General features: G+C 40.7%; 51 protein-coding genes (1 of these 51 running past the window's edge). 17 read left to right on the top strand and 34 right to left on the bottom strand.

The window, feature by feature from the left end; all coding sequences use genetic code 11:
• Positions 1 to 1,726, top strand: the 3' portion of a protein-coding gene (locus tag ISP07_RS18540) for a prolyl oligopeptidase family serine peptidase (RefSeq protein WP_209328510.1). 428 nt of this gene lie to the left of the window's left edge; the window shows 1,726 of its 2,154 coding nt (coding positions 429-2,154); its start codon lies off the left edge, out of view; the stop codon is at positions 1,724 to 1,726.
• Positions 1,727 to 1,794: 68 nt separating this feature from the next.
• Here the strand turns inward: ISP07_RS18540 and ISP07_RS18535 are convergent, their stop codons facing one another.
• Together ISP07_RS18535 and ISP07_RS18530 are read right to left on the bottom strand one after the other, a co-directional pair.
• The gene (locus ISP07_RS18535; protein ID WP_199528927.1) at positions 1,795 to 2,886 is read right to left on the bottom strand and encodes a DUF481 domain-containing protein; all 1,092 of its coding nucleotides are present in this window, start codon (positions 2,884 to 2,886) and stop codon (positions 1,795 to 1,797) included.
• A gap of 101 nt (positions 2,887 to 2,987) precedes the next feature.
• Positions 2,988 to 4,283, bottom strand: a complete 1,296-nt coding sequence (locus ISP07_RS18530) for an anti-phage deoxyguanosine triphosphatase (RefSeq protein WP_138602443.1) — start codon at positions 4,281 to 4,283, stop codon at positions 2,988 to 2,990.
• 214 nt (positions 4,284 to 4,497) lie between these two features.
• Here ISP07_RS18530 and ISP07_RS18525 point away from each other — a divergent pair, with 214 nt between their 5' ends.
• The 6 genes from ISP07_RS18525 to ttcA all read left to right on the top strand — a co-directional run bounded on the left by ISP07_RS18525 (position 4,498) and on the right by ttcA (position 9,352).
• Complete coding sequence (locus ISP07_RS18525) at positions 4,498 to 5,316, top strand: glucosaminidase domain-containing protein (protein ID WP_209328509.1); 819 nt, start codon at positions 4,498 to 4,500, stop codon at positions 5,314 to 5,316.
• Entirely contained in the window at positions 5,309 to 5,977 is a 669-nt protein-coding gene (locus ISP07_RS18520; RefSeq protein WP_209328508.1) for a DUF2987 domain-containing protein, read from the top strand. Before ISP07_RS18525 ends, ISP07_RS18520 begins: the two co-directional genes overlap by 8 nt.
• A 498-nt stretch (positions 5,978 to 6,475) precedes the next feature.
• Positions 6,476 to 7,369: a polyphosphate kinase 2 gene (gene ppk2, locus ISP07_RS18515; RefSeq protein WP_209328507.1), complete on the top strand. Its 894-nt coding sequence runs from the start codon at positions 6,476 to 6,478 to the stop codon at positions 7,367 to 7,369.
• 11 nt (positions 7,370 to 7,380) lie between these two features.
• Complete coding sequence (locus ISP07_RS18510; RefSeq protein ID WP_054553044.1) at positions 7,381 to 7,695, top strand: hypothetical protein; 315 nt, start codon at positions 7,381 to 7,383, stop codon at positions 7,693 to 7,695.
• A gap of 117 nt (positions 7,696 to 7,812) precedes the next feature.
• Positions 7,813 to 8,232, top strand: coding sequence for a hypothetical protein (locus tag ISP07_RS18505; RefSeq protein ID WP_209328506.1), 420 nt, complete (start codon positions 7,813 to 7,815; stop codon positions 8,230 to 8,232).
• A 226-nt stretch (positions 8,233 to 8,458) separates the two neighbouring features.
• Positions 8,459 to 9,352 (top strand): tRNA 2-thiocytidine(32) synthetase TtcA, encoded by an 894-nt coding sequence (gene ttcA, locus ISP07_RS18500; protein WP_054561325.1) that lies wholly within the window; start codon positions 8,459 to 8,461, stop codon positions 9,350 to 9,352.
• A 48-nt stretch (positions 9,353 to 9,400) separates the two neighbouring features.
• Here the strand turns inward: ttcA and uspE are convergent, their stop codons facing one another.
• The 10 genes from uspE to ccoN all read right to left on the bottom strand — a co-directional run bounded on the left by uspE (position 9,401) and on the right by ccoN (position 18,325).
• Positions 9,401 to 10,324 (bottom strand): universal stress protein UspE, encoded by a 924-nt coding sequence (uspE, locus tag ISP07_RS18495; protein WP_209328505.1) that lies wholly within the window; start codon positions 10,322 to 10,324, stop codon positions 9,401 to 9,403.
• A 102-nt stretch (positions 10,325 to 10,426) separates the two neighbouring features.
• Complete coding sequence (locus tag ISP07_RS18490) at positions 10,427 to 11,161, bottom strand: FNR family transcription factor (protein WP_054553050.1); 735 nt, start codon at positions 11,159 to 11,161, stop codon at positions 10,427 to 10,429.
• A gap of 36 nt (positions 11,162 to 11,197) precedes the next feature.
• Positions 11,198 to 11,869: a sulfite exporter TauE/SafE family protein gene (locus tag ISP07_RS18485; protein ID WP_209328504.1), complete on the bottom strand. Its 672-nt coding sequence runs from the start codon at positions 11,867 to 11,869 to the stop codon at positions 11,198 to 11,200.
• A complete protein-coding gene (gene ccoS / locus ISP07_RS18480) occupies positions 11,862 to 12,029 on the bottom strand; it encodes a cbb3-type cytochrome oxidase assembly protein CcoS (RefSeq protein ID WP_054553052.1) in 168 nt (55 codons plus the stop codon). Before ccoS ends, ISP07_RS18485 begins: the two co-directional genes overlap by 8 nt.
• The gene (locus ISP07_RS18475) at positions 12,026 to 14,401 is read right to left on the bottom strand and encodes a heavy metal translocating P-type ATPase (RefSeq protein WP_209328503.1); all 2,376 of its coding nucleotides are present in this window, start codon (positions 14,399 to 14,401) and stop codon (positions 12,026 to 12,028) included. The genes ccoS and ISP07_RS18475 overlap by 4 nt, the downstream gene beginning before the upstream one ends.
• A gap of 9 nt (positions 14,402 to 14,410) precedes the next feature.
• Complete coding sequence (locus tag ISP07_RS18470; RefSeq protein WP_209328502.1) at positions 14,411 to 14,902, bottom strand: FixH family protein; 492 nt, start codon at positions 14,900 to 14,902, stop codon at positions 14,411 to 14,413.
• Between the two features lie 149 nt (positions 14,903 to 15,051).
• Positions 15,052 to 16,017 carry a cytochrome-c oxidase, cbb3-type subunit III gene (ccoP, locus tag ISP07_RS18465; RefSeq protein ID WP_054553055.1) on the bottom strand — a complete coding sequence of 322 codons (966 nt, stop codon included), beginning with the start codon at positions 16,015 to 16,017 and terminating at the stop codon, positions 15,052 to 15,054.
• On the bottom strand, positions 16,014 to 16,199 hold the full coding sequence (locus ISP07_RS18460; protein WP_010373992.1) for a cbb3-type cytochrome oxidase subunit 3: 186 nt from the start codon (positions 16,197 to 16,199) through the stop codon (positions 16,014 to 16,016). Before ISP07_RS18460 ends, ccoP begins: the two co-directional genes overlap by 4 nt.
• A 5-nt stretch (positions 16,200 to 16,204) precedes the next feature.
• Positions 16,205 to 16,879: a cytochrome-c oxidase, cbb3-type subunit II gene (gene ccoO / locus ISP07_RS18455; RefSeq protein ID WP_054553056.1), complete on the bottom strand. Its 675-nt coding sequence runs from the start codon at positions 16,877 to 16,879 to the stop codon at positions 16,205 to 16,207.
• A 12-nt stretch (positions 16,880 to 16,891) separates the two neighbouring features.
• Entirely contained in the window at positions 16,892 to 18,325 is a 1,434-nt protein-coding gene (ccoN, locus tag ISP07_RS18450) for a cytochrome-c oxidase, cbb3-type subunit I (RefSeq protein WP_036967883.1), read from the bottom strand.
• A gap of 366 nt (positions 18,326 to 18,691) precedes the next feature.
• On the opposite strand from ccoN, the gene ISP07_RS18445 reads away from it, so the two are divergent.
• The 3 genes from ISP07_RS18445 to ISP07_RS18435 all read left to right on the top strand — a co-directional run bounded on the left by ISP07_RS18445 (position 18,692) and on the right by ISP07_RS18435 (position 23,910).
• A complete protein-coding gene (locus ISP07_RS18445; protein ID WP_209328501.1) occupies positions 18,692 to 19,090 on the top strand; it encodes a hypothetical protein in 399 nt (132 codons plus the stop codon).
• Positions 19,091 to 19,680: 590 nt separating this feature from the next.
• Positions 19,681 to 22,425, top strand: coding sequence for a TonB-dependent receptor plug domain-containing protein (locus ISP07_RS18440; protein ID WP_209328500.1), 2,745 nt, complete (start codon positions 19,681 to 19,683; stop codon positions 22,423 to 22,425).
• A gap of 108 nt (positions 22,426 to 22,533) precedes the next feature.
• On the top strand, positions 22,534 to 23,910 hold the full coding sequence (locus ISP07_RS18435) for a hypothetical protein (RefSeq protein ID WP_209328499.1): 1,377 nt from the start codon (positions 22,534 to 22,536) through the stop codon (positions 23,908 to 23,910).
• Between the two features lie 35 nt (positions 23,911 to 23,945).
• Here ISP07_RS18435 and ISP07_RS18430 read toward each other — a convergent pair whose 3' ends face one another.
• The 10 genes from ISP07_RS18430 to ISP07_RS18385 all read right to left on the bottom strand — a co-directional run bounded on the left by ISP07_RS18430 (position 23,946) and on the right by ISP07_RS18385 (position 37,282).
• Entirely contained in the window at positions 23,946 to 24,209 is a 264-nt protein-coding gene (locus ISP07_RS18430; protein ID WP_054553091.1) for a hypothetical protein, read from the bottom strand.
• An 11-nt stretch (positions 24,210 to 24,220) separates the two neighbouring features.
• Entirely contained in the window at positions 24,221 to 25,054 is an 834-nt protein-coding gene (locus ISP07_RS18425) for a peptidoglycan binding protein CsiV (protein ID WP_209328498.1), read from the bottom strand.
• A complete protein-coding gene (mfd, locus tag ISP07_RS18420; protein WP_063529151.1) occupies positions 25,054 to 28,527 on the bottom strand; it encodes a transcription-repair coupling factor in 3,474 nt (1,157 codons plus the stop codon). The genes ISP07_RS18425 and mfd overlap by 1 nt, the downstream gene beginning before the upstream one ends.
• A gap of 29 nt (positions 28,528 to 28,556) precedes the next feature.
• Positions 28,557 to 29,450, bottom strand: coding sequence for a carbon-nitrogen hydrolase (locus tag ISP07_RS18415; RefSeq protein ID WP_054553061.1), 894 nt, complete (start codon positions 29,448 to 29,450; stop codon positions 28,557 to 28,559).
• Complete coding sequence (locus ISP07_RS18410) at positions 29,443 to 30,501, bottom strand: agmatine deiminase family protein (RefSeq protein ID WP_209328497.1); 1,059 nt, start codon at positions 30,499 to 30,501, stop codon at positions 29,443 to 29,445. Before ISP07_RS18410 ends, ISP07_RS18415 begins: the two co-directional genes overlap by 8 nt.
• 84 nt (positions 30,502 to 30,585) lie before the next feature.
• Complete coding sequence (locus tag ISP07_RS18405) at positions 30,586 to 31,179, bottom strand: PilZ domain-containing protein (RefSeq protein ID WP_058584935.1); 594 nt, start codon at positions 31,177 to 31,179, stop codon at positions 30,586 to 30,588.
• 105 nt (positions 31,180 to 31,284) lie between these two features.
• Complete coding sequence (locus tag ISP07_RS18400; RefSeq protein WP_209328496.1) at positions 31,285 to 34,458, bottom strand: efflux RND transporter permease subunit; 3,174 nt, start codon at positions 34,456 to 34,458, stop codon at positions 31,285 to 31,287.
• Positions 34,459 to 34,472: 14 nt separating this feature from the next.
• Positions 34,473 to 35,678: an efflux RND transporter periplasmic adaptor subunit gene (locus tag ISP07_RS18395; protein ID WP_054561341.1), complete on the bottom strand. Its 1,206-nt coding sequence runs from the start codon at positions 35,676 to 35,678 to the stop codon at positions 34,473 to 34,475.
• A gap of 202 nt (positions 35,679 to 35,880) precedes the next feature.
• Entirely contained in the window at positions 35,881 to 36,573 is a 693-nt protein-coding gene (locus ISP07_RS18390) for a haloacid dehalogenase type II (protein ID WP_209328495.1), read from the bottom strand.
• Positions 36,574 to 36,628: 55 nt separating this feature from the next.
• Complete coding sequence (locus ISP07_RS18385) at positions 36,629 to 37,282, bottom strand: peroxiredoxin-like family protein (RefSeq protein ID WP_209328494.1); 654 nt, start codon at positions 37,280 to 37,282, stop codon at positions 36,629 to 36,631.
• A 106-nt stretch (positions 37,283 to 37,388) separates the two neighbouring features.
• On the opposite strand from ISP07_RS18385, the gene ISP07_RS18380 reads away from it, so the two are divergent.
• The 5 genes from ISP07_RS18380 to phnW all read left to right on the top strand — a co-directional run bounded on the left by ISP07_RS18380 (position 37,389) and on the right by phnW (position 44,245).
• Positions 37,389 to 38,264 (top strand): LysR family transcriptional regulator, encoded by an 876-nt coding sequence (locus ISP07_RS18380; protein ID WP_194442436.1) that lies wholly within the window; start codon positions 37,389 to 37,391, stop codon positions 38,262 to 38,264.
• A gap of 85 nt (positions 38,265 to 38,349) precedes the next feature.
• Entirely contained in the window at positions 38,350 to 38,910 is a 561-nt protein-coding gene (locus tag ISP07_RS18375; RefSeq protein ID WP_138600045.1) for an RNA polymerase sigma factor, read from the top strand.
• The gene (locus ISP07_RS18370) at positions 38,907 to 39,977 is read left to right on the top strand and encodes a FecR family protein (protein WP_209328493.1); all 1,071 of its coding nucleotides are present in this window, start codon (positions 38,907 to 38,909) and stop codon (positions 39,975 to 39,977) included. Before ISP07_RS18375 ends, ISP07_RS18370 begins: the two co-directional genes overlap by 4 nt.
• Before the next feature lie 125 nt (positions 39,978 to 40,102).
• Positions 40,103 to 43,009 (top strand): TonB-dependent receptor plug domain-containing protein, encoded by a 2,907-nt coding sequence (locus ISP07_RS18365; protein ID WP_420706874.1) that lies wholly within the window; start codon positions 40,103 to 40,105, stop codon positions 43,007 to 43,009.
• A gap of 141 nt (positions 43,010 to 43,150) precedes the next feature.
• Positions 43,151 to 44,245, top strand: coding sequence for a 2-aminoethylphosphonate--pyruvate transaminase (gene phnW, locus ISP07_RS18360; protein WP_209328491.1), 1,095 nt, complete (start codon positions 43,151 to 43,153; stop codon positions 44,243 to 44,245).
• A 56-nt stretch (positions 44,246 to 44,301) separates the two neighbouring features.
• Here the strand turns inward: phnW and ISP07_RS18355 are convergent, their stop codons facing one another.
• From ISP07_RS18355 to ISP07_RS18325, 7 genes are all read right to left on the bottom strand, one after another.
• Positions 44,302 to 44,988, bottom strand: coding sequence for a UTRA domain-containing protein (locus ISP07_RS18355; RefSeq protein WP_209328490.1), 687 nt, complete (start codon positions 44,986 to 44,988; stop codon positions 44,302 to 44,304).
• 64 nt (positions 44,989 to 45,052) lie between these two features.
• On the bottom strand, positions 45,053 to 45,613 hold the full coding sequence (locus tag ISP07_RS18350) for an HD domain-containing protein (protein WP_209328489.1): 561 nt from the start codon (positions 45,611 to 45,613) through the stop codon (positions 45,053 to 45,055).
• Between the two features lie 12 nt (positions 45,614 to 45,625).
• Positions 45,626 to 47,020, bottom strand: a complete 1,395-nt coding sequence (locus tag ISP07_RS18345) for an FAD-dependent oxidoreductase (RefSeq protein ID WP_209328488.1) — start codon at positions 47,018 to 47,020, stop codon at positions 45,626 to 45,628.
• Complete coding sequence (gene phnX / locus ISP07_RS18340) at positions 47,020 to 47,829, bottom strand: phosphonoacetaldehyde hydrolase (protein WP_138625376.1); 810 nt, start codon at positions 47,827 to 47,829, stop codon at positions 47,020 to 47,022. Before phnX ends, ISP07_RS18345 begins: the two co-directional genes overlap by 1 nt.
• 20 nt (positions 47,830 to 47,849) lie before the next feature.
• On the bottom strand, positions 47,850 to 49,154 hold the full coding sequence (locus ISP07_RS18335) for a DUF5690 family protein (RefSeq protein ID WP_209328487.1): 1,305 nt from the start codon (positions 49,152 to 49,154) through the stop codon (positions 47,850 to 47,852).
• A 48-nt stretch (positions 49,155 to 49,202) separates the two neighbouring features.
• On the bottom strand, positions 49,203 to 52,016 hold the full coding sequence (locus tag ISP07_RS18330; RefSeq protein WP_209328486.1) for a TonB-dependent receptor: 2,814 nt from the start codon (positions 52,014 to 52,016) through the stop codon (positions 49,203 to 49,205).
• 139 nt (positions 52,017 to 52,155) lie between these two features.
• Positions 52,156 to 52,554, bottom strand: a complete 399-nt coding sequence (locus tag ISP07_RS18325; protein ID WP_055021032.1) for an ExbD/TolR family protein — start codon at positions 52,552 to 52,554, stop codon at positions 52,156 to 52,158.
• Between the two features lie 290 nt (positions 52,555 to 52,844).
• Between ISP07_RS18325 and ISP07_RS18320 the strand changes: the two genes are divergently transcribed.
• Together ISP07_RS18320 and ISP07_RS18315 are read left to right on the top strand one after the other, a co-directional pair.
• A complete protein-coding gene (locus ISP07_RS18320) occupies positions 52,845 to 53,822 on the top strand; it encodes a catalase family peroxidase (RefSeq protein ID WP_209328485.1) in 978 nt (325 codons plus the stop codon).
• Between the two features lie 188 nt (positions 53,823 to 54,010).
• Entirely contained in the window at positions 54,011 to 54,460 is a 450-nt protein-coding gene (locus ISP07_RS18315; RefSeq protein ID WP_209328484.1) for a GNAT family N-acetyltransferase, read from the top strand.
• Positions 54,461 to 54,715: 255 nt separating this feature from the next.
• On the opposite strand, the gene ISP07_RS18310 is transcribed toward ISP07_RS18315, so the two are convergent.
• From ISP07_RS18310 to ISP07_RS18290, 5 genes are all read right to left on the bottom strand, one after another.
• Positions 54,716 to 55,342, bottom strand: coding sequence for a hypothetical protein (locus tag ISP07_RS18310; RefSeq protein WP_209328483.1), 627 nt, complete (start codon positions 55,340 to 55,342; stop codon positions 54,716 to 54,718).
• Between the two features lie 53 nt (positions 55,343 to 55,395).
• On the bottom strand, positions 55,396 to 55,899 hold the full coding sequence (locus tag ISP07_RS18305) for a hypothetical protein (RefSeq protein WP_187490461.1): 504 nt from the start codon (positions 55,897 to 55,899) through the stop codon (positions 55,396 to 55,398).
• A gap of 105 nt (positions 55,900 to 56,004) precedes the next feature.
• Positions 56,005 to 56,367: a hypothetical protein gene (locus ISP07_RS18300; protein WP_187490462.1), complete on the bottom strand. Its 363-nt coding sequence runs from the start codon at positions 56,365 to 56,367 to the stop codon at positions 56,005 to 56,007.
• A 133-nt stretch (positions 56,368 to 56,500) separates the two neighbouring features.
• Positions 56,501 to 57,076, bottom strand: a complete 576-nt coding sequence (locus ISP07_RS18295; RefSeq protein ID WP_187490463.1) for a hypothetical protein — start codon at positions 57,074 to 57,076, stop codon at positions 56,501 to 56,503.
• 112 nt (positions 57,077 to 57,188) lie between these two features.
• Positions 57,189 to 57,578 carry a hypothetical protein gene (locus ISP07_RS18290; RefSeq protein ID WP_209328482.1) on the bottom strand — a complete coding sequence of 130 codons (390 nt, stop codon included), beginning with the start codon at positions 57,576 to 57,578 and terminating at the stop codon, positions 57,189 to 57,191.
• Positions 57,579 to 57,671 lie beyond the last annotated feature (93 nt).

Raw genomic sequence — 57,671 nt, 5'->3', positions numbered from 1 at the left:
AGTGTTCTTAGATCCTAATACCTTCAGTAGTGACGGCACAACCTCAATGTCGGGCTTAACATTCACAGAAGACGGCACGCTAGCGGCTTATCAAATCTCTGAAGGCGGCAGTGACTGGCGTAAAATTATCATTATTGATACAGCGACTAAACAGCCGATTGAAGAGGCTTTAGTCGATGTAAAATTCAGCGGTATCTCTTGGCTTGGCAACGAAGGTTTCTATTATTCGAGCTACGATAAGCCTAAGGGTAGTGAGCTGTCTGCAAAAACAGATCAACATAAAGTTTACTACCATAAGTTAGGCACAGCTCAGGCTGACGACCAATTAGTTTATGGTGGCACAGAGGCACAGAAACATCGTTATATTGGTGCTGATGTGACCCGTGATAATCGTTACTTAATTATTGCTGCAAGTACTTCAACTTCAGGTAATAAACTGTTTATCAAAGATTTAACTAAGCCTGACAGCAAGCTAGTGACGATTTTAGATAACACTGACTCAGATACTTCAATTATTGATAATGACGGCTCGAAACTGTATTTGGTGACTAACTTAAATGCACCCAATATGCGTGTAGTAACAGTGGATGCTGCTGATCCAAGACCTGAAAATTGGCAAGATTTAATCCCAGAAACTGACAATGTCCTTAGCATTTCGAAAGGCGGTGACTACTTCTTTGCTAAGTATATGGTTGATGCGATTTCGCAAGTAAAACAATACGATAAATCAGGTAAATTGGTGCGTGACATTAGCCTGCCAGGTGTAGGTACTGCATATGGCTTTAGTGGCAAGCACGATGCACAAACACTGTATTACTCATTTACGAATTACACTACACCAGGCAATACCTACTCGTTTGATGTTGAGTCAGGAAAGTCTGATGTGTATCGCAAGTCGGGCGCTAAATTTAATAGCGAAGAATATATCTCTGAACAAGTGTTCTATACATCAAAAGATGGCACTAAAGTTCCGATGATTATTTCGTATAAAAAAGGCACTGAGCTTAACGGTAAAAATCCGACTATTTTATATGGCTATGGTGGCTTTAACGTAAGTCTAACACCAAGCTATAGCCCTACAGTAGCAGCGTGGCTTGAGCACGGTGGCATCTATGCTGTTGCTAATATTCGTGGTGGTGGCGAATATGGTAAGGAATGGCATGTAAATGGTACACAGCTTAAAAAACAAAATGTTTTTGATGACTTTATTGCTGCGGCTGAGTACTTAAACGAAAAACAATACAGCTCACCTGATTACTTAGCGGTACGTGGTGGCTCAAATGGAGGCTTGTTAGTTGGTGCGGTTATGACACAGCGCCCTGAGCTATTTAAAGTAGCGCTTCCTGCTGTAGGTGTTTTAGATATGCTGCGTTACCACACTTTTACAGCGGGTGCTGGTTGGGCGTATGACTACGGTACGAGTGAACAAAGTAAAGAAATGTTCGAGTACTTAAAAGGTTACTCACCAGTTCATAATGTAAAAGAGGGTGTTAGCTACCCAGCAACCTTAGTAACAACAGGGGATCATGATGACCGTGTTGTGCCTGCGCATTCATTTAAGTTTGCAGCAGAGCTACAAGAAAAAGGTGCAAAACAAAATCCGTATCTTATTCGCATTGAAACAAATGCAGGTCATGGTGCAGGAACACCAACAAGTAAGATCATCGATCAATACGCTGATATTTATGGTTTTACCCTATACAACATGGGTGTTAAATCGCTATAGGATATTACTTAACTAAAATGAAAACGCCGAGCTAAGCTCGGCGTTTTTGTATCGAATAATCGAGATGTTTATAAATCGATACCCAGCGCGAAAATCATTTTGTAATCTTCTTTTTCTGGTACTACACCGTTTTCATCGGCAATCGGGTCGGCAAGGTAATCCCAAACTAATGACACATCAAAATCGATATCATCTGTGATTTCAAATTCAAACGCAGCCAAAGCATATTGTGAGTCACCGCCAGCATCACTGCTTGCAGTTAGGTAGCGATAATTTAATGAAAAATCGATTTTCTTAGTGATTTCTAACTCATAATTTGTAGAAATAAACCAAGACATTGACGAATTACTCTTATCTTCCCCTGCAGCTACTGTATCGAATTGAGTCTTTTGGTACGCGGGACCCGCTGTAAAATCCCATTCTGTTTTGTCGGTATCTATCACATAATAACCAACACCGGCGCCGACAGTGTATTTATTGGCGATATTTTGGAACGGGTCACGATAGTATTCGAAGAAAATAGGGCGATAATACATTTTTTGTGTGTAAAACCAGTCAAATGTACCGTTAGCACGAATATTGTTTTTAGTAATTTGATCATCACTGGTAGTGCGATAGCCTAAAATCTCAGATAAAAATCGACTTGAAGCAGTACGGCGCTTTATGTCAGCTTTAATAGAATATTCAGTTTGGTCAGTATTTCCACGGGCCAAATCTGCACCCATGGATAACTTTACAGTCCATGCACTGAGTTCGCTTTCAACTGAGGGAGCAATTGAGACTAAATCGCGATAACGGTATTTAGCTTCTTGTTCGCCAACTTTTACATAACCGCCCGATATATTAAGTGTACCACTGAGCTCATTGCCATCGTTAAAGCGAACCGTATGATGGCGATCTGAAATAATCATATAGATATCTTCGCGATCAATCATTAATGTATCAAGAATGTCGCTGTCAAACTCAACTTCTTTGTCGTACAAAGAGACAAGCTCGCCTTTGAGCCATTCGCCAGAATTAAGTCGCACCCAATCAAAGTGGGTTGCATCTTTAATTATTATGCCGCGCTCTTCGAGAAGCGGATCTGGAAGTGTTTCTGCGCTATAGCAAGCAAATGAACTTGCAACAGCTGCACTGATGAGCAGGTATTTTTTGAGCATTATTTCAATCCATGTTAAATAGAATGCATCTAAAGAAGTGCGATTATTTATTAATAACCTGCTTAATTTTAGAACACTATCAAATAGTGTTCAAAAATTACTTAAGCAGAGGGCAAAAACAACCGCTGATAGGTTTTATAAGCATATTCATCACTCATTCCTGACAAATAGTCACATATTATGCGCATTGCATTATCACCTTGCTGGTGCGCATTTAGCCACATTTCTTGGGTTGTTTCAGGTAATAAGCGCATTGGGTCGCTGGCAAAAGCACTAAATAATTCAATCAGCAGGTTTTGTCCTTTAAACTCCACTTGCTGCATCTTCGGCTCACGAATTAAGCGTTTAAAAACAAAATGTTTTAGCACGTTAAGAATTTCGGCAAATTCATCTGGAAGACTCACCGTGTACTGTAATATTTCAGATTCGAAATCTGCGTTTTGTACAACTAACTGAGCGTTAATAATAAAGGTGTTTACCAACTCACCAATGGCGTCTTTACGCTCATACTCGTGATGAGAAAAGAGTCTGGCGGTTATCGAGCTTAAATGAGTGGTTAGCCACGCAGAGTCAAGCTCTTGTAGTTGTACAAGGGCATGATTTTGCCAATCAGCCAACGTTAAAACCTCTGTTGCTATAGCGTCTTCTAAATCATGAACGGCATACGCAATATCGTCAGCTAATTCCATAATTGCTGAGTCTATCGATTTATAGTGGGTTTTGGCTCTAAATTCATCAACCTTATAATGACTGCTCAGCAGTGCTTTATCGTTATTAGACAGTGGCTCCATGATCCAGTCGAAAATATCTTTATCGTCGGTGTATAACCCCTTAGCTGGTCGCCAATGGTCAGCTTTAATAAAGCTACGCTGCTCGCTCAAAGGTGGAATGCTGTGCCACAAATCATCAATGAAGGCTGGATATTTAATAAAACCTAACAAGGTGCGCCTGGTTAAGTTCATGCCATAGCCATTTGAATAGGGCTCAAGCTTAGAGACAATTCTAAGTGTTTGCGCGTTACCTTCAAAGCCACCATGATCGCGCATCATGTAATTTAATGCTATTTCACCACCATGACCAAAAGGAGGGTGGCCAATATCATGAGCAAGGCATAAGGTTTCGAGTAAACTACCGCTAGGAAAATTCGTAAATTCAGGGTGCTGCTTTTTCAAATGGCGTAATAAACCACTGCCAATTTGGGCAACTTCTAAAGAATGAGTAAGACGAGTTCTATAAAAATCATTTAAGCCAATACCCATAATCTGAGTTTTGGCCTGCAAACGCCTAAATGCTGCGGCGTGTATGATTCGAGAGCGGTCAACCTGCCAAGCTGAGCGGTTATCGTTTGGACGATATTTTTGTTGATTAATAATGCGAGCTTGCCAAGATTGGCACATAAAAATAACCTTCCTATTCCTTGTTTGCTTACTTTTCAGTATACGCAAGTGCTTTAAAATTGCGAGCAAACTACACTGTTACGTCAATAGTTTGTCCCTTTTATGGGTGGTTTTATAGTGCTGAATTCGCTAAAAATCATCTGCTTTGGTATACTTCGCCTTTGTGTGTGCGTGAGTTAACCGCACATGAGTAGTAGTTTATTTGAGAGAATACATGCTTAAGTACGTTTTTCGAGCTTTATTAACCGCTTTTTTTGCATGGGCGTTATTTTCGCCATTTATCGAAAAAGAAGTGACAGTTGAAGAATCTGAACAAACTCAGAGCACGCCTACCGGAACCCAGCGCGTAATCAAAAAAGAAAAACCATTACATAATGTAAAACTGCCTGACTTTGCATCATTTACTGATGTAAAAGAAAAGAAACATGCTTTTTTTGATTTTATTCGCCCACATGTTGAGGCCGAAAATAAAAAAATTTTACAGCAGCGAGCTAAACTAGAAATTGCGCGCATGATGCTTGAGTACAATGAGCCGCTTACGAGCAAGCAAAAGTCAGATATTAAAAAAATTCTTATCAGCTACAAGTTGCCTAACACTATTGACACTTTATCGCTTACCCAAGCACTACGTCGAGTTGATATCATTCCTAAAGAGCTTGCGCTAATGCAAGCAGCAAATGAATCAGCATGGGGCACGTCACGCTTTGCACGGATTGGTTTAAACTTTTTCGGTCAATGGTGTTACAAAAAGGGTTGTGGCATGGTTCCTCGTCGCCGTGCTAACGAAGCGGCCCATGAAGTGACAGCATTTAAATCGGTACGTGCTGCTGTAAGCTCATATTTTAAAAATATTAATACCCATGCTGCGTATAAAGATTTACGATTAATTCGTGCCGATTTACGTCGCCAGCAAAAACCTATAGAAGCAACCAAGTTAACACAAGGTTTGTTATCATACTCTGAGCGCCGTGAAGCATATATTGATGAATTAAACACTATGATAAATCAAAATAGAGCTTACTTTGATGAATAAACTCCTTCCATGGTTAAAAGTCGCAACTATCGCGGTTGCGCTAAGCGCGGTTTCCTCTAAAGCCGCAGCAACTGAATTTGTTATTGCTTATGATGGCTTTTATGATCGTTTAAAAGTCGTGAATAAAGGTGAGTTTCAATACGCTCAAGTTAACTTTTATTTGTCTGATATTGCTAGTAACGAAGTATGCACTATTAAATCAGGTAAAATAATTACAGAAAAACAAGAGTTTGACTTAACTTATACAGATAAAGCTCAGTTACTTTTACCTTTTGATAAGCAATTAGATACAGATAAAGCTGTTATTGTTGTGCAACCAGAAAACCCAAAACATGAATGCCAATTAAAGTTACAGATTGAAGCGACTGATTTGGCAGATTTTGAACTTAGTAAAGCAAACTTATATACGTTAAATGAAGAGTTTGACGAGCTGTTATCTGATTTATCAGGCTTTTTTGTGAGCAAATTAATGTGGTTTTTGCTGCCTGAACAACAAGGTGTTGTACTTAAATTTAACGGCCAAGACGCTATCTCGGCAAATGGAGTTAGCTGTAAAGAGCAGCGTTGCTCAATAAAAGTAACAGATGACTGGCAAGACGATAACACAGTGTTAAACAGTCATGCTGAGCTTATCAGCGCCACACCTTGGATTGTTAAATAACGGACTATATATTGGCAAAAATACGTTTAAATATAGACAAAAGGGACCTTATATAGGTCCTTTTTTGTTGTTAAACAGATAGTTATTTTGTCTCTTTTTTCAAAAGTTTATCTCAGTATTTAGACGTATGAGCAAAATTGTAAATTCATCGTAGTTAGTACAATTACTATGACTGTTTCTTTGCTCTAAATTATTCCCTTGATTCATATTTTTCCTAACTATTTGTATTGCTGTGTATTTAAGGTTCAGTGTGTTTTGAAACATAGAAATAGTCGGAATGTATTAGTGTTCTCTGATTGTTTTTTATTATAGAAAAAAGACTTGATTGTATATTACTAGCCTGATCTTTACTTAATTATTAAGTGCTAACTTTCTATTTTTAAATGAATTTTTAAGGAATGAAAATATAGATTTAGATCAAGTTACTTAGCTATAACTGGCTTAAAGTAAAACTATAAAGTTCTCAATATAGGTAGTTATAGTTTAATAGGAGTCGTTATGCAGACAGTCAATGTCGAACCTGTATCAGTAAAACAGCAGAATTTATCCGAACACAATGCTAAACAGGATGTGGTTTTTGATCTAGATGTTAAAAACCCAAGCTTAAAGTGGAATGCTGACGGTAAATACCCGTATAAACGAAAAATGGACGTGATTGAATACGAGCGCCATAAACACGAATTGCAAATCGAGCTTTTAAAAATGCAAGGTTGGGCTAAAGAGACCGAACAACAAATTGTGATTTTATTTGAAGGTCGAGATGCGGCAGGTAAAGGTGGCACTATAAAGCGTTTTATGGAGCATTTAAATCCTCGCGGGGCACACGTGGTAGCCTTAGAAAAGCCAACTACTAGAGAGCGAGATCAGTGGTACTTCCAGCGTTACATTAACCACTTACCTACTAAGGGTGAAATCATACTTTTCGATCGTTCTTGGTATAACCGAGCCGGTGTTGAGAAGGTAATGGGGTTTTGCGATGATCACGAATATTTGGAGTTTATGCGTCAAACACCTCAACTTGAGCGTATGTTGGTGAATAGCGGTATTAAGCTATTTAAATATTGGTTTTCGGTCAGTAGAGAAGAGCAATTTAGACGTTTTAAATCGCGCCAAAACGACCCACTCAAACAATGGAAGCTAAGCCCAGTTGATATGGCATCACTGGCTAAATGGCATGATTATAGTGATGCCAAAGATGCCATGATGTTTCATACCCATACTAAGGATGCACCTTGGACACAAATTCGATCTGACGATAAAAAGCGCGGGAGAATCAACTGTATGCGCCACTTCTTAAGTTGTTTAGATTACCCGGAGAAAGATCACGATGTAGTAAATTGTGTCGACTCGCTTATTGTTACCGAACCTACCCGCATGTCTATACGCCAGTGAAGGAGAGTACTATGCAAAATTCACAGTCAGTATTTGAGAAACGTCTTGCTAAGCTCGAAAAAATTCTTGAAAAGAGTAAAAAAGAAGTGGCAAGAACCACTGAACTTGCAAAAGATGCAGCACTAAAAGCACAAGCAGCTGTAGAGTGTGCCAGCGAAGCTGAGAACCTAGCTGAAAATGCTAAAAAGCGCTTTAAAGCAGCAAAAAAGCAATTAAAAGAGGCTAAAGTGTTAAAAATTGCGCAGAAAAATGCGTCGAAAAAATCGGCTATAAAACGTGCCAAACGATTGGCAAAGAATAAAAAAGCTAAAACTAAAAGCGCTTAAAGTTAACAAAGGGCACATGGCTATTGTGCCCTTTGTTTTTATTAAGCGTATCGCTGGACATTTTTACGATTCTCGATATGCTAAATGTCAATTTTTCAGGGACTTAAAAGCATCTTAATGAAACCTTTAGCGTCTATTTTTGTTATTTTACTGCTATGTTCAGCGTGTAGTAGTCATTCACTTATCAACCAAGAAATGCAAACTAAGTTGCAAGGCTCATGGCAGTCTACAAATAGCCCAGTTTGTGAAGCTAATTTTCATACCGTAGCTTTCAAAAACAACACATTAGAAATCTCATATGACGAACAGGGCTATATTTCTGAGTCTGAAGCGAGAAAAACCTTCGTTTATAATATTCTCTCAGCAGAGAAAAATTTAGTCCGTGTGCAGCTTGAAAATGAGACTCGCTTAGATAATAAGGGCAAGCCAGTAGTTTGGCATCTAAAACCACTTAGAAATGATAAGTATTGCTGGGGTAGAGATGACTGGCTTGATCTTGCTTGTACAGCTTCCCGTTATAAATGCACAGTAAAGTAAATAAGAAGTTAGTTTGCAGAAGTCAGAAAATTAGAGCTTTCAGCCTATAAATTCATAGACCTTTGAGTCTATTCCCAAAGCGCTGTGCTTTACGTGGTATCTTCTTTAGTGAAGCGCTTTAATTATCCCACGCTAATCATTTCAACTCGCTCAAAAAGTCCGTATAATCCACGCCGAACTTTTTACTATGAAACATGGCTTACTAAAGCCTGTATGAGCAGAGCAAATGAATCAAACTGATACTAGAAAAGAAACTCTTGAATTTAATAAACTTCAAAAGCGTCTAAGAAGGCATGTTGGTAATGCGATTACTGATTACAACATGATTGAAGACGGTGATGTTGTTATGGCATGTATCAGTGGTGGTAAAGATTCTTTTGCAATGCTAGATATTTTGCTCAATTTACAAAAAGCAGCACCAATTAAATTTGAAGTAATTGCGGTAAACCTTGATCAGAAGCAGCCTGGTTTTCCTGAGCACATTTTGCCTGATTACTTTGAAACGCTAAATATTCCATATTACATCGTCGATAAAGATACTTACTCAGTAGTAAAAGAAAAAGTACCAGAGGGAAAAACTACCTGTGGTCTGTGTTCACGACTTCGCCGCGGCACACTTTATTCATTTGCAGAAAAAATTGGTGCAACCAAACTAGCACTTGGTCATCACATGGATGATATCGTTGAGACAATGTTCTTAAATATGTTCCATGGTTCACGACTAAAAGCCATGCCACCAAAATTGCGCTCTGATGATGAACGTAACGTGGTAATCCGTCCGTTGTCATATTGCCGTGAAAAAGATTTAATTAAATACGCTGAGCACAAAGACTTCCCAATTATTCCTTGTAATTTATGTGGCTCACAAGAAAACCTGCAGCGTCAATCAATCAAAGCCATGCTCACAGAGTGGGATAAGAAAACTCCAGGTCGTGTTGAGAGTATCTTTAAGTCTTTACAAAATGTTAGCCCAAGCCAGCTTGCAGACAGAAATTTATTTGATTTTGAAAATTTACCACTTGATAGAGAAGGCAATCGTGAAAGCTATGACTTTAGCGAGGCGGTGGTCTCATCAACAAACATTGATGAATCATTATTTATTGATGTAACAAATATATAAAAAGAAAAAAGCCCCAAACTGGGGCTTTTTTAATGCATATTTAAATGGTTACTTAGCAAGTGGGCTTACATAGCCATCTGGTTTTAGTGCTAATACATCGCAGTCAAGGCTATCAATAACATGCTCTGCTGTGTTACCGACAAGCGCTGCACTTAAGCCAGTACGCCCAACTGTACCAATCACTACTAATTCGCTGTTGAGGCGTGCAGCCACATCAGGAATAACATCTTCAGGTAAGCCTTCTTCAATGTGGCAATGAGCTTGGTCAATATCAAAGCCTTCAGCTAATGAAAGCGTTGATTCAAAGTGATGTTTTTTAACTGATTCGTTGTAAACACCAGGGTTAAACTCAGGAATTTCAATCGCGATATTAACCGGCGTTGCTGGGTAGGCATTTACTAAGTTAAGGGTGGCGTTGGCCAAGTCACAAATGAAGCGAGCGTCTTTGATAATACGCTTGTTAAGTTCAAGGTGTTGTTCATTCTCACTCACTGCGTTTACAGCAGCTAAAATATTGCCTTTTGCTGGCCACTCTTTCTCTTTAACAAGTAAAACTGGAGCAGGGCACTTACGAATGAGGTGCCAGTCAGTTGGGGTGAAAATAACCGATTTAAGTGTATCGTGCTGATGGGTGCTTTTTACAACTAGGTCAAAACCATCGTTGATCACGGTATTGATAATGGCTTCGTAAGGGCGGTTATGCCAAACCACACAGCTATCAATGGTAAGCTCTGGGTAAAGGGCAATTTGTTCATTTAACCATTCTTGGCGGTCTTTTATTACGGCTTCGCGCATTGCTTCACGCTCATCAGCAGAAAGCATTGTGGTCATTTCATAAGAGAAGTCGTAGATACTGAGGAAAGCGGTGATGGTCGCGCCAGATTTTTTGGCTAGATCAATTGAGCGGCTTAAACTATGTTGCTGCTCTTTGGTTGGGTCTATAACTGCTAAAATTCGTTTAATTGCGTCCATGTGCTGCTCCTTAACTGTTCCGCAAAAAGTAGTACTTTGAGTGTAACCTAAATTTAGAACAGTTAAAGGGGCAAACAATATAAAGTTGCGTTAAATCAAACTCTATTTACATTTAATCGCTGCTGTTGCTGCAAGCGCTTGCTGGTCCAAAATGGTGATAAATTTGCCTTCAACTTTAATAAAGCCCGCTTTTTGGAAGCGGCTTAAAAGGCGGCTAATTGTTTCAACAGTAAGGCCTAAATAATTACCGATTTCACCACGTGTCATGGTTAAACGGAATTCTTTACGTGAGAAACCACGTTCACCAAAACGCTCTGCAAGATTATAAATAAAACTTGCTAGACGCTCTTCAGCTGACTTTTTATTGAGTAACAATAACATTTCTTGGTCGTAGTTAATCTCATTACTCATTAAACGCATAATTTGTTGGCGTAGCTTAGGTAATTTACCTGCTAATTCGTCTAGAGTATCGAATGGAATTTCACATACCATTGAAGTTTCAAGGGCTTGCGAAAAGCTTTGATGAGCCATTTTGTTGATTGCATCGAAACCGACTAAATCACCAGCCAAGTGAAAGCCAGTAATTTGCTCATCACCTTGCTCAGACAAGGTATACGATTTAAATGAACCAGAGCGTACCGCATAAATGGCATTTAAGCTTTCGCCAGACTCAAATAAATAATCACCTTTATGCAGTGGTTTCTTACGTTCGATGATTTCATCGAGACGATCCATTTCTTGACCGTTTAATGAAAATGGCAAACATAGCTGGCTGATACTGCAATTATTACAGCTAATTGTGCATAAGCCTTTTGACTTGTTTTGTGAGAAGTCCATACATCAAATCCATTCAAATAGGTTAACAACTTTAGGTTAGTGAACTAACTTATCGGTTGCTATAATTAATAAGTATATACCGTACCATATTATTACGCTGCCTAGAATAACCCTTATCCAAACATGGTTAAAAAGAGTATTTATTTTTTGACTAACAAGACCAACACTGATCATTGCTGGAAAAGTTCCCAAAGCAAAAAATAACATTACGCCTGTACCGTGAAGAGCTGATGGGCTTGTGAGTGCCCAGGTTAACGCAGAATAAACTAGGCCACAGGGTAACCAACCCCACAAAGCGCCATAAAGCAAGGCTTTAGGGGTTGTATCGACCGGTAATAAAAAACGATTGAGTTTAGCTAAATGCTGCCATATGAGCGCCTTGCCTAGTTTTTCTAGCCACTGTAGGGTTGCCGCTAAGCGCATTATGTAAACCCCAACTAGTAGCATAAAAATACCACTCAAAAAAGACAAAGCTACCGATATACTGGTATTTTGCGCCGCGAAGCGACTACTAATTCCAGCTACGAGTGCACCAGCCAGCATATAACTGAGTGCTCGGCCTAGGTTGTATGCAACCGAAAAGCTTGCTGCTCGATTTTTGTTGGCAGCAAGTTGTAAACTACTGGCAATGCCGCCACACATAGCTAGGCAGTGACCACTGCCTAACAAGCCCATTATAAATGCACTAATAAACAGTGGATCAATCATTACTTTTGTTATGCTGCTCTTTATCGTCTTCGAACAGGATACTGTGACCCTGTTTATTTAAATCAGAAAACTGCTCGCTTTTTACAGCCCAAAAGAATACCCCAATTGCAATTAGCACAAATAAAATGGCAATGGGAATAAGCATGTAGATGATACTCATAGTTTTAATAACCTTAATGAGTTGGTAATAACCAAAATGGAGCTTGCAGACATACCAATGACGGCCATCCAAGGAGCAACGAGCCCAAGGGCTGCCAGAGGTAAGATCGAACCATTGTAAATAAGTGATAATGCCAAGTTTTGCTTAACAATACGGCGTGTCTTTTTCGAGACAGTAAGCAAATGTTCTATAGCCGTTAGATCACTATTGAGTAATACCACATCAGCACTATTTTTGGAAATATCAGCGCCGGTTTCCATTGCGATAGATAAATGGGCACTGGCAAATACAGGGCTGTCATTCACGCCATCACCAACCATAGCAACAATGGCACCTTTAGCTGCCAATGTTTCAACATGGGCTTGTTTATCGCGAGGGCTACATGCTGCATGCACGGTATCTAAATTTAGCTGTTTTGCAATTCGCTCACCACTGTTAGAGGCATCGCCCGTTAACATATGGCATTTGAGCTGTTGTGAATGAAGTGTAGTAACCAGTTTTTCTGCGTTATCACGTAAGCTGTCTGCTAAGTAAAAGCGCGCAATGACTTGTTTATCGATATACAAGGTTGCTTGAACATCAGCTTTTTCGGTATCAAACCAACCGCTTTTACCTATCGCAAGGTGTTGATCATTGAGTAAAGCGGTAATGCCTTTACCCGGTTCGATAGTCACATTCTCAATAGGGTTTATTGAGTCGTTGAAACCAGCAAATGCATTAGCTATAGGGTGCTCAGAGAAGCTTTCAAGTTGGGCAGATAAGCGTAATGCATCAGCTTCACTGTACTGGCTGTTTACTAGCTCAACGCGTTCAATGGTAAAGCGACCTTGCGTTAAGGTACCTGTTTTATCAAAGGCGATATCAGTTAATTGTGGTAGCGTTTCTAATACGTGGGCTTGCTTAATTAAAATCCCACGCTTTGTTAAGCTTGCAACTGCACAAGTTAGGGCAGTTGGAATCGCTAAACTAAGCGCACAAGGGCAGGTTGCCACAAGTACAGAAATAGTCACCCAAAAGGCATGTTCAGGATCTATTTGATACCAACCAATCGCTGTTATTGAGGCAAACACTAATAAGCAGGCAACAAACCACTGTGCTACTTTATCTGTGATCTCAACTAGGCGCGGGCGTTTGGTTAACGCGGTGTGTTGCAACTTAATAATTTGATTAAGCAGGGTATTTTGACCGATTTTGTTGATCTCAATACTGATCACGCCATCGTGATTAATAGTACCTGCGTAAACTTGATGACTGATAAACTTGTTAACTGGCTGGTGTTCACCCGTCATCATGGCTTCATCAACGGTTGTTTGACCTTTTGTAACAATACCATCAGCAGGAATAGTCTCGCCCGCTTTGATTAATACAACATCACCCAGTTTGAGCTTTTTAGCTGCAATAATCGATTCTTGATTATTATCATCAATAATACGAGCTGTGAGCGGCAGTAACTTTTGCAAGTTAGCGGTAAATTCGCTGGCCTTTAAACGGGCTCTAAATTCTAAATATTTACCTAATAATAATAAAAAGGTAAACATACAGATAGATTCGAAATAAACTTCGCCAACCGACATTAATGTGGCATAACAGCTTGCCCCATAAGCACCAAAAATCGCTAATGAGACAGGTAAATCCATATTCAGCTGTTTGGCTTTTAAACCATTAATAGCATTGGTTAAGAATGGCAGGGCACTGTAAAGAATTACAGGAGATGCAAGTACTAAGCTTATCCATCGAAAATACTGCTCGAAGTTCTCTTCCATGCCAGAGAACATGCCAAAATACATAGCGAAAGCAAACATCATTACTTGCATGGTCATCAGACCGGCAACCCCTAAACGGCGGATATAAGCTTTTGCGGCTTGTTGTTTTTGGTTCGCTTCAAGGTCTGCCTGAAACGGGTAGGCTTTATAGCCGATTTCATGTAATGAGGTGATAATTTGGCTAAGCGGTGTAACCGATTTATCCCATTGGATCATGGCACGGTTGGTCGAAGTATTTACATCAACACGTTTGATTGCTTTTAAATTAAGTAGTTGTTTTTCGATTAACCAAGCACAGGCAGCACAGGTGATGCCTTCAACCGTTAATAGTACTTCAGATAAATCATTAGTGGCTGAAATAAACTCGTCTTGAATATCTTCGTTATCGTAACTTTTAATCAACTCGAGTTGCTCTGGAACAAGCTGTTCAACTTTACCAGAGCGAACAGTTCTAAATTTATAATAATCGGTCATGCCTTGGGCGACGATATTCTCAGCAACCGTTTGGCAACCAATACAACACATAGGTTGTGCCTTACCGTCTATTTCGACAGTCGCATTAAAGCCTTTTGGCACACTTTCAAGACAATGAAAGCAATTATCGGACATTAGAGTTTACTACTTATATTCAGGGCTAATCGAAATCGTTTTATCAGTTGGTAGAATTACATCTTCTTTAAGTTTCCAACTGTTATCGATTGGTTCAATAAACACTGTGTATGCACCGTCAACATGGGTGTCGAGTAGGGCAGTAAAATCGCCATGGGCGTTTTTCATTAGGCTTACATTAAAATCATTGGCTTTAATGGTGCGATGATAAAAAGACATTTTTAAAGAGTGAACATTGCTTGCATCACCCTTGGTGAAAGTGAATGTTACTTTGTCGTCTGCAACATTTAAATCGCCATGTAAGTAAAGTGCTTTTGCTTTATTAAATTTGCTAAGCTCAAGGTTAATTGCTTTGCCTTTTTTATAGTAATCGTCAACGACCATATCTGGGCCGTTGCCAATTGCCATATAAATAAGACCAGCACAGCCGATGATGGCTGCAAGAGGAAAAGAGATTAAAAACCATGGCCAAAAGTTTTTATACCAAGGAGTGGGTTTCATAGTACTTATACCTTTAAAAACGTTGTACGCATTTTATCGGATTTAAAAGCAAAAGACTAAAAAAAAGCCTCCAGATGGAGGCTTTTTTGATCTTAATTAATCTATTGAATTAAAAGATTAATTGTTTATACATTTTATTAACCGCGTGGTTATTTATCTTGCGATAAGCTGTAAACGTACGCTGTTAATAAGTGAACTTTATCTTCACCTAAAATGTCTTTCCATGCTGGCATTACACCGGCGCGGCCATTGATTAGTGTTTCTTCAACAGCACGTTTAGAACCACCGTATAACCAGATGTTATCTGTTAGGTTAGGTGCACCAAATGGTAAGTTGTGTGCAACTGAACCTTTACCGTCAGCACCATGACACGCAGCACACATTGCAAACTTAGCAGCACCTGCAGCAGCGTCTTTTTGGTTAACAGTACGGCCAGAAAGGCTAAGTACGTGAGCAGTCATTTCTTTAATGCCTTGCTCGCCAAGCGCATCACCCCAAGGTGGCATCGCAGCAACACGACCGTAAAGAAGTGTTTCTTTGATCTTGTCTGGTGAACCGCCGTATAACCAATCGTTATCTGTTAGGTTAGGGAAGCCTTGACCACCACGTGCATCTGAACCATGACATTGAGCACAGTTTTGAGAGAATAAACGTTGACCAATCTCAAGCGCTTTTTCGTCTTTAACTAGTGTTTCAATATCTTGTTTTGCGAATGACTCAAAGATTGGGCCAAAACGCTCATCAGCAGCGATAAATTCTTGGTCTAATTGAACGTTCTCACCGTTAGCTAATGCTTGTTCAGTCGCTTCTTTAGACTCAGCTAAAGAGGTAATACCTTGGTTAGAACTTGTCCATTTACCTAAACCTTCCCAGTTACCTAAACCTGGGTAAGCAGCAAGGTAGTATACAGACCAAATAAATGTCGCGAAGAACATATAAGTCCACCATTTTGGTAGTGGGTTGTTAAGTTCTTCAATGCCGTCAAATTCGTGACCACAGCTTTCGCCTTCTTTCACACCTGCGTAGTTTTTTAAGTTCCACAGAAGTAGGCCGAAGATGATAGCAAGACACGCTAGGGTTAATACAATAACCCATATACTCCAAAAGCTAGTCATTTCTCAGACTCCTTTTCCTCATTAGAGATTGTGTTGTTGTGTTTTTTTTCATCTTCAAATATGGCATTAGCAGCATCGTCAAAACGGCGTTTGCTACGCTTGCTGTATGCCCATACAACAATCACAATAAACAGTACTAAAATTACCAGAGTCAAAATGCCTCTGTATGTTCCGTAATCCATAATAATTACTTCAAGTGTGTGCCAAGCTGTTGTAAGTAAGCGATTAGAGCTTGCATTTCAGTTGCACCTTGACCACCGTTCATGGCTTCGATTTTCGCAATGTCAGCTTGTAGCTCTTCGTCACTTCCGTAACCTTTACCGTCGTAACGGTCGCTCGCTTTATCAATTCCGAAGCTATCACGGAATATTTGAAGCTTTTTAAGTGTATGGGTCGTATCGACTCTGTTTTCGTCTAACCAAGGAAACGCTGGCATGTTTGACTCAGGAACCACAGCACGTGGATCCATTAAGTGAGCATGGTGCCAATCGTCTGAGTAACGCTCACCAACACGCGCTAAGTCAGGACCAGTACGCTTAGAACCCCATTGGAATGGGTGATCCCATACTGACTCACCAGCTACAGAGTAGTGACCGTAACGCTCAACCTCGTCACGGAAAGGACGAATCATTTGTGAGTGACAGTTATAACAACCTTCACGCACGTAGATATCACGGCCTTCCATTTCTAACGCTGTAAGAGGGCGTAAGCCATCAACAGGTTTAGTCGTATCGTCTTGGAACATTAGTGGAGTAATCTCAACTAATGCACCAAAGCTGATTGCAAAGACAGTCAAGATAGCCATTAGGCCAACGTTCTTTTCGACTATTTCGTGTTTGTTTTGTGAATTATTATTGCTCATCGTGCTACTCCATTATGCCAATTGTGCGTCAGCGTCTAGTTGAAGCGAATCTTTCTTCGCTGCAATAGTACGATAAACGTTGTAAGCCATAATTAGCATACCTGTTACGATGAATACACCGCCTAGGAAACGCATGATATAGAACGGATACGAAGCTTCTAATGACTGTACAAAGCTGTACATTAACGTACCGTCTGAGTTTACTGCACGCCACATTAGACCTTGCATTACACCAGAGATCCACATTGCTACGATGTATAGAACAACACCCACAGTGTGTAACCAGAAGTGCGTGTTAACTAGTTTAACACTGTACATACGGCCTTGTGAGAATAGTGCAGGGATTAGATGATAGATAGCACCGATAGAAATCATTGCAACCCAACCTAGTGCACCTGAGTGTACGTGACCTACAGTCCAGTCAGTGTAGTGAGAAAGCGCGTTAACTGACTTAATCGCCATCATTGGGCCTTCGAACGTAGACATACCGTAGAAAGATAGAGAAACAACTAAGAAACGAAGTACTGGGTCAGTACGTAGTTTATGCCATGCACCTGATAACGTCATGATACCGTTGATCATACCACCCCAAGATGGAACGAATAGGATAACTGACATAACCATACCTAAGCTTTGCGTCCAGTCTGGAAGCGCAGTGTAATGTAGGTGGTGAGGACCTGCCCAGATGTATAAAGAAACAAGAGCCCAGAAGTGAACAACCGATAAACGGTAAGAATAAACAGGGCGGCCTGCTTGTTTTGGTACGAAATAGTACATCATACCTAAGAAACCAGCAGTTAATAAGAAACCAACAGCGTTGTGACCGTACCACCACTGAACCATTGCATCTACAGCACCTGCGTAGATAGAGTATGATTTAGTAAGTGAAACTGGAATTGCCATGCTGTTTACAATGTGTAAAACGGCAACAGTAATGATGAAACCAGCGTAGAACCAGTTCGCAACATAGATGTGCGATACTTTACGCTTGATTAACGTACCAAAGAATACAACTGCGTAAGTTACCCAAACAACGGCGATAAGAATATCAATTGGCCATTCAAGTTCTGCGTATTCTTTTGAGCTTGTGATACCTAATGGTAAGGTAATCGCTGCTAGTACGATAACAAGTTGCCAACCCCAGAAGGTGAAGGCTGCTAATTTATCTGAGAAAAGGCGCGTTTGACATGTACGTTGTACGACGTAATAAGACGTCGCAAAAAGTGCACTTGTACCAAATGCGAAAATTACTGCGTTCGTGTGTAACGGACGTAGTCGAGAGTAAGTTAACCATGGTGTATCAAAGTTAAGTGCTGGCCAAGCTAATTGGGCAGCAATCAGAACCCCAACACTCATGCCAACGATGCCCCAAATCACTGTCATAATAGCGAATTGGCGTACAACTTTATAATTGTACTCAGTTTGTGATGCTACTGTTTGGCTCATTTTCTGGCTTCCGCTGCAATAAATGCGTTTTAGAAATGAATTACCCACTTTTATTCAAAGTGGGGCCTACTATTACTTCACAAGCGTGTTACCTAAAGCCAACTTAGCGGTGCTAGCTTCAGAAAACAAACTCGAGAAACCCTTATTTTTGCGATGGAAATGATAAAATTTTTGACCTTAAAAAGATAGGTCAATTGCATAAAATTATGACATCAATCAAATTTTAGCGCTTTGTTGGTTATTTTTTGTCATAGATTGTATTTTTATTGACTTATTATTAGGTGCCTGTTGTCTTTTTTGGGCATTCTAATTAGTATCTGACTTTATTTTATACAGGCAAATAGAGTGCGAATAAGCTTATTTCCCGTGTTCCTTTTTAGTCTTTTTTTAGCTGCATGTGATAGCCAAAGTATAGATAAGGGCAACACAAGTACAAGTTGTCAGAACAATAGTCATTGCAATTACCCTAATAATGTAGAAGTTTGGCTAAGTAACCCAGATATCAGTCCAGAAACACCGTTTACGATTAACCTAAAGTTACCAAAGGAGGCTAAAAACCTCTCAGCAAAACTTGAAGGTGTCACCATGTATATGGGTTTTATTCCACTGCAGTTTAAACAGGCAGGACAAGTTTGGGTTGCTGATACTATGGTTGGCGCATGCTCTGAACCTGTTATGACTTGGAAAATGATGCTCACTTATACTTCTGGCGATAATCAACCTCAAACCTTGCTTTATTATTTCGATTCACTGCAAACTCGATAACATCTTCCTTCATTATTGTTGATCGCAGTTTTTAATTATCTAAAAGCTGTGATTAGCGCAATTTCTGCTTCACCATTTTTTACTTTGATGTTCTTTATTAGTCGTATTTTTATACGGTATTACAAACTGACGGAACAAAAACAAAAAATCATCCTCTAATACACTGTTTAACAGACTAACTTTGTCTATTTAGTTAATTTAAGTGAATAACTATGGTTAGCAGTCTTACCAAGCTTTTACGGTTTTTATAACGTTGTGTGATCAACTTGTAAAAATTTCACTTGTAGCATTAATTGGGCTTTGATTACACTTGATTACAAAGTGCGTGCAATTGATTTCAATCGTGTTTTTTTTGCTACTTAATAATGCTACTTTGCTGATGTGTAAGTGTTTTTTTCTATTAACATTGATACATCGTGAAACCTTATTACCTAAAATTGGTACGCTATTTTTGGGTTGTTTTTTATTTAGTCTTTCATTCAGTTTTCGTTCAGTTAACTGCGCCTAAGTTGCCCTCCGCTGACTCGTGATTCTAATAATAACGAGCGCTACCTGACTAAAGGTAAATTTCCAACAAGTAGGGTTTTCACATGAAAAAATCAATTCTTGGTTTAGCTGTTGTTTCAGCAATCCCAATGTTCTCAAGCATGCAAGTTTTAGCTGCTGATGATGCAGCAGAGTCTATTGAAAAAATTCAAGTTACGGGTTCTCGCATTAAGCGTTCTGATATGGAAAACGCAAGCCCAGTAACATTAATTGGTGCAGATGACATCAAAGCAATGGGTGCAACAAGCATCGATAGCGTATTACAAAAAATGACCGCAACAGGCGGCGCGATGACTAACCCAGGCGTAAATAATGGTTCTGGTGGTAACGCACGTATTGATTTACGTGGTTTAGGTGCTAGCCGCACATTAGTTTTAGTAAATGGTCGTCGTATGATTGCATCTGGTACAGGTGCGGCATCTACTGTTGACTTAAATACAATTCCTGTTTCTATGATCAAATCTGTTGAGGTACTTAAAGACGGTGCTTCTGCTGTTTACGGTACTGATGCGGTAGCTGGTGTTGTTAACATCATCTTAAAAGACGATTTTGAAGGTCTTGACATGAATGTTAACTCTGCAATCACTGGTGAAGGTGATGCAACAGAGAATTCATTCGACTTCACAGTTGGTTCGTCTTTTGATAAAGGTAACATTGTTATCGGTATGCAATACACCGATCGTGGCAAAGCAAAACAATCTGACCGTGACTTTTCTGATTGCCCAATCTCTGAAGGCGCTAATGGTTTAAACTGTAACGGCGGTTCTGTTTATGCTGAAGGTGGTCACATTTGGCAAGACGGTACAATTGGTGATGTAAATAAAGCGGGTGAGTCTGTAGATGCAGATGGTAATCCAATTACTTCTGGCCTAGCCCACCAAGATAGTGGTTTGAGCGGTCTTGGTGGTTTACACCCATTTACTGATGCTGATCGTTACAACTTTGCACCTGATAGCTACCTTTACACGCCAATGGAGCGCTTAAACTTAACAGGTCTTGCTACTTATGAACTAAGCGACGAGACGCGTTTATTCACTGAGTTCACTTATACTAAGCGTTGGTCTGAGCAACAAATGGCTGCTCAACCAATTTGGTTTGGTTTTACTTATGATGAATCAATGGGTGACTCACTATTAGGTCAAACATATAACAGTAAAGTTGACCGTGATGGCGATGGTATTGCTGACCGTGATGAAGATGGTAACTACATCACTGAAACAGCTAATTACGCGTATGGCGATAAAATTTTCTACGGTCGTCGTATGTCAGACACTGGCGCACGTTATTTTGAGCAATCTGTAGATACTGTTCGTGCTGTAATTGGTGCTGATGGTTTCATCGGTGACTATTCATGGGATGTATCTGCTAACTTTGGTCGTAATGATTCAGTAGATAAATTGAGCAACCTTCACAATATTGGTTCATTAACTGATAGCATTATGTACACGAATGATGAAGGTCAAGTTGTGGGCACATTTAACCCACTAGATCAAAATGCTTGGACTTCTGAAGGTTTCCGTAGAAACGTTTACACTGAAGTAAATAATGGTGGTAGTCAACTATTTATCCTAGCGGCTTCTGTATCAGGTGAGTTATTTGAATTACCAGCAGGTTATGCAGCATTCGCAGCAGGTGTTGAACGTCGTCAAGAAAAAGCTTGGTACACGCCTGATTCTTTAACTGCTCAAGGCCTAGCTAATGATCCGATGGTTGAGCCAACATCAGGTGGTTTTGATGTAAACGAAGCATATGTTGAATTTGCATTACCACTTCTTGCAGATGCGCCACTTGCACAAAATGTAGAATTAAGCGCTGCTATCCGTGCATTTGATTACAGCACATTTGGTTCAGATGAGACTTGGAAACTTGGTTTAACTTGGAAAGTAAACGATGAGTTAATGCTACGTAGTGTTGTATCAACAGCATTCCGTGCACCAACTGTTTCAGAGCTTTATTCTGGTAACTCACCTTCATTCGAACAAGTTGAGTACCCTGGTGCGCAAGACCAAGCAGAAGTTACTGTAGGCGGTAACTCATCTTTAACACCTGAAGAAGCTGATACTTTAACTGCTGGTATCGTCTATGAGCCTGAGTGGTTTGAAGGCTTCAGCATGACGCTAGATTACTACGATATCGAAATTGAAAATGCGATTGCGACAGTAGATAACCAATACATTGTTGATCAGTGTTTGAAGACAGATGCAAATAATGGTTCTGCGTTATGTAACTCGGCAAATGTATCAATCGATTCAACGGGTCGTATCATTTTCAATAACCAGCTACAAAACATTGGTTCTGAAAAAACATCTGGTATCGATTTAAATCTTTCTTACTCATTTGAAGCTGCTGGCCTTAATTGGAAAGCGGGCTTAGATACAACTTACTTAGACGAGTATGTTGTTCAAATTACTGGTGAACCTGTTGACTACGCAGGTGTTATTACGTCAGGCTCTGGTGGTTATGCAGATCTTAAATCAAACCTAACAATTAATGTTGCTGGTGATAACTGGGATGCTCAGTACCAAGCTCGTTATATTGCTGGTATGGATAGTTTTGCATGTATCGGTGATGAAGATTCATGTTATGCGCCTACAACACCAACGGTTATTTACCATGATATCAGTGGTTCATACCTTATCAATGACTCAATTACACTTTCTGCAGGTGTAAATAACTTATTTGATAAACAACCACCATATTACACTGGTAACAATGACTCAAACACTGACCCGTACACATATGATGTATTAGGTCGTCGTTTCCACGCTGGTATTAACGTTAAGTTCTAATCTAGTTTGAAATGATTACTAAGGCCCCGTTTTTACTGGGCCTTTTTTATTGTCTGTAAGCCTATCAACGCGTAAACTAAGGGAGCATTATTAAAAAACGAGGTGATATTGCTTAAACAAGACGAAAACTTATCTTTTATTATTGAGCCTGAGCTTAAACCACGCACAGAGCAACGACTCGACCTGTATTTCTCCATTCCGAATGAAATGAGTGTAAATCCACAAACACTGAGCGAAGAATCATTCTTTAACAACAATTTTAAATCGCACCTTGCGTATAACGCTAACAACATTCACTTACCCTTAGTAAGAAGCCGTTTTGTTAGTAAAAACAAAGGTGAACAGCAAGATTATCGGCAAAACTTAAACTTATATTGTTATCAAGTGCGACTCGCGCTTAATGCCGATATTAAAGACACCCTAAAGCACCAAGAAGCTGAAGAGTTTTACCCTGCAGCCATTGAGTTGTGCGAGCAAACCAAAGGTTTGTTGAAAAAACTAAGACGCTACACCCCAGATGACGAAAAGCTCCTGCCATTTTATAAAAACGCCGATAACTACTTAAGCTGGCATGTAGAGCAGTCATTTCTGAAACTATTGGATGAAGGGCCGCGCAGTAGTGATTTTGCAAAAGAGCGCAGTGATTTATTAGAGTTCTGCAAAGCTGAAAACAGTTATCGTGATGAGCAAGAATATAATTCGCAATCAACACTCGAAGATGCCAACCGTATCACTAATAAAATGCGCCTGTTACAACGTTTAATTGAGCATGGGGTGGTACTTAATCGCACTACACGGCATTTAAACAGTTATTTAAAGCGCATGGTTAAGGGTACAGTGACCGCAGTGATCATGGCCTTTGTGATGTTGGTTGTGTTAAATGCTCGCTCAAACTTTACCGAAGTAACAGCAACCTTGATTTTGATCTTGGGTGTTATTTATGGACTTCGTGAAATATTTAAAGAAGACATCACACGCGTGATCTGGCGAGCTATCGTAAGAGGGCGACCAAAATGGCGGTTTCAGTTTAAAAACAGCATAACCAAAGACAAAATTGCCAGCCAATACATTTGGCTTGAATACACCAGTTTTAAACGCCTGCCTAAAGTGGTAAGAAGAATTTTTTCAAAGCGCCGACATCAAAATAAACAGGCTGCTCAGTGGCTGCATTTTGCAAGCGAAACACAAGTTAACGCGAAAGAGTTTTTACCAGGCTACGATACTTTGCAACAAACCATGCAATTTAGCTTGGCGCCGTTTGCTCGCTATTTAAAGCGGGGTGAAGGTAAGCTCTATCATCTAGATAGTAATAAAATCTCTAAGAAAGCCGTAGAGAGGCGTTATCAGTTAAATGTGGTATTAGTGTTTACACAAAGCGAAGATGAAACTTTGTATCAGCGTTACAAGATTACGTTAAATCGCAGCAAAATTGTTAATATTGAGCGTATTTACTCACAAACTGACATTTTGAAAGATGAAAGATGAAAGATGAAAGGGTGGCCTCGGCCACCCTTTTCGGTTTATTTAGCGTCTAAACCTGTTTTGCTATAAAGCGATACTTTGTCTGACACTAGGGTAATTTCGATATTTTTATCTTTGTTACCCCAAATACAGTTGGTGTGTAATGTCTTTTCTTCACACTTATCTGCTGAACCTAAGATAGCTTCAACCTCAGTTTTATCCATGCCAATTTTAATTTTTTCGTAGTTCTCTAAATTTACTTTTGAGCAACCCGCTAAAGTAAGTGTTGCAGCCGCTGCTGCAATTGCCATATATTTTTTCATAACTGTATCCATTAATGGTTGTAGCGTCTTATTTGCACGATCATACCCATACGTGGGTGATCAAAATAATGTATCTCGTTACTTATCACACGTTTAAATTGTGAAAAACGTGCTTTTTCGTAATCACCGTTTTCTAGGCGCTGACTAATATCAAAATCTGCGTTTATAAATAGGTAGTGACGAACATAAATTTTCATTAAACCATCAAATTCCCACTTTGGCACATTTTGCAGCTGGTCGGGAATATAGCGCTCAGTAGGGCCCACTAGGCTTATAAAGTCGTTATTTTCATTCTCTACTGGGGTTGAGTGTTTTGCTAAGTGTTCACCGGAAAATAAACGGATACTGGGTGCGTTTCTTTCACTCATTTCAGGAAAACGCCAGCCAGTGTGCAAAATAGGGGTTAAGCCTTTTCTATCAAGCTGATTTTTTTGCTCAACAAATTGTAATTGTTCTGGCGCCATTAAGTAAATGTCGTCAGTGTCTTCACGGGGCTCAACAACGGGTGTAACAGGCAGTTGATTATAGCTTGCTAAAAAATCAACACTGTCGTCACATACATTAGAGTGAGGGTTGCTATTCACTAAAGAATCGGTAAACGAATTTGAGCGAAAGCGGCTATCACCCTCAATACACGCTTGCTTCGCTTGTGCTGTGTATGCAGGAGATAATAAATCTTTGCTACGCTTAGCCTTGATCTCATCGTGTTTTAAACTGAAATCTTCCTGTAAATAAGGGGCTGGGCGCTGTTTATAAATAAGAACTTCTATTTCGAACCAACGTGTTGCAAATGACGAGCTTGTATATAAGCAACAAAGCAGTAGTAAACTATTTCTAAACAACATTAATGGCTAACCTTTTTTTCGAAATCTGCAATCATTGCAGTGACCATTTTTAAGCGTTCGCGAGCGTTGGCTTCGCTAATTGCAAAGCGCAGTTTGTTTGCGCCATCCATTTTATACACCTGTGGTGCACTTTGTATCAAACCTATAATGAAGCTAGGGTTAACCTTTGTATGCTGGCTAAACTCAAAATAACCGCCTTTCGGGTTTGCTTCAATCTTCTTAATGCCAATATTACTTGCTTGCAGTTTTAATTGCTGCAAGCTGAATAAGTTTTTCGTGGCGTCAGGTAGTAGACCAAAACGGTCAATCAGCTCTACCTGTAACTCGTCCATATCATTGAGGTTAGCACAGCTTGCAATGCGTTTATAGATTCCTAAACGTACGTTTACATCATGAATGTAATCATCAGGTAATAACGCTGGCAGCTTTAAGTCAACTTCAGTTTGTTGACCTAATAAGTTCTCAAGGGTTGGCTCTTTACCTTCTTTGAGGGAGTTAACCGCTTGCTCAAGCATTTCCATATACAAACTAAAGCCAATGGTTTGCATTTGACCTGATTGATCATCACCAAGCAGCTCGCCAGCACCACGAATTTCTAAGTCATGGGTTGCGAGCGCAAAGCCTGCACCCAGGTCTTCCAGTGATTCAATCGCTTCGAGGCGTTTAACCGCATCTTTACTCAGTGATTTAGGGTTACCAGTCAGTAGGTAGGCATACGCTTGGTGATGGCTTCTTCCAACACGACCACGCAACTGATGCAGCTGTGCCAGACCGAGTTTATCTGCTCTATCCATAATAATGGTGTTGGCAGTGGGTACATCGATACCGGTTTCGATGATGGTGGTACACACAATTACGTTATATTTTTGGTGATAAAAATCACTCATAATTTGTTCAAGCTCGCGCTCTCGCATTTGACCATGTGCCGTTGTTACGCTGGCTTCAGGTACCCATTCGCTAATTTCTTCAGCAACTCGGTCTATGGTTTCAACATTATTATGTAAGAAATACACCTGACCACCGCGTTTAATCTCACGCAGAATTGCTTCGCGAATTAGTTCAGCATCTCTTTGTCTAACAAAGGTTTTAACCGCTAAACGTTTTGCAGGCGGTGTGGCAATAATTGACAGGTCACGCATACCGCTCATTGCCATGTTTAATGTACGTGGGATAGGGGTTGCTGTGAGCGTTAAAATATCGACATCGGCACGTAATGCTTTGATTTTTTCTTTTTGACGCACCCCAAAACGGTGCTCTTCGTCAACAATCAATAAGCCCAAATCTTTAAATTGAATATCTTGTTGAATAAGCTTGTGAGTACCAATCACGATATCTAATTTACCCTCAGCCATTTTATCTAGGGTGTCTTTTTGCTCTTTGGTTGAGTTAAAACGCGATAAAACGCCAACCTCAATTGGTAAATCGGCAAAGCGGTCTTTAAAGTTTTCATAATGTTGCTGTGCAAGCAGTGTGGTGGGTACAAGTACCGCAACTTGCTTGTTATCATTCACGGCCACAAAGGCTGCGCGCATTGCCACTTCAGTTTTACCAAAGCCAACGTCACCACATACTAAACGGTCCATCGCTTGCTTACTTTGCATATCACCGAGCACAGACTCAATGGCGTTGCGTTGATCGTCAGTTTCTTCAAATGGGAAGCTGTCACTAAACTGACGATAAGCACTGCCATCAAGCTTAAATTTATTGCCAGGCTTTGCTTGGCGTTTAGCGTAAATATCTAAGAGTTCAGCAGCCACATCACGCACTTTTTCGGCGGCACGTTTCTTGGCTTTTTCCCACGCATCAGAGCCTAACTTATGGAGCGGGGCAGAGGCTTCTTCGCCACCTGAATAGCGGCTCAGCATATGTAACGCAGAAACAGGCACGTATAGTTTTGCCTCGTTAGCGTAGATGATCGTAACAAATTCAGTGATCACACCGGCTGCATCAATGGTTTCAAGGCCTTGATAGCGGCCTACACCGTGATCAAGGTGCACAATAGGTTGACCTTCACGTAGCTCAGCAAGGTTACGAATAAGCGCATCTTGGCTGGCTTCGTATTTGTGTTTACGGCGTCGACGTTGCGAGACCTTAATACCTAATAATTCTTGCTCTGTGATTATAGTTAAACGCGGTTTACCGTCTAACACCACACTTTGCTCAAGTGGCGAAACGATTAGGCCAACATCACTCGAACTATTGGTAAAATCGCTAAACGATTCAAATTCTTTAAGCTTTAAACCACTTGGCTTTAATAATGTGAGTAATGATTCGCGGCGGCCATCTGATTCAACCGAGAGCAGCACACGACCTTTTTGTTTCTTCTCACTGGCAACATAGTCAATTAAACCTTGGTACGGTTCATGTAACTTATGATCAATACGAACATTTGGCAGCTCTTTACTAGCCAGGTTTGTATGACCCGCTTTGGTGCCTAATTTTGCTTGTGATAAACGAATGCGCGCGTATTTACCAAATTCACCAAATAGCTCATTAACACTTTGATACAGCTTTACAGGTTCAAGCAAAGGTCTGAGCGGATCAACACGGCGGTTTTCATAGCGTACATTCACATCATGCCAAAACTGATCAGCAGCATGCTCAATATCGCCAAAATGCATAAAGGTTGTATTACTTGGTAAGTAATCGAAGATGGTTGCCAATTCATCAAAAAACAGTGGCATGTAATATTCGATACCCGCAGGCCAGGTTCCTTTAGTCACCTGCATATAAATTGAGTCTTGCTCAGAGCTTGCGCCAAATTGTTCACGATAATTGATACGAAAACGCTCAATGTCTGAGTCGTTAGTTGGAAACTCGTGAGCTGGCAGTAACTCAATTTTGTCGACCTTTTCATCTGAGCGCTGGCTTTCAACATCAAATAAACGAATGCTGTCGAGCTCATCATCAAAAAAGTCTAAACGAAATGGGTGCGGGCTACCCATAGGGTATAAGTCAACGATAGAGCCACGAATTGCGTATTCACCATGCTCCATCACTTGTTGTACATGTAAATAGCCCGCTTGTTCTAAGTTTTCACGCAGTGTGTGGGTATCTAGGGTATCGCCCACTTTAAAGTTAAGGGTTGAACCATAAATAAACGAAGCAGGGGCAGTACGCAGCATCAAGGTCGACACTGGCACGATTAATACACTTTGTTGTTCTTTTTTTAAGGTATTTAACGTGGCTAAGCGCGCAGAAATAATATCTTGATGGGGCGAAAAATGATCATAAGGGAGTGTTTCCCAGTCAGGGAAGACCATGACTGGGTTTTCGGGCAACAGAAATTCGAGTTCAGTTTCAAGGCGTAGGGCGCTTGGCGTATCAGGGGTGACAATCACAACCAGCTCGTTGTGTTGTTTTACACCTTCTGCGATGGCGATGCTAAGCCCGCTACCGGTAAGTTGTCCCCATTGAATTTTATCTTTTTCAGATTTTACCCAAGGCAATGCTGCCCATTGCGCAAACGCCATTTACTACTCCTTTAAACTGTTTTTACTGCTTAGTCTCGATAAATCTTGGTTAAGTCCTGATAGTGATCGATGCGACGATCACGAAGGTAAGGCCAAATTCGACGTATGTTTTCACTACGCGCTTGGTCTAATTCAACAACTAGTAATTGCTCATCGCTGTTGTTCGCTTCGGCTAAGATTTCACCTTGAGGGCCCGCGATAAACGAGTTCCCCCAGAACTGAATACCTTCACTTTGACCACTTGGATCACTTTCGTGACCAACACGGTTACAGCTGATCACAGGTACGCCGTTGGCAACTGCATGAGCGCGTTGCGAAATAACCCAGGCGTCTTTTTGACGTGTTTGCTCGTCTTTTTCATCACGCGGGTCCCAACCAATGGCTGTTGGGTAAATTAAAATTTCAGCACCGGCCATTGCCATTAAGCGTGCAGCCTCTGGGAACCATTGATCCCAACACACTAGTACACCAAGTTTACCGACAGAGGTTTGAATAGGCTCAAAACCTAAATCACCCGGTGTGAAGTAAAACTTCTCGTAAAAGCCTGGGTCATCAGGAATATGCATTTTACGGTATTTACCGGCAATGCTGCCGTCAGTTTCAAGTACCACAGCGGTATTGTGATAAAGTCCTGTAGCGCGCTTTTCGAATAATGATGACACGATCACCACATTAAGTTCTTTAGCAAGTGCACCTAAGGTGTCTGTGCTTGGGCCCGGGATTGTTTCTGCTAAATCAAAAACGTCTACATCTTCGGTTTGGCAAAAATATAAGCTACGGTGTAGCTCTTGAAGAACAATAAGCTTAGCGCCTTGGCTTGCTGCATCACGAATACCAGCAATTGATTTTGCCATATTGTCTTGAGCATTATCGGTGTTTGATTGCTGAACAAGAGCAACCTTTAAATGCGTTGGTTTAGTCATTGTTTGTTCCTGCTAAAAAGCCGCGCGGTAATTGCATTGTAATACAGTGTAAGCTGCCAAATTGGTGAATAATTGGCACACAATTAATACCCACTACAGTGTGATCTGGGTATGCTTTGGCAACCTGACCAAGCGCATGTTGGTCGTTTTCGTCACCATAAATTGGTACTAAAACGGTTTCATTGATAATTAAATAATTAGCGTATGTGGCAGGTAGTCTGTCACCATCTTCATCGAACACTGCTTTTGGCCAAGGTAAGGCAATCAGCGTGTAGTTTTCACCCTCTGCTGTTTTAAATGATTGCAGTTGTTTTTCCATTGCATCAAGGGCTGCAAAGTGCTCATCATTTTTATCGTCGCACTTAACATAAACAAGCGTGTTGTTTGGGGCAAAACGTACCAGCGTATCAATATGGCTGTCGGTATCATCACCTGCAAGGTAACCATGATCAACCCAAAGAAACGACGTAGCACCCAGTTGCTCAACCAGCGTTTGTTCTATATCTGCTTTTGTGAGTTCTGGGTTACGATTTGGGTTTAATAAGCACTCGCTGGTTGTGAGTAGCACGCCCTGTTCATTGATCTCGACGCCACCGCCTTCAAGAACCAGATCACTTTGCTGATAGCCATTTTTAGAATTAGCGACTTGTTTTACAAGTACTTGATTAATTTGGTTATCAAGATCACTTGCAAACTTATTGCCCCACCCATTAAAAATAAAATCCATTACTTTCAATTGAGTTGCGTCATCAATATTTGCACAGGTCAATGGGCCATGGTCACGTGCCCAAGTATCGTTACACGGTGTCACCACAAAGTGAATGCGATTAGCATCAACCTCTGCATTTGCAAGTAAAGCTGCGATATGTACTTTGAGAGCATTATCATGAGCTACAATGACAACATCTTGTTGTTGGCTTATTGCTTGGCAAAGTGCTACATACACAGGCTCAACAGCGGTTAAATTTGCTGCCCAATCTGTGTCTTGATGAGGCCAAGTGAGCATAACGGCATCTTGCTCAGCCCATTCAGGTAAAAGTCTAAATTTCATGAAGGTATTAAACAAACTAAGGTGGGGCTAGTTTAGCATTTTAGCCATAGATGTCAGCTTTTTGTGCGCGATAAAGCGTGATTTTTAACTGTCTTGCTGATTGTTTTCTTGCTGACGTTTTTTAAGTTGGCGTGTTTGTGCGTGCAGGGCTGCTCTTACGACTAAATCTTGGTCAGCATCGCGAATGGCAGTAAACAATAATGTGTATTGGTATTTATCATCATCGCATTTTTCAATGGCCACTAATTCGGTATAGCAATAAATGGCAGATGCTTCGTGCTGCAAGAACAACTTAGTACGAAATGTTTGCCCTAATTCATACACATCAGCTGAGGTAAGTTTTACACCGCCACCGCCATAACTATCGCAATAGTTTGCGTTATCGTCAGGCTGCTCTGAGGCTAAGATGTGACTCATGATTAAATCAATTTTACGAGACTGCGCCTGTAAAAAGGCCGCGAGTTCTTGTGCAACATCACCTAGGTTACGAAGTGGTCGTAAGCTTGTTTGTTCAAGTTCGTTTACTTCGTTGGCAAGTTTAAATAGGGCAGGGATATCCGCTTCGAGCTCAGCATTGGTTTTTGGCACAGCACTTGGTTCAACCGCATATAAATTGACACGGTTGCTCTCGTTGATTTGAAAATACTGTTCAAATTCGGCTAATTTTTGATTATTCATGCTGTACTCCACACATCTTTCCTTAATACTAGCGTTCGAAGCAGTAAATTGCTAGTAATCAAATAATCAAAAAAAAGGGCAAACTCATTGTTTGCCCTTCATTTTTTACAGGTTACCCTCTTGGGTTTTGACATGTTCTTGTTGATGATGTTCTGCTATTTCATCAGCAAGCTCTTGTCTTGAACGTTTTTCAGTTAACTTACGCGCCGTTAACCAATAGAAGAATAGCGGCACAAAGAATACAGCAAGGAATGTCGCTGCCATCATACCGCCCATTACACCGGTACCAACACTGTGACGGGCACCTGCACCTGCGCCAGAGCTAAGTACTAAAGGTACTACGCCTAAAATGAATGCAAGCGAAGTCATAATAATTGGTCTAAAACGTAAACGTGCTGCCTCAAGAGCAGCCGTACTTGCGCTCCAGCCTTGTTGATGTTTCATCAAGGCGTATTCAACAATAAGAATCGCGTTCTTACTGGCAAGACCAAGTAGTGTTACCAGACCAATTTGGAAATACACATCATTTGTCATGCCAACAACCCAAACTGCTATAAGCGCACCAAAGGTACCAAATGGCAGAGCAAGCATCACAGACAGTGGTAGTGACCAACGCTCATACAGGGCTGCTAGAATCAAAAATACCATGATCACAGCAAGGCCTAAGGCAATTCCTGTGGTGCCTGAACTGCGTTTCTCTTGGAATGCAGAGCCTGTCCACTCGTAGGTCATATTAGGTGGTAATACTGCTTGTGCAATACGTTCAACTTCAGCAATAGCTTGACCTGAGCTGTAACCCGGCGCTGCATTACCCATCAGTTTAACAGCAGGTAAGTTGTTATAACGATTTAGGTTTTCTGGGCCACGGCTATACTCGATAGTGGTAAAGGCTGAAAGCGGCACCATAGTACCTTGATTGTTTTTAACATAGATACGGCCAATGTCATCAGGCTTCATTCTAAATTCAGCCTCTGCAGACATTAGTACTTGCCATGCGCGACCAAATTTATTGAAGTCGTTAACGTAATAAGTACCTAAGTTACCTGCAAGGGCAGTGAACGCATCATCAATCTCTACACCCATTGCACGTGCTTGTTCACGGTCAACATCAACACGTAGCTGAGGTGCATCAGGGCGCCAAAGTGTTTGCAGGCCACTGATAATAGGGCTCTTTTGTGCTTCAGCTGTCATCAACTGCATTGCATGTTGAAGTTTGTCTGGGTCGCTATCACCTTTGTTTTGAATGTAAAATTCAAAGCCACCTGTGTTACCTAAACCAAAAATAGCCGGAGGATTAAAGGCAAGAACGAGCGCCTCTTTAATACCTGCTGTTTTCATGAAGAGCTCTTGCACCAGCGCCTTGGTATCAACTTCACGCTCATCCCAATGCTTTTGAGTCACGAATAAGGTTGCAGCGCTGTTTTTGTAACCACCGCCAATAAAGTCAAAACCGGTAAACGCCACAACGTTTTCGTTTGCTGGGTTTGATTGCACGGCCTCAACAACCTGTTGTGTTACTTGCTCTGTGCGCTCAAGTGATGAACCGTCAGGTAAGAAAATTGCTGAGATGTAATAACCTTGGTCTTCATCTGGCACAAGTGAACCTGGGGTGTTTTGCCAAAGGCCAATTGTTGCTGCAATCATACCTGTCATTAAGATAAGACCTAACAGACCGCGGCGCACCATAAAGCCAACAGCACCGACATAACGGCCGGTGATCTTGGTAAACATGTCGTTAAACCATAAGAAGAAGCGGGCAGTTTGCTTGTGTTCTTGCTTTAAAATAAGTACACAAAGCGCAGGTGTCATGGTTAATGCAACGACACCGGATAAACTTACAGCAATCGAAATAGTAATAGCGAACTGGCGGAATAGCTCACCGGTTAAGCCACCTAAAAACGCAATTGGCACAAACACTGAACAAAGTACTAAAACAATGGCGACTACAGGGCCGCTTACTTCGCCCATCGCTTTAACAGCGGCGTCTCTGGCACCTAGGCCTTCTTCGTGCATGATACGCTCAACGTTTTCAAGTACCACGATGGCATCATCAACAACAATACCAATCGACAGCACCATACCGAATAAGGTGAGTGAGTTAATTGAGTAACCCAGCATATACATGCCGGCAAATGTGCCCAGTAGTGATACTGGCACTGCAAGGGTTGGAATAAGCGTTGCGCGCCAGTTTTGTAAGAATAAATACACCACTAAGAATACCAATACCATGGCTTCAAGTAGTGTTTTTACAACTTCACGGATTGATACTTCAACAAAGCGGGTTGTGTCGTATGACGTTAAATGAGCAAGGCCGGTAGGGAACTGGCTTTTCATTTCTTCAATAACACTGTTTACTTCTTCAGCTACATCAAGAGCGTTTGCTCCTGGTTGCAAGAAGATACCTAACAGTACCGCTTCTTTACCGTTAATCGTTCCTTTGAAGTTATAGTCTTTTGAGCCGAGCTCAACGCGGGCTACGTCTTTTAAGCGTAAGCTACTGCCGTCTGTGTTTGAACGAATAATGATATTTTCAAATTGCTCAGGCTCAGACAAACGCCCTTGTGCAGTTACACTGTAAACCAGCTCTTGAGGAGATTGTGTCGTAGGCGTCGCACCAATTTTACCTGCCGCGTATTGCGAGTTTTGTACGCGAATTGCTCCTGCAATTTCTTCAACAGTGACACCTAATTGGCTCATCACATCAGGGCGCAACCAAATACGCATTGCGTAATCTTTGGCACCAAAAATTTGTACACTGGTAGTGCCAGGAATGCGTTTAACACGGTCAAGTACGTTCATAGTGACATAGTTTGATGTCCATAAACTCGAACGTGTTCCATCTGGTGAGTAAAAGGCATGAACTTGTAAAAAGCTAGAAGAACCTTTTTGAACCACCACACCTTGGCGGCGTGTTTCTTCAGGTAAACGGGCTTCAACCTGTTTAACACGGTTGTTTACGTTTACAGCTGCTTGGTCAACATCAGTGCCAATTTCAAAAGTAACTTCGATGGTGGTTGAACCTGCACTGGTTGACGTTGAAGACATATACATCATGCCTTCAACACCGGTAATGGCATTTTCAATCGGTGTCGCAACCGTTTGCTCAAGCACATCGGCAGATGCACCCGGGTAGGCTGCGGTTACTTGTACAACCGGTGGGGCTATTTCAGGATATTGCGCCACAGGTAAGCTGCGCATCGCAGCGAGGCCGGCAAGCACAATAACAATAGATATAACAAACGCAAAAATGGGTCTGTCTATAAAGTAACGAGAAAACATAAGACTCCCTGTGCTTATTCTGCGTGGCTTGGGTTAGCGGCAGGTTGGCCAACATTGACTGGCATACCCGGGAAGAAAATACGTGCCATGCCATCAACAATAACTTGGTCGCCTTCTTTTAAACCACTGCGAATTAACCAAAAGTTTTGGTATTGCTCGTTTTCTGGTTTTTTGATCCATTCACCTACAGTAACAGGGGCAGGTAAAGCGACATCCATACCTTGCTCGTTTTTACTTACTACATAAACAAACTTACCAGTGCCGTTATCAAGTACTGCACGTTGCGGAACGATGAAAGCGTTTTTGCGTACTGCACCACTTAACTCAACGCGCACGAATTGGCCCGGGCGAAGTTGAAAATCAGGGTTAGGAATAATTGCCTGAAACTCACTGGTACCTGTGTTTGGATTAATACGCACATCAGAGAAGTTAACTTCACCGGTTTGTCCGTATAAAGAGCCGTCTTGAAGTTTAATTTGTGTTTTCCAGTGGCCTTGCTCAGGTAATGTTAGTGAGCCATTTTTAACATCTTGACGCATTTGTAGTTGTTCGCGCTCAGATAAGCCAAAGCGAATACGAATAGGGTCGAACTGAGTCATTTGAGTCAGTAATAAATCTGGTCCAGAAACATAGGTTCCTTCAGAAACAAACTCACGTCCCATTACACCTGCTACAGGGGCTTTTACTTGCGCATATTCAAGGTTTAGTTGCGCTTCTTTTAAGGCAACTTTTGCAGCGGCTAAATCAGTTTTAGCAATATCATTGGCTGAGCTTGCGTTATCGTAATCACGTTGTGAAACAGACTTTTCGGCACGTAGTTTAGCTAATCGTTTAACGTCACGATCAGCTTGAACAAGCGCTGCTTTTGCACCATCAAGTGCTGCTTGCGCACGATCAACCGCAAGTTGATAAGGTTCAAGGTCAATTGTAAACAGTGATTGGCCTTGCTCTACACGCTGACCTTCTTCAAAGTTGCGTGATTCAAGAATACCGGTAACACGGGCACGAACTTCAACTTCTTTAGAACCAGACAACGTCGCTGGCAGCTCAATAGTGAAAGGTGCATCGTGAGTTTCCATTGTCATAGTCGCGACAGCGGCGGGGTGCATTTGACCCTGTTGTTGCTGTGGCGCTTCAGAACAACCTTGCAGTAGCAAAGGAGCAGAAACTAATAACAACGCAGATAATGATAATTTGGCAGGTGCGAAAGGCAGACGCATGTTTACTCCACAGTCCAATTGTTAAGTAGGTATACATAAAAAATAGTCTATCAGGATGAAAGACGTCACTATGCATTTTCAATTAGCGTTTAGTTTATACCCAAAAAAGAGAAAGGTACACCCTGTAGTTTACTTTTTTATTAGGCACAAAAAAACGCAAAGCATTTTCGCTTTGCGTTAATTTAAGGGTTTAAATCGTTTTTTACTTTTTCGTTAGTAAAGAGGCTAACTCTTCAAGGTTTTTAACAATGTAATCTGGTTGCTTTGCCAGAGGGTAAAGCGCTTTACCGGGCCTTGCGATAAACGCTGTTTGCATACCCGCTTCTTTAGCGCCTGCTACATCCCAGCCGTGAGCAGCAACCATTAAAGCTTCGTGAGGCGCTACATTTAATTGTTCAAGCAACCACTTGTAAGCGCGCAGATCGGGCTTATACACTTTAATATCTTCAACACTGTAACGGTGAGTAAAGTATTCTGTTAAGCCAGCATGTTGAAACTGTGCTTTTACACCGTTATTTGATGAATTTGTAAAGCTGACTAGTTTATAGTCTTGCTTTAATTTCGCTAATGCTGGTTTAACATCGCTATGCGCAGGTAAAGATAAAAGCGGTGGTACAATCGCTTGTTTTGCTTGCTCGTTGGTTAACGAAATTTGATTATTACTTGCCACCATCATCAGTGCTGCAACACCGATTTCACCAAAGTCATGATAATCATTCGATACCGTACTTACTAAAGAGTGGTGAAGCATTGTCGAAAACCAAAGTGGCAATAGCTGGGTATTGCCATCAAGCGCTTTAGCGACTGAGCTTTGCATTTGTTCAAGATCAAGCAAGGTTTCGTTGACATCAAACACAATTACTTTTGGTTTTGCTTGGTGTTGAGACTCTGCCATTGTGCCTCCCGAGTAAGTTAGGCTTACCAATAAAACTAGACTAAAAAATACTTTTTTAAACATGATTTAGTGCCTTAACTGCGTTAAGAACATCTAAAGGCTCTGCTCTTAGAGTGTAATCTTCATGGGCAAATGCAAATTGAATTACCCCTTGGCTATCAATAACGTAGGTTGCTGGTAATGGTAATTCGTAGCTTTCGTCACCATTGACTTTTGGAATATCTAAACCAAGTTGATCGTAAACAGGGATCAAGCGTTCATCCAAAGTGAATACCAAACCACACTTTTTAGCCAATGAGTTAGACACATCAGAAAGCACCGTATAAGCTAGCTCGTTTTGCTGTTGGGTAGACAGTGATTCATCAGGTAACTGCGGCGAAACAGCAACTAACTGTGCATTTTGATCAGCAAATGCTTGTTGCATAGTGTTAAGTGCACGTAGCTCTAAATTACAATACGGGCACCAGCCACCACGGTAAAAACTCAGCACAAGCGGGCCTTTAGTTAGCAATTCAGTCGAGCTGATTTGTTTGCCCTTGCTGTCGGGTAATTCAAATGCTGGAAACTTATCACCGACTTTTAAAGCATGTTCACTTAATTGTTCAGCAATTAGTTTTTCAGTCGTTACATCCATCAAATTTAAGATATCAGCTGGGACATTGGCTTTCTTTTGCACTTCAAAGGCGTCGATTTGGGTTTTTAAAGACATACATGCTCCAATCATTTTTTACAATTAGTAGCAAGTATAGAGTTTTAAATATTTATATATACAATACAAAACTGAAACCTAAATTCGAAAATATTGAATCAAAGCCATGTACAGTTTATGTGATTTAGAAACCTTTATTGCTATAGTTGAAAACCAAGGTGTAGTTGCCGCCGCTAAAGCTCAGGGCCTCTCACCAGCTACGGTAAGTCATCGCTTAAGTAAGTTAGAAAAAGCGTTAAGTACTGTATTGTTGTTTCGTGATAGTCGGCGAATACGCTTATCACCAGCAGGAGAGCTGTTTTATCAACGTGCTGGTGCCATTTTAGAAGCCTTGTATGATGCTGAACATCAAATTGGCGCGCGGGGCTCAGCAGTGACAGGGCTTTTAAGAGTTACTATGCCGCCTTGGGTCTTCTCAAAATTTGTGATGCCTGAGCTTGGCCACTTTGAACAGCAATATCCCGACTTAAAGCTCGATTTTATGATCACAGATCAATTCGTGAATATTGTGGATGATGCCCAAGATGTGGCTATTCGAGTTGGTCAGTTAGCAGATTCAAACCTGCTTTCTCGTAAGCTGGTTAGTAACTCTCGTATTTTGTGCGCAGCACCGAGCTATATTGAAAAATATGGGCAACCAAAATCGGTGGCTGATCTTAAAGACCATTACTGGGTGTGTTTGCCATGGCAGCGACAGCTTAAATTTAGCGAAGGCGGACAAGTCATTAATTATAATGCGAGAACGCGTTTTACTGTATCTAATTCAGATAACATGACACAGGCTGCGATTGCAGGCCATGGCATAGCGATTAAATCTTATATTGCAATTAAAGACGATTTAGCCGAAGGGCGGTTAATTGAAGTACTCCCTAATAGCCTTGTTGATGCTGACGCGCCAGTGTGGTTTTTAAAACCACAAAACAGCCTAGTGACGCGCAAAACAGAGGTTTTTTATGAGTTTATGAAATCTTTGTTTACTTAAGGTACAAAAACTTAACAAATGGCTTGTAATTAAACTGAAATCTCGTACCCTAAAGCAATAAAAATATAATAAAGGTGAGTTAAGGATGACAGAACAAACTGGGGTTATCACCGCTTTTACCGAGATATCGAGCAAGCTTAGGCGCTTTGTATCACGTATCGTCAGCCCTGATGATGTAGAAGATATTGTGCAAGAGACGTTTATAAAAAGTTATGAAGCTGATCTTAAGCAAAATATCGAATATACTCACAGTTACATGCTGAAAACGGCTAAGCATTTGGCGCTTAATCATATTGCTAAATGGGACAATAAATACAAAGAATCGTTAGATGAACAACAGCAGGTTGAGCATCACATGCGTTCAATGGCACTTGAAGATGAAGTGACTTCTAAAGAGCGTTTTTTGTTTTTTTGCCGAGTGACTAACGAATTAAGCCCTCAGGTTAAAAAATGTTTTATCTTAAAAAAAGTCTATGGCTTAAGCCAAAAGGAAATTGCAGCTAAAATGGATCTCAGCGAGAGTACTGTTGAAAAACATATAGCCAAAGGCTTATTACATGTTCACCGAGCAATGAAATCACACGACGTACAACCACAGGCATTTACCCCAACCACAGAGTTCACTGCAAAAGAGGTGAACAAATGAGTAATGTTCATCCATTTTCATCAAAAGACATGATTCAAGAGCAAGCGAGTCAATGGATCAGTGCAATTGATCGTGGCCTATCTAAAGATGAAGTAAGCCAATTACATTTGTGGGCTCACCAAAGTGCGGCTCATCAAGAGGCATTATTTGAACTTGCGACCTTATGGGATGAAATGAGTGTACTTAACGAGTTAAGTAGCTTATTTCCTTATAAAGCACCGCAAAAACAACCAGCAGTGTTTGGTATGGCAACCGCCGCAAGCTTTTTAGTGGCAATGCTGCTTGGTTCTATCATGCTTATCTATTCAAGCTATTGGCAAAGTGAAGAAAACGATTACGCCAAATTTAGCAAAATTTACCGCACCAAAGTGGGTGAGCAAGCTGAATTTGTGTTACCAGACAGCACTATTGTTCAGCTTAATACCAATACTAAACTCGAAGTTGCCTATTCAGGCGATCGCCGGCAGTTGATTTTGAGCCGCGGTGAAGGGCGCTTCAATGTTGCCAAAGATCCGAGCCGTCCGTTTACGGTTATTGCTGGTGATAAATCATTTACTGCACTTGGTACAGTGTTTAATGTGCAGCGAAATACTGCTTCAGACTTAGAACTAGTGGTGACTGAGGGCAAGGTGATGATTGCTGATCCGAGTACGCAGGTTGATGCTCGCGACTTTAATCGTTTAAAAGATGCCTCAGATAACAGTGCAGATATTAAAGCACTTCGCGCTAATGTTGTTGTATCTGGTGAGAAAGCACTAATAAAACAAAGTAAAACTGAGCCAATTAAACAGTTATCGGTTGATGACGTACAACGTGATTTGGCATGGCAACAAGAAATGCTGATTTTTAATGGCGAGTCTTTAGGCGAAGCACTGCAAGAGGTAAGTCGTTATACTGCCACACGTTTTGAATTAAATGATCCTGAACTTGCCTCTTTAAAAGTGGCTGGTGTTTTTAAAACTGGCGACATTAAAGGTTTGCTTGATTCTTTACAGGCCAACTTAGGTGTAGAACATCAACGTTTAGGTGAACATCGTGTTAGCTTAACTATCGCTGCAAAAGGTTAGTTCTGCCCATGAGAATACGCCAATGTAATGATGTTAATTGTGCGCCACCTTCTCGTCACAAAAAATTAATTAAAAAAAAGTTAAATTTACATAGCGGATTTTTCTTCCTCACTTGTTTGTTTAAATTGCGCAGTAAGCAATTGCCGTTGTTACCTGCCTCTTTTGTGATTTATGGCCTCACAGCAGGCCAAATAGCAATAGCGGCTGAAAAACAGATGCTGCAATTTGACATCAAAGCGCAACGAGCTGATTTGGCGTTAATCGAATTTGCAAAGCAAACCGAACAAACAGTCATTTTTTCTTTCGAATTAGCAAAGCAATATCAAGCGCAATCTGTGTTTGGCTTTTACACCAAACTTGATGCACTGAATGCGATGCTAGAAGGCACTGAGCTCGATGCGGTTGTTGATCAACAAGGCTTGCTGAGTATAAAACTCAAACAAGTAGATAGGATAGATAATAACATGATCAAAGTATCAGGGGTCAGCGCTGCAGTCGTGCCATTACTGCTTGCCGCCAATACGCAAGCGTTAGCAGAAGATCAATCAGCAGAACAAAACATCGAAAAAATTGCCGTTGTCGGTAGCCGTGTAGCAGGACGCTCGGTTGAAGATTTACCGGTTCCGGTTGATATTTTAAGTGCCGAAGCACTCGAGAATACAGGTCAAACAGAAGTAGGCCGTATGCTTCAGGCTATTGCACCGTCTTTTAACTTTTCAAGCTCGTCTATCAGTGATGGTACTGATGCACTTCGCCCTGCAACATTACGTGGCTTAGGGCCTGATCAAACCTTAGTTCTTATCAATGGTAAACGCCGCCACCAAGCGAGCCTTATTCACATTAATACGTCAGTTGGTCGTGGTACGGCGGGTACCGACATGAACGCTATTCCTGCTGCTGCAATCAAACGTATTGAAGTATTACGTGATGGTGCTGCTGCGCAATATGGTTCAGATGCCATTGCAGGTGTCATTAATATCGTATTAAAAGACGCTGAAGAGGGCGGTAAAGCGGCTATTAATTACGGTGAGTATTCAGAGGGCGATGGCGAAACTGTAACTGTTGATTTCAACAAAGGTTTTGCTTTAGGTGATGAAGGTTATTTGAATACTACTATCAACTACCGTGACCGTGCGCCGACAAACCGTGCTGGCCTTCATGGCTCATGTCAATTTTACGGCTGTACTGAACTTGATGATGGTACGCTTTTAGCGGGCGACCCACGTGAGTTAACAGCACCTCGTGATACGTTTAGAATTGGTGATGCAGATTCACAGCAATTTGCTCTAACCGTTAATACAGGCTATGAGCTTGCTGGTGGTGAGCTATATGGCTTTATCACTTATTCAAATCGTGAAAACGAATCAGCAGCGTTTTTCCGTCATAACGCTAATGCTAATGGTAACCCTGTATTACAAGATGGTGATGCAACCATTCCTATGGGTTTCTTACCAAAAATTAATACTGTAATTGATGACGTGTCTTATAACTTTGGTTATAAAAAATCGTTCGATAATGACTCAAGCATTGATTTATCGTACACCTACGGTGAAAACAGCATTGATTACACAACTAGTGACACTATCAATGGCTCTTACGCTAACTACCTTCGCTATGATCAAGGTTTAACGGCTGATGAAATTCGTGCCACTATCCCGCGTTCAGCGTATGCATATGGCCTTGAATTATCACTGCAAACTTTAAACCTTGATTACACTAAAGATTACGATAACTTCTCATTAGCACTAGGTGCTGAGCTTCGTACTGATGAGTTCCGTATTCTTGAAGGTAGCGAATACGCATACCGTGATTACGATACAGTTGATGGTGTGAGCATCTATTCTGGCTTGAATGGCGGGGTTGGTAGTGTTGACGCTGCAAGCGGCACGCAAGGTTTTGGTGGTTCAGATCCGGCATCATCAGTTGATGAGTCGCGCGATGTGATCTCATTCTATATGGATGCAGAAACCTATGTTATCGATGATGTAATTATTTCAGGTGCGGTACGTTATGATAACTACAAAGGTTTTGGTGACACAGTTAACTTTAAGTTAGCAGGTAACTGGTCTGTCACTGAAGATGTGTCTCTACGTGGTGCATTAAGCACAGGTTTTAGAGCACCTTCTATGCAACAACTTTACTTTAATAACGTAAGTACACAGTTTGTTGTAGGCGATGACGGCAGCTTAGTGGCTGAGCAAGTAGGTACGTTTAGAAACGACAGTACCTTAGCGCAATCAATTGGTATTCCTCAGCTAAAAGAAGAGAAATCACAAAACCGTAGTTTAGGTATTGTGTATAACGTAACCGACAATATCAATTTAACCATTGATTACTACTCGATTGATATCGACGACCGTATCGTTATTTCTAACCGTTTAGGTAAAGGTTTATCAGATACGCTAGATGCTGCACTTGAAAGCTCAGGCGCAGGTGCGGGTCAGTTCTTCTTAAATGGTGCAGACACAGAAACAGAAGGTGTTGATTTAGTTGCCACATGGAACACAGAAGGTCTTGGCGGTACGCTAGATTTCACCTTTGCTGCTAACTTCACTAAAACAGATGTAGTTGATTTATTTACGCCATCAGGTAGTGGCCTTGAGACTATTCCGGTAGAAGATGTGTTTTCTGCTCAAGAAACATCAATTATTGAAGAATGGCAACCAGAAGACCGCATTAACTTAAGTGCGCTTTACCGTTTAGAAGATTGGACTGTAAACCTATCTCTAAACCGTTACGGCGAATACACAGTTGAAGATGGTGGCCGTCAAACATACGGTGCTGAAATCTTAACTGATGTTAAAGTTAACTACTTCTTTAACGAAAACCTGTCATTTAACATTGGTGCAAATAACTTATTTGATGTTTACCCAGATAAGAACACCATTGGTAATTCACGCTCGGGTAAGATTGTTGATGCTAGCGGCAACACAATTGTTTCAAGCCCTGGTGTATTCACTTACTCACGTCGTTCAGCACCATTTGGTTTTAACGGTGCGTACTACTACGTAGGTGCAGAGTACAAGTTCTAAACTCCCTTTAGATTCCTTTATTATTTAACTTGCAAAGGGCCGTTAGGCCCTTTTTTAGTGCAGTCATAAAAACTTCACTTTTTTTATTAACATAAATCCCTAATAATGTCTGGACTAGACCAGATTTAGGCGATATTAAAAATGAATGAATACTTACTGTTAACTCCTGGCCCATTAACAACATCGGATACTGTAAAACAAGCGATGTTAAAGGATTGGTGTACATGGGATGACGATTATAACTTAGGTGTTGTACAGGCTATTCGTAGCAAACTTGTAACTTTATCCACTAAAAGCAATGACTATACGTGCACATTAATGCAGGGCAGTGGCACTGCGAGTGTAGAAAGTGCTTTAGGTAGTTTAGTCGCAAATGAACATAAGTTATTAATAATAAACAATGGCGCATATGGTAAACGGATGGCAGAAATTGCCCAGTATTTAGGCATTGACCATTGTGTTTTAAATTACACTGAAACTCAGCTACCAAACTGTGACGACATTGAAAAAACACTCTTGAGCGATGAAAACATTAGTCATGTTGCAATGGTGCACTGCGAAACGACGACTGGCATGCTAAACCCAGCAAAGCAAGTTGGCGAACTATTATCACGCCATAACAAAGTGTATATTTTAGACGCTATGAGCAGCTTTGGTGGCGTACCGTTTGACTTAGCAGATTGGCACATTGATGTAATGATAAGCTCATCTAATAAGTGTATTCAAGGTGTTCCAGGTTTTGGTTTTGTTATTTGCAAACGTGACTTAATTGAAGACTCTCAGGGAGTTGCACGTTCGTTGTCACTTGATTTACATGCACAGTGGCAGTGTATGGAGAACAACCAAGGTAAATGGCGTTTCACATCTCCTACACATGTTGTACGCGCATTTCATCAAGCTCTTATTGAATTAGAACAAGAGGGGGGTGTTGCAGCACGTCATAAGCGTTATAAAAACAATCAGCAACTCTTAGTGACTGCGATGAGAGATTTAGGTTTTGAAACACTCTTAGATGAGAGCTTACATTCACCGATTATCACCTCATTTTACTCTCCAACAGCAAGTGGGTATGACTTTAAAGAGTTTTATTTGTTGCTTAAAAACCAAGGGTTTGTGATTTACCCAGGTAAGGCGTCAGATGCTGATTGCTTTAGAATTGGCAATATTGGTCATGTGTTCGAAAACGATATTACACGTTTAATTAAAGCAATATCAAACAGCAGATATTGGTTATAAAGAATGTTCACCCGTGTAAAGGCTTTGTTTAACAAAGCCTTTTTTCATTTATTGCCTTAGTGACCTTCGACAGTCATTTCAATGGCATTATGCAACCAATACTCAATATTGTAATCCACTAAACTTCCTAATTCATCAAAGCGTTTACGAATAACTTTTAAACAGGGAGTACCACTATTTTTTTGCAATACCTGTGCTACATCGTCAGGAAGGACAGTCACACTAATTGCGCACTGCTCATTGACTACATTTGTTGCGTATTGATTTGCCATTATTTGTGTTATCGAGCCATTTAGGTTGTGCTCAGCAAGGCCATCAAAACGCGCAGCATCACAAAAAATATCTTCAAACATCACTAAGCGCTCATCAAGGCTGCGGGCACGTTGCAAATGGTGCAAAGTTGATGCAGAAAATTCTGCTTTTAAATCATGATTGCTAATTTCTTGATGGCTCATCACTTGGGTATCAGCAACAAAGCCTTGTTGTTTTGCCAGTTCATAAAAGTTTACTTTAGTGGCAGGGTTCCACTTAAGTTTTGTTGGCGTTACAAACCAACCACGGCGCGTTTGGCTATAGATCAATCCTTCAGCTTCTAAACGAAGTAGTGCCTCACGGACTGTAATACGGGTCGAGTTAAATTGTTCTTGTAACAAACGCTCAGAAGGGAGCTTGTCACCCGTGTTCAGAGTCCCTTCGCTTAGTAATTGATGTATGTAATTTCTGATTTGTTGATATAAAAGCATACCGTGCCTTTTTGCTAAATACAGCTTTAGCTTAACTGATAATAAAGGGATTTATAACGTTTGATTATGAAATTAAATAGTTATCTAAGTAATCTAGCCAAAAAGAAAGTGGTTCAATATGCATATTTGGATCTTTTGCACAGTCGTCAAGTTCTCTTAATTGTAAAATTTCTTCAAAAAATGGCTGGGCTGCAAATTGATTAGCTTGTTGTAACGACAAAGGGCCACCTTGTTGTTGCAAGGTGAGTGTACTGGCAGGCGAAAGTGTTTGCTCATAATCTGCATTCTTTGCGACTAAATAGCGTTTAGCTTGAACATGTTGAGAAACCATGGAAACGACAGCATCATTAAAGTTATTTTCTTTTAAAAAAATAGCGCCAAGCTCACAGTGATTTACATATCCTTGCTTGGTCATAGTGAGATTTTGCTGCTGTGCGATTAAATGTCCAATATCATGTAAAAATGCAGCAACGACAGTATCAGCGCTTAATTTTTGCTGCAATGCAAGCCCAGCGCACTGGGCTGCATGAGAATACTGAGTACAAATTTCGTCATAGTGTTGGTAACCAAACTGCTCAAATAAATAACGGATCTGTGTAATTGTTTGTTGGTGTGTAATGGTCATCTTAAAAAAGCTCTACGATTTCATATCGACTTTTCCTGCGCTGCCTATGAGGCTGGCAAGATACGTATCTATTGGATTTACATGGGTGTTATTGTCTTCTGCTCGTTCTTTACGACGAATTGCATTACGAATTAGGTAAGCGCCGACAGTTCGAAAGGGCTCAACTACAAAGTTGTCTAATGCTTGATTTACAAGGCCACAGTGTTGCCAAACAGGTGCATTTTTTAAGATTAAAGCACACAGAATATTAGCCCCTAAAAAAGACTGTACGACGCCATTACCAGAATAACCCCCGGCGTAGATAACGTTTGCTTGATTATTCAAATGTCCAAAAAACGGGAAGCCAGTGACACTTCGGTCAGAAGGGCCTGTCCAAGTTCGATCAATTTCAAAATTATGGTTAGGGAAAAAGTGTGATAAAGAGTTATTTAATAGCGTTTGATAGCGACTCGGCTGCTCAAATTTATCACTCATTCTGTTTGCGAAGCTAAAATAATTTCCGCCTTTGCCTAGCATTAATCGACCATCAGTAGTGGTGCGGTAATAGTTTACAAAAATACGGGAGTCTATTATTGCAGCGCCATGATTGAGACTTAAATGCGCAAGGGTTTCAGGCATCGGTTTAGTAATTGCCATATCGCTTGAAACCAGCACGATATTGCGTTGAAACTGCGGTTTTAGGGTAGGGAGCCACGCATTAACGGCAAATACAAGATGATTAGCACAAATATTACCTTGGTTTGTTTCAACATTTAGAGGGGACTGTCCGCTATGTGCTTTGTATTGGCACTGTTCAATAATTTTAACGCCTAAACTTTCAGCGACCTGTTTTAAACCACGAACTAATTTTGCCGGCTGAATACTACCACCATGAGGTGAATAATGACCGCTAATATTGGCGGCTGACCCTGTATTGATGAGTGTTTGAGTATCACAGTGTTGCCACGCATTAAGATTATTATCCTCAAGCATTTTTATTGCGGGGGTTAACAAGTGCTTTTGTGCTTCATTTGAGGCGGTGTAATAACAGCCATCAATTCGACAATCGCAGTCGATACCATGCTGACGAACAAACTCTGCAATTTGATGAACCGCTGACTCAGACTCTTTGACTAAAAACAGTGCCTTTTCGAGACCAACTAACTTACTTAAACTGGGCAGCTTAGTTGACCAAGTTAACATTGCACCGCCATTTCTCCCTGATGCGCCTTGCCCGCAAAAGCCTTTTTCAATGATGGTAACTTTTAAATTAGCTTGTTGCTGCTTGAGTTTGATAGCAGTCCAAAGACCAGTAAAGCCACCACCTATGATACATACATCGCAATGGTGCTTTGTAGGTAATGAAAGAGGAAGCGCATAGGCTTCCTCTTGCATTGCGTTATCAAACCAAAAAGGTTGAAACTGCATTATGGGCGCTCCCCTCGGCTTAGCTTGGCATCAATCTCCATCAAAACAGTTTCAATATCAGCCAGCGAGTCAACCACGAAATGCGCACCTGCAGAGTACAAGCTTTGGTAAGCTTGACGTGTCAGTTGCTGCTTTTGCTCAGCACTACAAGCTTGCCACTCTTGTTCTGTTAAGCCGACAGCATTACCGCTTAATGCGAGGCCAATTGTCCACATTCCGGCATTCAAACCTTCTTCGATGCCGGGGGCAGAATCATCAATTTTGATACAGTTAGCGACTTTTTTAATGCCTAAAGCATTTACATTTTCAAGAGCCATCCAAGGGCCAGGGCGAGAGCCGGCTTTAAGGTCATCACTTGCTACCCAATGATCCGGTTGATAACCATAGTCTGCAGCGGCACTGACTAACACTTCCATAACTTGGCGAGGGTATCCCGAACAACTGCCTACTTTGATGTTTTGCTGTTTTAAGCGATTGATCACTTCAAGCGCACCAGGAATAGGCATTGCTCTGTCTGCTACTTTTGCCTTTTGCAATGGCATGAAAGTTTGATAGATGTGATCAATATCTGAGTCTGACATTGCTCGGCCAAACTGTGAGTGCCAGCGTGAAGCAACTGACTCCAATTTTCCAAGTGTGGCAATGTGATCCCATTTTCCCATACCCATTGGAATACGCGCTTCTGCAAGTGAAATCTCAAAGTCATAAGCTTGTTTAAATGCTTCAACAAAAATGGTGGTAGGGGCAACTGAGCCATAATCCACGACAGTTCCAGCCCAATCTAAAATGATAGCTTCTATGTTTTTCATAAGATTCTCTTTTAATTGTTTCAGGTAACAACCTGTTTTGAGTGATGAGTTCGAATAGGGGACAAACGTACTGTGAAATAACACAATGAACATGCAACTAAAGCGGCGGCTACAATGCCAACTAAGTAACAAGCGTTAATAAAGAAGTTAAGCCAACTGAGCTCAGGCATAGCAAATGTTCTGTACAGTAAGATACTGACAGAGCCAAGATAGCCTGCTGAATCAGCAAGATAGATTAAAAAACCTGCATTAGCGACAGAACCAACAGCTGAAATCATTCGGTCAAATAGAAAACAGTTATACGGGATGTAACTGATATAGAGACCTGAACCAAGTAATACCATCCACGCTTTTGCGGATATCATGTTAGCTTCGAAAGCAAAGGTACTCGACAATAACAAAGCGGCACCGAATAAAATAAAGCCGTGATTGACATAAAATGCGGTTTTGTTGTTTTTTACCAAAACCATCGCACCTAATGCGATAAGGACAATAAATGACATTCTGATCCCCGCGTAGGCGAAAATGGCAGGTTCTTCACCATGGCCAAGAGCTTGCCAAATTTCAGCTGCAAAATTGTCACGGAAATCACGAAAACCAGTAAACAGCATAAAGCTTAGAATGAGACAGCTAATACCAAACCAATATTGTTTAAAAAATTGCCAACGAGCTTTGCCATCCATAGGTAAGCGTTTTTGTCTTGCTTGTTCGTCCTCAATTGTTGGTTCTGGAATGAGGGTTAAGCATTTAACACTAAACAATAGCAGCGGGAAAAATAGCGCACCTGTCGCTGCAGGCATCCATAGCTCAGGTACATTTAGTGTATCAATAAGCCATTTGCCTACACTGCGAACAAGGCCTGATGCTAATATAAATGTGACACTCAAAATTGCGCCTAGAATTTCACTGGTTTTTCTTCCTTCAAGAAAGCTAAAAACAAGTCCCCAAATCATGCCTAGTGAGAGGCCATTAAAAAATAGCCAAATAACATTTAACCCAATCGGAGTGATAGCAAATAACACCAGCGATATTTCTGCAGCGGCAATAAGGCCAATAATTGTTAAACCTCGTTGCTGATGCTGCATCTCTGAAATAACTTTTATGCCAATAAATTTAGCGCATAAATAGCCAAAAACTTGCGCCAAAATCAGTGCAATTTTAAAGCTTACCTGCCAACTCGGATCGTCGAATTCAGTGTAACTATTTGCAGTGAATGGCTTACGAAATGCGTACATAGAAAAGTAAGTGAGAAATGCAGCACTGGCTGCAAATAACACAAAACCGGTTCCTTGCGCACGTTTAAGCCAATAAGGGTGTGAGAACATTAGGTATCCTTTGCGGGACAATGGCCCCGCATACAACTCAAAGACTGATTAGAACTGATAGTTAAAGCCAACCATGCCGCGTACACCGTAGTACTCTACTTGTAGAGGGCGGCTTTCATCGCCTAGGTAGTATTTAAGAGGCTCGTTGGTTAAGTTATTCAGTTCGAGGTAGACTAATGCGTTTTCGTTAAGCTGATATGACGTCGTAAAATCAACGCTTGTATTGTCGCCATAATAGCTGTCAAATTGTTTGCTGCTGCCGTGCTCTTCAATGTATTCACCTTTGAAGTTAACGGCTAATCGAGCTGCAAAATGCGTATTATCGTAATACACCGTAAAGTTGTAGAGACTATCTGCTTGGCGAGGAATTGAGACTTTGTCTGCGCGACCAGGAATCGTCATTTCTGAATCCATGAAGGTCGCATTAGCCATGATGCCAAAGTTATCTAGTTCAGGTGTAATAAAACCTAAATCACGATTAAACGCCACCTCGAGGCCTGCAAGCCATGCGCTATCCCCATTTTCAGGGCGAATAATATTAACCCCAGTGTTATTGCCGAACTCTCCTATAGAGCTACTTTGAAAAATAGGATCGGTAATATCTTTATAAAATACCCCCAGAGAAACTAACCCTAAGCGGTCAAAGAAGTATTCAGCCATTAAGTCGACATTATTTGAATAAGTCGGCTCTAAATTTGGGTTACCAGAAGTTAATTCGTTGTCTGCTTCTAAGTAAGTCGCCCCTGGCGTTAATGAGCCAAAGTCAGGACGAGCAAAAGAGCGAGTTAATGCGAGTCGATAATTGGTTTGGCTGTTAGGGTGGTAGGTTAAATGCAATGCAGGTAACACAGACAAGTAGTCATTGTTTGCTTTAACGCTTTCGACTTTATCTTCATCTGCAAGGTAAATATAACCGTCAACTTCGGTGTCTGTTTGAGTTAAACGAAGACCTGTTAGCATTTCCCAATTAGCGTTAATGGTATATGTTGCCATACCATATAAAGATGCATGTTGTTCATTAACATCAAAGTTTCTGCCAAGCGCTCCACCATTTTCGATTAAAGCAGATTCACTCTTATCAAGGACAAACTTGCCTTTATTGTTATTCCAAAAATTTGCTAAGTCATCAGTACTTGCAACTTGCGAAAACTGACTTTGATAATCGTAAGACAGCTCGCTTAAATAGTCACTTCGGCCCGGTTGGTCCGCTAATGTAAAATCACTCAGAGTAGGGGCTGCGCCATAGTTTTCAGTATCCCATGCATAAAATTCATCGCTGAACCTAGCAACGCGTTCTTTATCGCGATATTTTGCACCTACTTTAACAATAAGGTCGCTATTGAGCTGCCACTCAAAGTCTAAAGCGGCAACAATTTTATCTTTTTCATTCACCTTAATTTTATATAGTTCGACCCACGATAAGCCCATTTGGCTTGGATCAAACGAAAAGCCACTTGGTAGGTGAGTGCTGATTTGATCCCATGGATCTGAACCACCATCAATCGTGTTATAAGCGTAGTTTTTGCCCGTACCTCTGTCTTCAAGGCCTTCGTAACCGACATTTTTTTGGTCAAACCGAACTACAAAATAACTGTTATCTTCACTGTTAGGCGTGTTGCCATACCTAAATTCGTTTTCATAGCTAGATAAAGACCAATTTAATGTTTTGTCGTAGCCAAAGAAATGCTCACCAGCAAACTCAAAGCCCGTCATTTCTGTTATGAGCTCATTTCTAATATGTTGTAGCTCTGCTCTGTCTTTATCAAAACGCATACGATGCTTATAGTGCGTTTCATCGTCGATTAGTGTGCCGTACATGGCACTAGCACTAACATTGCCTTGTTCTAGCTGGTATTCAACAGAACCATTTAAACCGTAAGTTTCACGAGTTCCGGTGTAATCTCTTAGCTCTAAACGATAAATTCCTAAACCATCATTTCCTCGACGAGGCTCAAAGTTATCTGTTGCCCAGTCGCGTTGCCAAGCCGTTGCGTTAATTAAAAAACCTAACTTGTCATCTAAGATACGATCGCCATAAAGTAAGTTGGCAGAGTAGTTATTGCCATCAGCTAGTTCATTTTGACCGAGTGCTAAATTGGCATTAAATACGAAATCATCAGGTGCTTTTTTGGTTATAAAGTTAACGTTACCACCAATAGCATCTCCCTCCATTTCTGGCGTTAATGCTTTTGATACCTCTACAAATTCAATAAGCTCACTTGGGAAAAAGTCAAACGCAGTGGCGCGGCTGGTGGTTTCTTCTTCTGCAGTTGGTAATCGGTTGCCATTGATTGTTGCAGAGCTCCACTGCGCAGGTAAGCCGCGAACAGCAACAAATCGGCCTTCGCCTTGATCGCGTTCTATAGAAACACCAGGGATGCGTTGAACTGCTTCAGCTGCGTTACGGTCTGGCAACTTACCGATGCCATCAGCCGAAATAACATTTTTAATATTTTTAGCATTTTTTTGGCTATTGGCCGCAGCCATTTCACCACGTTGAATTTGACCAACAGCAACGACTTCTTCAATGGTGTTAGCTGAATTATCCATCACAATAGGAGACAGTAATTTAACTTCATTGTTGCTTATCTCAACATCCACAATCTGGCTGCTATAACCCATATACGAAACTTCAAGTTGGTAGCGACCTGCATCTAATTTAGCAAGCTCAAACTTACCATCATAATCAGTCACTGTTGATTGATTTGTGCCAACGACTTTAACCAAAGCACCTGGCAAGCGATTACTATGATCTGTGATAGAGCCTTGAATTTTTGCATCAGTGGCAAAAGCGGTATGCGCTGATAAAAATGGGTAGCTGCACAAAAAAACAGCTGTGCTGAGTGTACGTCGTTTAATCATCTGTTGAGCCTCTTATTTTTAAATTAATCTGGACTAGACCAGATTTGTTGCAGACAATAATAGAGAGGCTTTTTTACAAAGATGTGACGGTTTTTTATTTTTAATATTAAAAAAGGGTCAAATGACCCTTTTAGGTAAGTTATAGAGACGTGCTTATAGAAATTGGCACATCTTGATATTGTTTTATTTTATCAAGCAAGGTGACCAAGGTTTTGTGGCTGCTTTGCTCACTTGCTGTTACTTGCACATTGGTCATTTCAAACTGTGCGGCAAATAACGCAAGGTTAGCGATTATCTGCTCTGGTGTGATAAGCCGGTTTGCAAAGTAAATACTGTCGTTTTCAGTAATAGTAAATTGCGCTTGTTTTTTAGGGTTTTCAAGACTTGGTTTTGCTAAAGGGCGATTGACTTCAATAGCGCGCTCTTTAACAAATGAGGTTGTGACGATAAAAAATATCAGCAAGATAAACACAATATCGAGCATTGGAGTCATATCTACATCAGCGTTTGCAGTGGTTTTTTTATGTTGTTTCACCATAATTAGGTCCTTGTTGTTTTTGACCAAGCCACAAAATTTACGATTAAGTGGACTAGCCATAGTCGTGATTAATACCACGGATTATTTTTAAAATGCTGGGCGCCACAGCAGTTTTTAGGATCCTAAATTTAAAGTTAGCAGCTTTTAAAAAAATGGTAGTTAAATAAATATTCTAAGTTTATTAAATGTTTGTAGCGTTTTTGTTGGTAAAAATATTTATTAGCTTTGATGAAATGATTTTCAGGTTAGTCTGGTCATTTTTGTTGGAACTAAGTTTAAAGGATGGATAAATGCTAAAAATTAAGCCTTTAGTTTGTGCTATGTACCTTGTTTTACCAACAGCAAGTTTTGCTGAGCAACCAGTAAACGGGGAAGATTTTATTAATTTATTTGAAAAGCTTTCAGGAAAGCAGCCCGGTATCAGAAAAGGTCACGCCAAAGGGGTGTGCGCTGTCGGCACATTTACACCTAATCAAGCAGCAAAGCAGTATTCAATTAGCCCTTTATTTAACGCACCGTCAAAAGCAAATATTCGCTTTTCTATGGGCGGGGGTAACCCTAATGCTGATGAAACATCACGTTCTCCACGCGGAATGGGGGTGCAGTTTGTACTAGAAAATGGTGATGTACACAATATTGCAGGGCTAACTACGCCGGTATTTGCAGGCAATAGCCCAGAAGCGTTTTTTGGCTTGCTAAGTACCTTAGTACCTGACGAAAAAACAGGGCAAATCGATTTTGCAAAAGTAAAAGCATACAGAGAGCAAAACCCGAGTACCTTAGGGCAATTTAATTGGCTGCAAAGCCATAACCCGCCAGCATCGTATGTGTCTTCGCGTTATTTTGGTGTGCATACCTTTTACATGGTTGATGAAAAGGGCGCTAAACATGCCTTTAGATGGACCATGGTGCCAGAAGAGCCAGAACAGGTGCTAACAGAAGAGCAAATGAAAACCTTCCCTAAATCATTTCTGGCTAAGCGACTTGAAGAAGATTTAGCAAAAGGGAAGGTTCATTATCGTTTTCAAGCTGAATTAGCTGAGCCGGGTGATACATTAACTGACCCTTCAGTGCAATGGCCTGCGGATCGCAAAACAATTAATTTAGGAAAACTCACCATAGAATCAACAGGTGAGTCAGGCTGCGACCTCACAAATTATGACCCAAATCTACTATCTAAAGGCTTTATGCCAAGTGATGACAAAGTACTTAAATTACGCTCAACAGCCTATGCAATTTCATTTGCAAAGCGTTTAACAGGGAAATAAAAAAACTAAATCGCTTGGCGGTGCTCCCGATTATTTGATTACCAAATAAACTTGGTGGTTTAACGACCAAGCGATTTTAATTTAAAAGTTGTCGTAAATAGTTAAAGTCATATTTTTCTATTATGTATTGTTTTTATTCACTTTACCCATATCTATACATTTATTAAAAAATAAATAAAGGGAATTTTATGAATGTGACTTTGCGTGATGTTACGAAGGATAATTGGCTGGATGTAATTCACTTAGAAATAACTAAAGAGCAAGAGGATTACGTAGCGTTAAATTCAGAGTCTATCGCTGAATCAAGCTTTTACCCTCATTATGTTAATCGAGCAATATATCGTGAAGATGAGGTTGTCGGTTTTATTCAATATTACCAAGAGCTTGAAGAAGGGCTACCTGATGAGTTTTACATTGCTCAGTTTATGGTTGATGTAAAATATCAAGGCCAAGGTATAGGTAAAATCGCAACAGAATTAGTAATTAACGAGATGAAAAAAATTCCAGAATGTAAAAAAATAACCATACTCTACATGCCTGGCCACCATACGATGCGCAAATTTTATTCTCAGTTTGGTTTTACGGTGACCGAAGAGGACGATGAAGACGGTGTTGTAATGGAACTTGATGTTAAATAGCTGGAACGCTCTTTTTGGGGAGCTTAATTATCATCAACCTAAATTATACCTTGTCAGGTTTTATTGGTGGGCTTTGATAAAATCTGACAGTCTTATATACGCGACAAGCAGGCTGTCGGCTAAAATTGTTTTTGCTCATAAATGAGTTAGAGCCGAAGGACGGCTCTGTATAAACGAAGGGCATTGGTAACGCCGCCAAAAAGGGCCGATTGTAGCGGAACGTAGAGGAGTGTTGTTTTGATGGCCTTGTTAGCTTTACATCTGCTGGAAATCGCCACGTGCTTTTAAAACCCCTTGTTGCTTTAGAAAAAATAGCTCATTCAAATAATTGCCATAAACCGCTGTAGCTCTGTTACCACTAATGTTGTAGTAAGGCTGCGGAAACCACACTTCAATTTCTTCTTGTTCATAACCAGAAATATCAAACTCTACTGGTGAGTAAAAATCAATTTTAACTGGTTTAATTGTTGTGTTCGCATTATTTGAATGAGTGTAATCATAGGCAGCGTATGCACCAGCCCAAACACCTGATTTTGTTTTATATACGGGAGTAAATTGGTATTTTGAATGGTAATACTTTCCATCATGTAATACGACATAAAGAAGAACGTGGTCGTATTCTGAGAATAGGGGAACACCGTAGTGATCAAATACCGTAAATTCTATTTCTGTACCATGATATGAGCCCTTAAAGGGTTTTATGATCTGGTATTTCGCAAGAAATTTACTATCAAATGAACTTTTATTTTCTTTGAGTTTTGCTGTAACAGGAGTCAGGCTAATTTTCTTGCCAACAAAAACAAAGTATTCACTATCTTCGCTCTCAGCTAATAGCTGGCTAGAGAGAAATAATGAAATGAAAAACAATATGAATTTATGCATGATCTACCTTGTAAAGCTAAGCATTATTGGGTCCTGTTGAACAGCTTTTTAGGTTACCGCAAACCACAAAAGCTTTCAGGTGCTTTTTTATAAGCTGGAGATGCCTGAATTGAATCTTCTACAGATTCCACGAGTGCTTTTAATAATTTTGGCGTAGGCTCTATGAAATTTGAGCAGTTGCAAGACCAAGATACAGTATGACTGTCATCACCAATTTTTAGATATAGAGTTTTAGTTGGGCAAGGAGCACAAATCTCTATTCTTTCTATATCCTCAGATGAATCTAGTGCCACTTTTTTTCTGTGTTCAATTGAGTTAGGTAATTGGAAAAAGTTTATTTTATCTGCTTCGTGAATAATTCTCTCAATTTGAATTGTAGAAAGCTCTAATTTCTCTGAGTATTTGCCACGATCACTGCACAGTTGTTTTTTGTATTCTTGTCTGTAATAGTCGTATGTCTCAAAGACATCTTGATAGTGCAGTTCAAAACTTTCAATTTGAGGACTTGAACTGCACCCAATTAACAAAGATGTGAGCAGCAAATATATGTGCTTCATAGGAAACCTAACGCCTAAATATGAGGCACATAGAGGCAGGCTACAATGGCGAATCCGCCAGCCTGTTTGTGCCCCAGACCGCCTGCGGGCGTCATAATTTTTTTGTTAGCAGTCATTGTTTAAGCCACCACTTAAGCTTTTTAATACTCGAAGAAGACTAATCGTAACTAATACGACAGCTACTGATGGGGAGTAAACCAGTAACAATTCAATTAAAGACAAAGTATCGTTTTGCTGATAGCTATACTCTGATACGACACCGGATAGGATACTTAGAACCAGCACAGCTAAGCAAGAATAGGCAAGCAGACGAGAATCTTTGGAGTTAATGCGGCGATTTAACTTAATTGAACTTACTAGCAAAGCGATGAAGCAAGCACAGATTACGAGGGCATCTAAGGCGTAAAAAAGATACTCCAGTAAAGTAAAACCGTACATTTCATATATTACTTCTTCAAAAAATTCCATTTAACTAAATCCTAGGACCTGATTGATAACGCTCAAATAAGTGGCACCAAGACAATGCGATCTTTTTGCGCCACACTTGGCGAAGCCAGGAGCAAAAGAAGCGTTGGCCTTGGTGTCCTTCTTAATTTGCTTGTTATACACCGTTTGCACAGTGTTTTGTGATAAACCCTTCCACCATTGCCTCATATGATTCAAAAGCTGGATTATGAGGATGGACGCGACCAACAAATACATTTTTGTCACTTCTATAGATTTCCAGTGACTCGGAAAACTTATTGCAGCCATTAACTTTATCATTGTCCGTTAAGAATGCATTGCCCATTGCAAATAGAGCCTTCGATACGCCCCAGTAATCCCCATCTTTTTCAAATGCTTCAGCTGCGAGTTTAAAGTGTTCAATGGATTTACCTGCTGTCGGGTCATACTCGTTATGTTTTGTATAAAAATCTTTGTGGTATCTATAACTTCTACTTTTGTAATACAGCCCTAAAAAGGTATGCGCCTCAGCTACCCCATACAAATTATTAGATTTTTCTAAATCAGCGAGGGCTTCAAGCCCAAGCCTTTCAGCAGCTAGCCCCCGATCTTCAGTATTCATCAATTCATAGGCGTAATTTAATTTTTTCATTGGATCACTGGTATAGGGTACGCCCGCAGCAGCACAGCCCAATAAAGTAATTGTAAAAAGTGAAATAATGATTAGCTTCATGCTCAAATATCCCTAGGTGTATAACGCCTTACTAATAGGCGCACAAATGCTTGGCAAAAATTAGCGACGAAGGAGCGCAAGCCAAGCGTTTTGCGTCCTTTTTAGTAACTTGTTAGGTTTCGATTTTACCGTTTCCAAATATCAAACTCTCACATACAACATCATAAATCTCGTCGTAAAACATAATTTGATAATGCTTGCATTTGGATAAGTGCGATTGATTAAATGATGCCAACCAGTCTGAATCTAATATCTCGTGAACCGCTGCGTTAGTGTCTCCGTTCGCAACTATATTTCCGTGCACTTCATCACTAGACATAGAGAAAGCTTCGACATTTTCTAGCGTCAAATGCTTGAGGTTTTCGGGAACATAAGCATCGTCAGGGTTGAAATACTCAAAACCTAATAGGACTACTCCGTTTCGCTTCCAACGAACATTTTGTAACTCTGGGCCTCGACCATCGTGATAAAAATATTCTTCAGAAATTGGCTTTATCTTCATACTTTCCCTAGAAACCTAACATTTTAGTATTTATGCGACACGCAGTTTGTGTTGCATAATCGCTTGTTGGACTGAGCCGCTACCTGCTCAGTG

The sequence above is a fragment of the Pseudoalteromonas sp. PA2MD11 genome (genome assembly GCF_017808125.1).
Classification (GTDB): domain Bacteria; phylum Pseudomonadota; class Gammaproteobacteria; order Enterobacterales; family Alteromonadaceae; genus Pseudoalteromonas; species Pseudoalteromonas simplex.
Note: the sequence above shows the minus strand (reverse complement) of the source record. Positions and strands in the feature narration are given on the sequence as shown.

Bases quoted from the DNA above. Each gene is read 5' to 3' on its own strand.
- ISP07_RS18535 (WP_199528927.1), bottom strand. From the start codon at position 2,886: ATGCTCAAAAAATACCTGCTCATCAGTGCAGCTGTTGCAAGTTCATTT.
- ISP07_RS18530 (WP_138602443.1), bottom strand. From the start codon at position 4,283: ATGTGCCAATCTTGGCAAGCTCGCATTATTAATCAACAAAAATATCGT.
- ISP07_RS18525 (WP_209328509.1), top strand. From the start codon at position 4,498: ATGCTTAAGTACGTTTTTCGAGCTTTATTAACCGCTTTTTTTGCATGG.
- ISP07_RS18520 (WP_209328508.1), top strand. From the start codon at position 5,309: ATGAATAAACTCCTTCCATGGTTAAAAGTCGCAACTATCGCGGTTGCG.
- ppk2 (WP_209328507.1), top strand. From the start codon at position 6,476: ATGCAGACAGTCAATGTCGAACCTGTATCAGTAAAACAGCAGAATTTA.
- ISP07_RS18510 (WP_054553044.1), top strand. From the start codon at position 7,381: ATGCAAAATTCACAGTCAGTATTTGAGAAACGTCTTGCTAAGCTCGAA.
- ISP07_RS18505 (WP_209328506.1), top strand. From the start codon at position 7,813: ATGAAACCTTTAGCGTCTATTTTTGTTATTTTACTGCTATGTTCAGCG.
- ttcA (WP_054561325.1), top strand. From the start codon at position 8,459: ATGAATCAAACTGATACTAGAAAAGAAACTCTTGAATTTAATAAACTT.
- uspE (WP_209328505.1), bottom strand. From the start codon at position 10,324: ATGGACGCAATTAAACGAATTTTAGCAGTTATAGACCCAACCAAAGAG.
- ISP07_RS18490 (WP_054553050.1), bottom strand. From the start codon at position 11,161: ATGGACTTCTCACAAAACAAGTCAAAAGGCTTATGCACAATTAGCTGT.
- ISP07_RS18485 (WP_209328504.1), bottom strand. From the start codon at position 11,869: ATGATTGATCCACTGTTTATTAGTGCATTTATAATGGGCTTGTTAGGC.
- ccoS (WP_054553052.1), bottom strand. From the start codon at position 12,029: ATGAGTATCATCTACATGCTTATTCCCATTGCCATTTTATTTGTGCTA.
- ISP07_RS18475 (WP_209328503.1), bottom strand. From the start codon at position 14,401: ATGTCCGATAATTGCTTTCATTGTCTTGAAAGTGTGCCAAAAGGCTTT.
- ISP07_RS18470 (WP_209328502.1), bottom strand. From the start codon at position 14,902: ATGAAACCCACTCCTTGGTATAAAAACTTTTGGCCATGGTTTTTAATC.
- ccoP (WP_054553055.1), bottom strand. From the start codon at position 16,017: ATGACTAGCTTTTGGAGTATATGGGTTATTGTATTAACCCTAGCGTGT.
- ISP07_RS18460 (WP_010373992.1), bottom strand. From the start codon at position 16,199: ATGGATTACGGAACATACAGAGGCATTTTGACTCTGGTAATTTTAGTA.
- ccoO (WP_054553056.1), bottom strand. From the start codon at position 16,879: ATGAGCAATAATAATTCACAAAACAAACACGAAATAGTCGAAAAGAAC.
- ccoN (WP_036967883.1), bottom strand. From the start codon at position 18,325: ATGAGCCAAACAGTAGCATCACAAACTGAGTACAATTATAAAGTTGTA.
- ISP07_RS18440 (WP_209328500.1), top strand. From the start codon at position 19,681: ATGAAAAAATCAATTCTTGGTTTAGCTGTTGTTTCAGCAATCCCAATG.
- ISP07_RS18430 (WP_054553091.1), bottom strand. From the start codon at position 24,209: ATGAAAAAATATATGGCAATTGCAGCAGCGGCTGCAACACTTACTTTA.
- ISP07_RS18425 (WP_209328498.1), bottom strand. From the start codon at position 25,054: ATGTTGTTTAGAAATAGTTTACTACTGCTTTGTTGCTTATATACAAGC.
- mfd (WP_063529151.1), bottom strand. From the start codon at position 28,527: ATGGCGTTTGCGCAATGGGCAGCATTGCCTTGGGTAAAATCTGAAAAA.
- ISP07_RS18415 (WP_054553061.1), bottom strand. From the start codon at position 29,450: ATGACTAAACCAACGCATTTAAAGGTTGCTCTTGTTCAGCAATCAAAC.
- ISP07_RS18410 (WP_209328497.1), bottom strand. From the start codon at position 30,501: ATGAAATTTAGACTTTTACCTGAATGGGCTGAGCAAGATGCCGTTATG.
- ISP07_RS18405 (WP_058584935.1), bottom strand. From the start codon at position 31,179: ATGAATAATCAAAAATTAGCCGAATTTGAACAGTATTTTCAAATCAAC.
- ISP07_RS18400 (WP_209328496.1), bottom strand. From the start codon at position 34,458: ATGTTTTCTCGTTACTTTATAGACAGACCCATTTTTGCGTTTGTTATA.
- ISP07_RS18395 (WP_054561341.1), bottom strand. From the start codon at position 35,678: ATGCGTCTGCCTTTCGCACCTGCCAAATTATCATTATCTGCGTTGTTA.
- ISP07_RS18390 (WP_209328495.1), bottom strand. From the start codon at position 36,573: ATGGCAGAGTCTCAACACCAAGCAAAACCAAAAGTAATTGTGTTTGAT.
- ISP07_RS18385 (WP_209328494.1), bottom strand. From the start codon at position 37,282: ATGTCTTTAAAAACCCAAATCGACGCCTTTGAAGTGCAAAAGAAAGCC.
- ISP07_RS18380 (WP_194442436.1), top strand. From the start codon at position 37,389: ATGTACAGTTTATGTGATTTAGAAACCTTTATTGCTATAGTTGAAAAC.
- ISP07_RS18375 (WP_138600045.1), top strand. From the start codon at position 38,350: ATGACAGAACAAACTGGGGTTATCACCGCTTTTACCGAGATATCGAGC.
- ISP07_RS18370 (WP_209328493.1), top strand. From the start codon at position 38,907: ATGAGTAATGTTCATCCATTTTCATCAAAAGACATGATTCAAGAGCAA.
- phnW (WP_209328491.1), top strand. From the start codon at position 43,151: ATGAATGAATACTTACTGTTAACTCCTGGCCCATTAACAACATCGGAT.
- ISP07_RS18355 (WP_209328490.1), bottom strand. From the start codon at position 44,988: ATGCTTTTATATCAACAAATCAGAAATTACATACATCAATTACTAAGC.
- ISP07_RS18350 (WP_209328489.1), bottom strand. From the start codon at position 45,613: ATGACCATTACACACCAACAAACAATTACACAGATCCGTTATTTATTT.
- ISP07_RS18345 (WP_209328488.1), bottom strand. From the start codon at position 47,020: ATGCAGTTTCAACCTTTTTGGTTTGATAACGCAATGCAAGAGGAAGCC.
- phnX (WP_138625376.1), bottom strand. From the start codon at position 47,829: ATGAAAAACATAGAAGCTATCATTTTAGATTGGGCTGGAACTGTCGTG.
- ISP07_RS18335 (WP_209328487.1), bottom strand. From the start codon at position 49,154: ATGTTCTCACACCCTTATTGGCTTAAACGTGCGCAAGGAACCGGTTTT.
- ISP07_RS18330 (WP_209328486.1), bottom strand. From the start codon at position 52,016: ATGATTAAACGACGTACACTCAGCACAGCTGTTTTTTTGTGCAGCTAC.
- ISP07_RS18325 (WP_055021032.1), bottom strand. From the start codon at position 52,554: ATGGTGAAACAACATAAAAAAACCACTGCAAACGCTGATGTAGATATG.
- ISP07_RS18320 (WP_209328485.1), top strand. From the start codon at position 52,845: ATGCTAAAAATTAAGCCTTTAGTTTGTGCTATGTACCTTGTTTTACCA.
- ISP07_RS18315 (WP_209328484.1), top strand. From the start codon at position 54,011: ATGAATGTGACTTTGCGTGATGTTACGAAGGATAATTGGCTGGATGTA.
- ISP07_RS18310 (WP_209328483.1), bottom strand. From the start codon at position 55,342: ATGCATAAATTCATATTGTTTTTCATTTCATTATTTCTCTCTAGCCAG.
- ISP07_RS18305 (WP_187490461.1), bottom strand. From the start codon at position 55,899: ATGAAGCACATATATTTGCTGCTCACATCTTTGTTAATTGGGTGCAGT.
- ISP07_RS18300 (WP_187490462.1), bottom strand. From the start codon at position 56,367: ATGGAATTTTTTGAAGAAGTAATATATGAAATGTACGGTTTTACTTTA.
- ISP07_RS18295 (WP_187490463.1), bottom strand. From the start codon at position 57,076: ATGAAGCTAATCATTATTTCACTTTTTACAATTACTTTATTGGGCTGT.
- ISP07_RS18290 (WP_209328482.1), bottom strand. From the start codon at position 57,578: ATGAAGATAAAGCCAATTTCTGAAGAATATTTTTATCACGATGGTCGA.